The sequence below is a fragment of the Pseudoalteromonas sp. SIMBA_162 genome, from assembly GCF_046535955.1.
Taxonomy (GTDB): domain Bacteria; phylum Pseudomonadota; class Gammaproteobacteria; order Enterobacterales; family Alteromonadaceae; genus Pseudoalteromonas; species Pseudoalteromonas marina.
In genome coordinates this window covers 57,672-115,342 of sequence record NZ_JAWJBQ010000012.1, presented here as the reverse complement: position 1 = coordinate 115,342, position 57,671 = coordinate 57,672, and the positions used below count along the sequence as shown (strand labels likewise).

Genomic DNA, 57,671 nt, shown 5'->3' with positions numbered 1-57,671 from the left:
TTGAAAGCTCAACAATTTTATCAAGTCCCGCTTTAGGAATAGCACTGCCATCGCCAAAAGTAATGGCAACCGATGGGTTTTCTCGTACGCCCTTCCAACCCATGTAAGCGGCAATAAGCTGGTTGTAAAAAACTTGTACGCCGTTTTCAAGGGTAACTACCGCAGGTAAAACCGGGGTAATTGCTTTTAAAGAGCCATCGTCTAGCCACTCCCACTCATAACCTAGCTCGGTAAGTTTACTGTGCGCTTCTTCTTTATTTTGTACGCTGAGCGTGCTTTTCCAACTGCGGCCTTGGCCCGATGTTGCATCGTCGGCTGCAGGCATGTAAGTGGTGTACTTTAAGCCTTTTTGTTCAAAGTCATCGGCTAATTGGCTATCAAATTGCTTTAAAGCGCTAAATAATTTATCTGAGCGGCAAAGCGGTGTTGCGCCGCCTTCCTCTGCTGCCGATTTACAAAAAAAGAATAATTTACTTGGCGAAATAGGCGTTTGAGCCATTTCGTGGTGTAAGTAAATTTCTACATCTTTTGGCGCTTCGTTAGCGGTAAATACACGCTCGGTAAAGTTAATACGTACCGCGTTAGATAGCGACTCTTGGTAAGTAAAATTATCGTAATCAAACCCTGCTGAAAACGTATCAAAGGTTTCAGCACTATTAATCGGAAAACCACGAAACAGTACAGCACCAGCGCTGCGCAGTTTGGTTTCTAGTTCGGATTTATTTGCTCGAATGAAAGCCACCGCCTCTTCAACGGTGCTGGCGTTATTATTATTAACCACAATGCACGGAAAAACCGAGTCATCGAAGGTTAATTGAGTAGGCACTGCGGCGTAGTTAAGTTCGGTAGCTGACATTGTATTTTCCTAATCGTAAATAGGGTGAAAACGGTTAAACGCTGCTTCACAAAAGTGACCAGGGTCGTTAAAGCGGCGGTTAATATTAAGAGCAGAAATATCGGCCATTTCTTGCTCATTGAGTTCAAAATCAAACAGCGATAGATTTTCTGTCATGCGTTCAAGTTTTGATGTTTTAGGGATGATGGCTGTTCCGCGTTGCACGCCCCAGCGCAGCACAACTTGTGCTGGTGTTTTACCATGGTTTTGCGCCGCAGCTTTCACTACGCTTTGCTCAAGCACAGACTCTGTTTGATCGGCCATTTCAAGCTCTAGGTACGAAAGCGCGCCCAGTGGAGAAAATGCAGTAACCGGAATGTCGTATTGTTTTGCCAACCTTATAAGGCGCTCTTGCGTTAAATAAGGGTGCGATTCAATTTGCAGCATAGCGGGTTTAACGGTGGCGTAGGTCATTAAATCGTGGAGTAATGCGCTTGAGTAATTACATACACCAATGCGTTTTGCTTTGTTGTTATGTACTTGCTCTTCCATTGCTTGCCACGTTAAATGTAGTGGTACTTTTGCCAACTCCATGTGTGGGTTTTGGGCATCTGGGTCTACAAACCACTCTGGCGGGTAGCGTGTTTCGATTGGTACAAAGGTTTGCGCAATCGGAAAGTGAATTAAGTATAGGTCGAGGTAGTCGAGCTTTAAATCGCTGAGTGTTTTATCAATGGCAAGCTCTACATGCTCGGGCGCATGAAAGGTATTCCAAAGTTTTGACGTTATCCATAGCTCTTCTCGGGTGCACAGGCCGTCGTTAATTGCTTGGGCTATGCCATCGCCAACCTGTTCTTCATTACCGTAGTCTGCGGCACAATCAAGATGGCGGTAACCCGCTTTAATGGCTTGATACACCGTTTGCGCGCAATCTTCTTGTGCTACTTTCCATAAACCGAACCCGACTGGCGGGATGTTATTTAATGAACTCATTGGGAATTCCTGTTAAAATTGCATAATGACTTTGGTCTTGTATAAGACATAAGTTATTATACGAATCTAACAGTGTCAACACTGTGCGCACCGCTAGGTGTTAAAACAGCGAATTAAAAAAGCTGCAGATAGCAAAAAGGCAGCGATTGCTGCCTTTAAAAATTTTTTATTTGTGAGTTGTTTTACATCTGTTAATCAAGCTCAATTTGGTAATGGTAATGATCGCTTCGGCACTTGCTTTGGCGGTATTCAATACGTTTACCTTCAATTGATTCGGTAATGCGTGACACTAATAACAGTGGATCGCCAGTTTTAATTGCGAGCATTTTTGCATCAGTTTCGTCGGCTAATACCGCTTTTATGCTGTCTTGGGTTTTGTGCACGGTTTGATTAAATTTGGTTTGGTAGTAGTGGTACAATGTATGCGGAATATCACTACTTTGATGTATATCAGGAAAGTAGCTTTGTGGAAGGTATATAGTTTCGCTCATACAAAATTCGTTATCAAGAATACGCCTACGCACAAGCTTAGTTACTTTGTCTTTTTTATTAAGTTGTAAGGCATCGATAACATCGTGTGGTGCGGAGCATAGCTCAACCGATAACAGCTCTGCCTTGGGTAAGTCTGCACCTTTACCATCAGCCTGAAGCGGGAAAAACCTAAACAGTGCGTCTTGCGCGGTATGCTCAGATACAAACGTACCTACACCTTGGCGGCGAGTGACTATTTTATCGTCGGTTAGTAAGTTAAGAGCTTTACGAACAGTGCCTTGGCTTACATTAAATTCTTCAGCAAGGCGAAACTCGCTAGGTAATGCTTCGCCAGGTACCCAGCGTCTTTCAACAATGAGCTGTTTAATATAATCAGCCACTTGTAAGTAAAGTGGTTGAAAAGCCAAGCTTGGGCCACTTAATTTGTGATCAAACATAGAGTTACTCATTGTTATTTACCGTTAAATTCAATCCACCTGTAGTTATAACATAGGTGGTACTTTTTGCGCATCTTTGCGTGTTATAAGTTAATTGTGAGCTATTGTATTACAGCTTGTTTTTACATTATGCCTAAAAACAAATCGTTACACTACAATAGCGCACCCCAAGGAAATTTAAAGTGTTCAGTATTTCATTCGAACTTATATTAGTTATGGCGCTTTGCTTAAGTGCAGCCACACTATTGCAAACACTCAGTGGGTTTGGTTTTGGGCTTTTAGTGGTAGCCAGTTTTACGCTATTAGATGTATTGCCATTAACGGCAACCACGTTTTTAGTAAGTTTGTTAGGGCTTGTTAACTCAACCACTGTGGTGGTTAAAAACCGCAATGCAGTAAAAATCCCCGAACTAAAACTCATGCTGTATACGGGCATTCCGCTAATGTTGCTAGGGTTTGTTTTACTTGAATATATGTCGGCGCATTTAACTCAGTTTTTAAATTTTATATTGGGCATTAGCATTTTATTGTGCTGCGCTTTAATGCTAGTAAAACGAAAGCGAACCGACAGGCAAAGTCGTCCTCGGTCCTTTTTAATTGCAGGCGGGGTAAGTGGTTTACTGGGCGGGTTGTTTTCAACGTCGGGACCGCCGCTGGTGTTTCAGTGCTATAAACAAGCTTGGTCTATTGAAGCAATTCGTAGTACGTTACTTGCAGTGTTTACCATTGGTGGCATAGTGCGGGTGGGTATTGCTTTATTTGGCACCTTGCCTGATCTCGATATTATGTTTTTAATTGCGGCTGCAATTCCTTTAGTATTACTTGTGACTCATTTTTCAAGACGCTTAACCCCATACGTAGATGCAAAATGGATACGCATTATTGCCATCACGCTACTGGGTGTAAGTGGTGTATCGCTGGTGGTTACCTCGGCGCCTACCCTAGTTTAAAGTGAGTGGTGTTAATTAATTAAAGTTAAGTTTATTTACATTGACATAGGGATCACAATTATTTAACTTGTGTCTTATACAAGACTATAGTTGGTAAGGAACTCCCATGAATGCATTTGAATTACGTGAGCCAGACTGGAACGCAATAGAACCAGCGCGCTTAATTGCAGAGCCTAAATTGCAAGGCCATGTGATAGTTTTACCGACTCAATTTGGTGAGGTCAGCGTTACCATAAGCGAGTTTGGTTTACGTTTAAATGCAGGCATAACGCAAGACCACGCGTTTAATATACTCAGCGCCACTCCTACTAATTTACCGTTATTACTTAATACATTGGGCCAAGGCTTTGAAGCAACAGCCGGTGAGTACCGTTTAGAATTTTACAGCGACCCATTTCATTTTAAGCTTTATAAAAACGACAAATTAGTACAGCAATCAGCAACCGATGGCCACTTTGTACGCCAGCATCGTTTACCGCCACTGGCTAAAACTGATCACGGCTGGATTTTAAGTCTGGAGCTTAATTACGACGAAGCCGTATATGGCCTTGGTGAAAAATGGGGCAAGCTTGATAAACGCGGCCAACTTATTCGTTCATACAATCACGATGCACTGGGCGTAAATGCTGAAAAATCATATAAAAATACCCCATACGCTTGGAGCCCAGAGGGCTGGAACTTATTTGTACACACGCCAGCGCCTGTTACCCATGGCGTAGGTTACGCACTTTGGTCGCAACGTGCTTATGTGTGTTTAGTTGAAGATGACGCACTTGATGTATTTTTATACCAAGAGCAAACGCCTGCACAAAGTATTAATCGCTACTGCGAGCTAACTGGTTTTGCACCGGTACCACCGCAGTGGAGCTTTGGCGTTATTTTATCAAAAGCGTACTACAAAAATGCTGATGAGCTATTAAGTGTTGCCCGCGAAGTACGTGCTAAAAATATGCCGTGTGATGTAATTACCCTTGATGGCCGAGCATGGCAAGACACCGACACCCGCTTTGCTTTTGAATGGGACCCAACACGTTACGCCGACCCAAAACCTGTGCTTGATGAACTAAAAGCCATGGATTTTAAAATTTGTGTGTGGGAATACCCGATGATCTCGGTAAACAACCCATTATTTGCTAAAGCGGCCGAGAACAGCTGGCTAATAAAAGATAAACGCACAGGTAAAGCGTATCAATACGAGTGGGATTTAAGCCCCTTTGGCGAAGTACTAACGCCGTTACCAGAGTCGGGTATTTTAGATTTTACTCACCCCGATGCTTACGAATACTGGCTCGAATCGCATAAGCCATTGTTTGAGCTTGGCGTAGATATGATAAAAGCAGACTTTGGCGAACAGCTAGAAGACGAAAACATGGTATCGCACAGTGGCGACAGCGGCATTAGACTGCATAATGTTTATAGCATGCTGTACAACCGGTGCGTTTATGAAGCTGCCGAAAAATACTGTAAAACAGGCCCCTTTTTGTTTAGCCGCTCAGCGTGGACGGGTAGCCAACGTTTTCCAGCACAATGGGGCGGCGATCCACAAGCCGATTGGCAAGGCTTAGCAGCAAGTATTCGCGGCAGCTTAGCGTGGGGCATGTCGGGCGGGCCATTTTTTGCAACCGATATTGGTGGTTTTTATAAAGATACTCGCGATGCAGAGCTTTATGTACGCTGGGCGCAAGCGTCGGTATTTAGTGCGCACATGCGTTTACATGGCATTGGCCCACGCGAACCGTGGTCTTACACCGAGCAAGCAAGTGACGCGGTATTTGCAGCGCTTAAATTGCGTTATCAGTTAATTCCATATTTACAAACATGTGCAGAGCAAGCACAGCAAACAGGGCTGCCTATTCAGCGCGCTATGTCACTGGCATTTCCTGATGATGTATTAGCACATAGTTTTGATCAGCAATTTATGTGCGGTGAAAAACTCCTTGTTGTGCCATGCGTTGTACCAAACGGTAAAGTGAAGTTTTATTTACCGCAAGGGGAATGGTTGAGCTTTCCTGATGGGCAGGCATACCAAGGCGGCAAGTATTACGAAGACACGCTTGAGCTTACACAAATGGCCGTGTTCGTTCGTAAAGGCGATACGCTATTGCTAGGCCCAGATGTTCAACACACAGAGCAAGACATGAGCCAGTTAACTGCGTGGCCAAATTAAAAACTCGTTTTAAAACACACACAACACACATAATAATAAAGATATTAGCTTACTTTTTAACGAGTTAAGTAAGCTTAAAGGAACACAGTATGGAAGGTATGAACATTACCATGACACTGCTATCATGCTTGGCGTTTATGGCGCTGGTGGGATATATCTCGTACCAAAAAACCAAAGGGGAAGTTAACACCCAAGACGGTTACTTTTTAGCGGGCCGTGGTTTAACAGGTACATTTATAGCAGGGTCGATGATCCTCACTAATTTATCGGCCGAGCAACTTATTGGCCTTAATGGCTCAGCGTATGGTTACAACCTTAGTTCAATGGCATGGGAAGTAACCGCAGGTATTTCTACCATTATTATGGCGCTGATCTTTTTACCGCGCTATTTAGCTGGGGCATTTTCTACCTTACCCGAGTTTTTACGAGATCGTTTTGACGATACCGTACGCCGCATGACCGTGATCTTATTCATGGTCGGATACTGCTTTATTACTATTCCTTCGGTTTTGTACTCAGGATCAATCGCCGTGCTTAGGCTATTTGATGTACCCGCCTTATTAGACATGAGTTATCAAGCAAGCCTTATTGTTACCATTATTATTGTCGGCTCCGTGGGCGCTATATACGCGGTATTCGGCGGTTTAAAGGCGGTTGCTGTATCCGATACTATTAACGGTGTTGGGTTACTTATCATTGGTATTTTAGTGCCAACGCTTGGGCTTATTGCGCTTGGCGATGGCAGCTTTGCTGATGGTTTAAGTACTTTAGTAAATACCGATACCGAAAAGCTTAATGCTATTGGTAGCGAGGATGATCCCGTGCCATTTGGCACTATTTTTACCGGTATGATCCTCGCTAATTTATTTTACTGGGGCACCAATCAGTACGTGATCCAGCGTACATTAGGTGCTAAAAACTTAGTTGAAGGGCAAAAAGGGGTGTTGTTTTCAGGGTACTTTAAAGTGCTAGTACCGTTTATGATGATGATCCCTGGGGTTATTGCGTACCATCTTTATAAGCACGAAAGCCTACAAACTATTGATTTAGCCTACCCACACTTAGTGAAAGATGTACTTCCTCAGTACTTATCAGGGTTCTTTTTAGCAGTATTGTTAGGTGCGGTATTTAGCTCGTTTAATTCACTACTAAATAGCGCCGCAACGCTGTTTTGTTTAGATGTTTATAAACCCATGAAAAAAGACAAAGTAAGCGACGAAAAGCTCATTAAAGTGGCCAAAATAACCAGTATTGTTATTGCTGTTTTGTCGTTTATAACCGCGCCATTACTCATGTTTGCACCCGAAGGCTTATGGCACATTATTCGTGTATTTACCGGTTTTTATAACATTCCGGTCATCACAATTGTGTTAGTGGGTTTATTTACTCGTAAAGTGCCTGCATTGGGCGCTAAAGTGGCGATTATTTTTCATGTTATTGCCTACACGCTACTTAAATTTGTGTGGGATGTTGATATTAACTTTATCCATATTTACGCCATTTTATTCTTTATTGAATTGGCAATAATGCTAGGAATTGGTTACTTCAAGCCACTTGCAAAACCGTGGCAATTTACCCGCAAAGCCGAAGTAAACTTAAGTCCTTGGAAATACGCACTGCCGTGCGCCATTGTATTGGTTAGCTTAATAGTGAGCTTATATATTGTGTTTTCTCCTTTAGGCCTAGTTGGCGGTACCAGTGTTTATTTTGTGCCTAGCCTAATTACTGTTTGGACATTAGCTGCATTGTTTAGCTGGTGGAGCGTGCGTCGTTGGCATGTGCGATACGAAAACAGCCTCGCCCATATAGGTGTCACAAAGGCCGCATAAACACAGGTTATAACCACTATACGTGATTTTAAATCACATTTTATTCACATAATGTTTGCATTACGAAGTTTGATTGTTTAAATTTGTAGCTCTTATATAAGATATAAGAGCTGGTAAGGAAAATACTTAACACACACTGTCACCGTAATTTAGCAAGCCACACAATTGCTAGCGCGGTACCACACAGCACACACGCACAATATGGAGAATGACATGAGAGCTAAAAAGTCTATCTTAAGCTTGGCTGTCTCGTTAGCAATGACAACTGGTTTAGCTGTTAGCGCGCAAGTTAATGCTGCGCAAGAACAAGCAAATCAAACGCAAGCGGAACAAGAACAGCAAAATAATAAAAACGATTCATTTGAAAAAATAGTGGTGACATCGCAAAAGCGCACGCAAAGCTTAAACGAAGTGCCGGTTGCCGTATCGGTGCTAAATAGCGATCAAATTAATTCAGCGTTTGCTAATAATATGGAAGGTTTACAATCGCTTGTGCCGTCTGTGAGCTTTAGAAAAGGCACCACAACCCGTAACTCGGCGCTCACCGTGCGTGGTATTGGTACAATTTCATTTAGTATTGCTGCCGAGCCAAGTGTGGCAACGGTTGTTGATGGCGTAGTACTTGGTCGCTCTGGTCAAGCTTTTGCTGATTTATATGATGTAGACCGTATTGAAGTACTGCGCGGCCCACAAGGCACACTATTTGGTAAAAATGCCTCGGCTGGTGTGGTAAATATCACAACAAAAGATCCGTCTTACGACACTACCGGCAGTATAGAAACCTCGTTTTATCAAGACAACGAATACCGCTTTAAAGGCGTTGTAAGTGGCGGCCTAAGCGACGACTTAGCAGCAAGCTTAACCGTATTTAAAGGTAAGTTTGATGGTTACATAGATAACGTATATAACAACGAAAAAGTAAACGGCTACGACCGTGAAGGTGCGCGTGCTGTATTTAAATACGAACCAACCGACGACCTAAACGTTAAATTTATTGCAGAATACTACAACGCCGATGACGACTGTTGTGCCGATTTAGAAGCCCTACCAAGTGGCCGTAATCCTGATTCAAAAGCGGCGCCAAACAGTAACGGTATTGTTGATGGCGTTGCTGACATAGACCTAGATCAGCGTAAAGTTGACCACGACTATGAGTCGCGCACAATAGATAAACACAGCGCGTTTTCAGTACAAGTTGATAAAACCATTGGCGACCACACGTATACGTCAATTACTGCACAGCGCTCGTGGGATAACACCGAGTTTCGTGAAGGTGATTTTACCTCTATTGCCGGCGACAGCAATCAACCCGTATTTGGTGTGCCATTTCAGTTACATGATATTGGCGAGCAGCAATGGGATCAGTTTTCACAAGAGTTTCGTGTAACGTCTAACCTAAGTGGGGCATTTAACTACGTGGCTGGTTTATTTTACTGGAACATGGACTCACAACGTAACTTTACTCGCGATGCCAGTTGCCAAAATAACGCAGGCCAGTTAGATAGCGCCATGGCGTTTTACGCGCAAAATAACTTGTCGGGTGCAGAGCTAGACGCAGCGCTTGCCGACTTAGATGGCTACGCACAGGGCTTAGGCGTTAGCTGTAATGCGAACGACATTGTGTCGGCTACTGCATACATGAGTACAGAGTTTAATAACTGGGCAGCCTTTGCCGATGGTACTTATGAGTTATCTGACGATTTAACCATGCTATTTGGCCTGCGTTATACCGATGACGAAGTATCGTACACGCACCGCCGTGTCAGCAATGATGTATATGGCCGTCGTGGTGTAGGTGTACGCCCTGCAACATTAAATACTGACGAGCAGGGTAAAGCTGAAGAAACTAACGTATCGGGCCGTTTAGGTATGCAATACGATTTAGGCGATGGCCAAATGGTATACGGTACTTACTCGCAAGGTTACAAAGGGCCTGGCTTTAATATTTACTACAACTTTAACCCTGACAACGACGGCCGTGAAATAGCGCCGGAAGAGTCTGACGCGTTTGAACTTGGCTATAAGTATGCAAGCAGCGACTTTGTGTTTAACTTTGCAGTATTTAAAACCGAAATTGAAGGCTTCCAAGCAAACAACTTTGATTGTTCAGACGGCACCTGCATTACTCGCTTAACAAACGCAGGCGACGTAAGCACACAAGGTGCAGAAGTTGACTTTATGTGGGCCGCAACCGATGCGCTTACGCTAACCGGTGGTATTGCTTATATTAAAGCCGAAATTGATGAATTTAATTGTCCGCCAGAAGTGGCCGCAGGCTCGTGTACTGACCGCTCAGGGCTAGATGTTCCATTTTCGCCAGACTTAAAGTACTCATTAAGCGCTGACTACTTTATTGAAACCGAACACGGCTTTAATGTGCACGTAAATGGCTCGTACATATACACTGACGAGCAATACTCTGACCTACCTAATAATGTAGGCGAGTTTAACCCAGCAGCCTTATTACCAGATTACGGTATTTTAAATGCAAGCGTAGGTTTATCGTTTAAAGACGATGCCTTTAGAGTATCGCTTATTGCTAAAAACCTAACAGACGAAAGCTATGCAACAACCTACAGTGGCGATAATTTCCGTTACCAAATACCGCGTGATGCAGAGCGCTACTTTGGGGTGTCGTTTAAGGCGCGTTTTTAATAGTTAAAAAATTTTCCCTTGTATAACAACAAGCGTAGCGTTAAACCGCTGCGCTTTTTTGTGTCTTATTTTTGTAAATCTTTGGTCACTTTTTCTTCATTAAAACGTCCTTTATTAGTCATATGTATTTCCTATAGTGCAGCGGTTACTTATTTGAGGTTTTAGCTTCAAGCAAAAATAACCACTACATAATGGGAATAATAAAGGATGAAAATTAAAAAAGTCGCTGCGGCGGTTGGGCTAACATTTATGTTAAGCGCTGCAAGTCATGCCAATGTATTACCACAAAGCCAAACAGACAATAACTGGTATACAAACGCACAAACTACGTTAGCTACTAAAAATACTCAGGCACAAAGTGCACAAGTTACAAAAGCAAAAAACGTAATTTTATTTGTGGGTGACGGCATGGGTATTTCTACCCTAACGGCAGCACGTATTTTAAAAGGCCAACGAGCAGGCAACCCAGGTGAAGAAGGCTATTTAAGCTTTGAAGAGTTCCCGTATTCTGCGCAAGTTAAAACGTATAACGTAGATGCGCAAACGCCGGATTCTGCAGGCACAATGACCGCAATGATCTCAGGTGTTAAAACTGATGTAGGCGTAATTGGTGTAGACGAAGACATTGAGCGCGGTGTGTGTTCAACTGTATCGGGTAACGAGCTTTTAACCGCAACAGAACTAGCTGAAATTAAAGGCCTTGCAACAGGGGTTATCTCTACAGCGCGTATTACCCATGCAACGCCAGCGGCCACGTATGCTAAATCGGCAGACCGTAACTGGGAAGATATTTCAGATATGCCAGAAGGGTCTGAAGCCTGTGAAGATATTGCATCTCAACTAATTAACTTTGAAAAAAACCTAGAAGCGCGCTTTTTAGGTACCGACGTGGACGGCCTTGATTTTGTAATGGGCGGCGGTCGTCGTCACTTTTTACCAAAAGATGCTGCGGCTAATTCAAGCGATGCAACAAGCGCCGTTGAAGGCGATCGTACCGATGAGCGTAACCTTGTCACTGAGTGGCAAACACAATATCCAAATGCAACATACGTCATGGACCAAGCAGGGTTTGATGCTATTGCCGATGACGCTACGAAAGTATTTGGCTTATTTAACGAATCGCACATGCAATACGAAGCTGACCGAGCAAACGACGTAGCAGGCGAGCCATCACTGACCGAAATGACCACAAAAGCAATCGACGTGCTGGGTAAAAACGACAATGGCTTTTTCTTAACGGTTGAGTCGGGCCGTATTGACCATGCGCACCACGCAGGCAATGCTTACAACGCACTTAACGATACCATTGAATTTGCCAATGCAGTTCAAGCAGCAATCGATAATACCAACCCAGAAGAAACCCTTATTTTAGTCACTGCCGATCACAGCCACGTATTTACTATTGCTGGTTACCCTAAGCGCGGTAACCCAATTTTAGGCCAAGTAGTGGCCGTAGGCCAAACAGCGCCAAGCCTTGCTGCCGATGACATGCCATACACTACAGTAGGTTATGCAAATGGTTTAGGTTTTAGAGACCTAGGTGATGAAACAAACGCTGATGCAACCTACTTAAGCGGCCCAGTAGCTGGGCGCGTTGAGTTAAATGGTGTTGATACAACAACCCCAGGTTTTCACCAAGAAACAACGGTGCCACTCGGTTCTGAAACACATGCCGGTGAAGATATTTCACTGCATGCTAAAGGCCCAGGTGCACAACTTGCTCAAGGTGTTATTGAGCAAAACGTTGTATTTCATCTAATTAACCAAGCTCTTGAATTAACTCAGCAATAATGGCGGCGAACATGAAAAAATTAACAGTACTTTCTTTAGCAGTAATGGTCGCGCTAGCGGGTTGTTCAAGTGATGACGATAAAAGTGATAACAACATTATCGCAGTAGACAACGCCATAGCCGTGGGCTCAGCGCAATGTATTAATGGCGGTGTAGAAACCCAAGTGGGCGTAGATACAAATGAAAATGGCGTACTCGATAGCGACGAAGTTAACTCATCTAACCTGGTGTGTAATGCGCCGGCAACGTCGCTAACTACTGAGCAATTAGCTAACCTTACAGGTAATGCCTGGTATAGCGACGCACAAACAAAGTTATCAGCAACGCAGCAAGCTAATACCGAAGCGGTTACAGAGTCGGGCAAGGCGAAAAATGTTATTTTATTTGTAGGCGACGGTATGGGTATTTCTACCGTTACGGCTGCACGTATTTTAGCGGGTCAGCTTGAAGGCGGCATGGGTGAAGACTACCAACTTAGTTTTGAAACCATGCCTTACTCAGGCTTTGTTAAAACGTACAACGTAGATGCACAAACACCTGATTCAGCAGGCACAATGACGGCAATGGTGTCAGGTGTTAAAACTGATGTTGGCGTAATCGGTGTAGACGAAGACATTGAGCGCGGTGTTTGTTCAACCGTTGCAGGTAATGAGCTGGTCACCTCGCTTGAGCTTGCTGAAATAGCAGGTAAAGCAACAGGCCTTATTTCTACGGCGCGTATTACTCACGCAACACCCGCGGCAACGTATGCGAAGTCGGCTGATCGTAACTGGGAAGATAACTCTGATATGCCAGCAGGTTCAGACGCATGTGAAGACATTGCATCGCAACTTGTTAACTTTGAAGCTAACCTAGAAGCACGCTTTGCAGGCATTGATGTAGATGGTATTGACGTAGTAATGGGTGGCGGTCGTCGTCACTTTTTACCAAAAGATGCCACGGCTAATTCAGGCGATGCAATCAGCGCAGTTGAAGGGGATCGTACCGATGGCCGTAACTTAGTAACCGAGTGGCAAGCTACTTACCCTAATGGCAACTACGTAATGGACCAAACAGGGTTTGATGCAATTAGCGACGATGCTACAAAGGTGTTTGGTTTATTTAACGAATCTCACATGCAATACGAAGCTGACCGTGCAAACGATGTAGCGGGCGAGCCTTCGCTTTCACAAATGACCGAAAAAGCAATCAACGTGCTTAACAACAACGAAAACGGCTTTTTCTTATCGGTAGAGGCCGGGCGAATAGATCATGCACACCACGCAGGCAATGCATACAACGCGCTTAACGACACCATTGAATTTGCTAAAGCCGTTAAAGCCGCTATGGACAGCACTAACCCAGAAGAAACGCTGATTGTGGTGACTGCCGATCACAGCCATGTATTTACTATTGCAGGCTACCCAAAACGTGGTAACCCAATATTAGGCAAAGTGGTTGCAGTTGGCCAAACCGAGCCAAGCCTTGCAGCCGACGACATGCCATATACTACAGTAGGCTACACCAATGGTTTAGGCTACAGAGACTTAGGCGATGAAACCAATGCCGACGCTTCTTACTTAGCTGCACCGGTTACAGGGCGTGTTGATTTAACAAATGTTGATACAACCACACCGGGCTTTCACCAAGAGTCGTTAGTACCACTTAGTTCAGAAACCCACGCGGGTGAAGATGTAGGTGTTTACGCAATGGGCCCAGGTGCACATTTAGTAACAGGCACAAACGAGCAAAGCTTTTTATTCCATGTAATGGACTTTGCCGCAGACCTAGTTAAAACAGCCGATGAAACAGTGGCTCAGTAAATAGAGCCTATTAAAAGCCCGCATTATTTTGCGGGCTTTTTTATGTCATAAAAATGCCATTGTTAGTGGTTATGTTATGGCAATAACAGTGACGTTAAATATAGAGAGCACCATGAAAACAGCATTATCATTACTCGCAACCATGTTGGTTGCCACACTAACAAGCGCCAGCGCAGTTGCCACTCAGTGCAACCTAAATAGCCAGTACTTAAAAGCCGACTACACAATTACCAACACCCACAAAAATAAGCAAAGTAGTCAGGTACTTACACTTTGGCGTAATAACCAGCAAGTCGCACATCAAAACGATGTTACTACTGAGCTGTGGCAACATTTAGCTAATAAACAAATTCGTCCAATACGTTATTTTAATGCCCAACAACGCGGTATTGAGTATCAGCCATCGGAAGTGCGCGGCGTACAAAATTGGAGTGCTAAAAATCAGCTGGTGGATAATCACTTAATTAAAAAAATGACCCTTACAAAAACGCAAGGCACAGGCTGTGATGAGGTAAAAAACTACACCTACCAAGAGGGAGAAAATACCTACACACTTGCTTTTTATAGCCAAACCCAGCTTGTTAAATCTTTTAGTGTAAACAACACAAAAAACCAAACAATCACGTTACTAAGCTTAAATAACGTAAGCTATAACAAGCAGCAAGTTACTTCGCAATTTGCGCAGTGGGACCGCTTTCAAACTACTGACTACGCCGACATTGGCGATAACGAAAACGACCCGTTTTTAGCAAAAATGATCAACCTAGGTTTTATAGAACACGGCGCAACAGGGTTTTATAACGAGCAAGGTGAAGCGATTCAAGGCGGACACCACCACTAGGTTTTAGCTGGACTTTAGCGACAAAGGCTCCGTCATATGGCGTAAAACGAGCTTGCTGTATTTAGATTAAATTTAATTTACTTTAAATCAGCAAGCTATAGTGGGCGACTAACCGCCCTGTAAAATAAAGTGCATTTAAAATACTACTGCCCAAATAAGGCCTCGAATAATCGGCTCTTCTTATAAATAAGCAGTCACTTACAGCCAAATATTTTTAGTTGGCAATAACTTACGCTATTTGATACTAATAGAAGTCCACTCAATAGGGACGTTTGCAAAAATGCCTCTTAACAAAGCTGTTATATTGGACTTAAATGCGAGCACTTTTAGTTATATGTTTTTTCTGGACTAACTCATTATTCGCCTGCGGTGATGATGAACTAGGTCAACTCGCATCTTTTGCAATAAATGAAGACTATAGCGTAGGTAACGTTACAGGCTATATTGTATATGTGCCTGAAATGTTTAATAATTATTATTTAACGTCATTCACTCTAGTGATAAAAGATACTTTTTTAGCAGACTTAAACTTTACTGAAGCTAATAGTTATAAAGGTTATTACAAAGTTTTTTTTCAAGTTAATCCTGAAAAATTAGATTTACTAAATATAGTACTCGGTTACTCAACAACACAGGACAAAAAAGGAATTGTGATGTGTGGTGAAAGAATACAGTTAAATTTAAAAGAGTTGCTCAGAGCAAATCGGCCAGAAGCGATCATAGCAATACCACCGCCGTTAAAATAAAAATTATGTTCTTTTTTACAACGTCGCTCAGAAAGTTTGAAGTAGCTTGGTTGAGTTTTTTACGGCGCTTTAATTGTTCGCAATGTTTAAACAAAGTTAGGAGTTACTTTTAATGAGAAAGTACGTATTTAGTCTTTTATTTGTTTTATTACTAGCCGGGTGTGATTTTGAAGTACCTGGAGCCGATGAAAGGTTTGGTACGCAAAACTTTGTATCTGCTATTTCTCTCATTGAACTACATAAAACTCGCAATGGCGTATATCCAAACACTTTAGCCGAACTGGATTTTTTAGGTGATTGGGATGGTATTTGGTTGTCCGCTGTTAAATATGAAAAAAATGATGACGGCTACAATTTATACCTTGAGAGAGGATGGGCTGGTAAGCCCTCATTAGAGTTTCCTGAGAGATTCAAGCAAGGTTTAGGTATTAAAGAAACCAATATTAAATGGGTAAAAAACTAATTACCAAGGCTGTAACAGTTATTTATAAGGAGTTTGCATCGAACATGCGTATTATGAATTTTATTGAAAAAGCTAATAAGGTATTACTATTTATTGCTGCAATAGTTGTAATTTTTGCTATTGGTAAGAGCCTTATTAGTGATCTTTTTAAAAGTGGCTATTCTGCGCCTAAGGTTCAGGTGATTGAACATAGCGCGGCCCTTGATGAAGAACCAAAGTTACAAAAAAATTATATTGGTCAAATCAAAGATGTTCACATTTTAGAAATCACATCTGACAAAATAGTAAATCAAAAACCTTACAGCGCTAATGCTGAGATTATTGTTTCTTCAGCACTGAGTTTGAGTCGTAATGCAGTAAATTTAATGTTTACTAAAACTGGCCAGAAAAACAAAGTGTTATTCAAAAATAACGTATTAATTGTAGGCTTTTCTCCGGTTCAATTAAAAGAAACCAGTTACCAAAGCGTTCTAAGTAAAAACATCTACTCCGTTGTACGAAACGACACGAATAAAAATGGCTTTTTAAATAGTGATGACCAAAAAGAGTTGTTAGTTTCTGAATACGACGGCTCTGGCTTGAAATCCATTATGGATAATATTGAGGGCTATCAGTTAATTAGTAATAATACGGCCTTAATTTATACCAAGCCGGAGAGTGAAACACTTTATTATATTTTTGATGTACTATCAGGTGAGTTAGTTAAGCTTGATACACGCTTGTAGTTAGTAATTAACTTAAACACAAAACCTAATTGTGCGCTGAAAGGCGTTTTATATGGACATGACAATGCTCAAATCTATTACTGTTACTAAAAAGAATTATACCGACTACGCTGATTTTATAATAAAAAAGTTGTGTGCGCCTAAAGATAATAAAGGTCTAGGGTTTATAAAAAATGTGATTGTATGGTTTGTGCTAACCGTTGTTTTTATGACTTTTTTTCAGGTTGAGTCTATTCGCCTCTCTGACTTTCATTGGCCAAGTGGGTTAATTGTAGCAGTGCCATTTTTAATATTGATTATTGTATTTTTATACAATAATCATAAGATAAAAAAGCAATCAATCCCCAATGAAAATGGCGTAATGATTGGCAATAAAACAATTGAGTTTCAAGCTGATGGTATTTGCGAAACTAATCATCTAGGACGTTACTTTTATAAATGGCAAGCCGTTGAAGCAATAGAAGAAAATAAAGGCGACTTATATATATTTGTAGACAAGCTATTGGCTTTAATAATTCCGGCTAGTGCTTTTACAAGCGAAGCCGAAAAAGAAGAACTAAAAGCTTTAATTAAAGCCTATATCTAGTAATGTATTACTTTATGAATATTTACAAAGCTTTAGCGCTTATTTTAATGCTTATACCTATTTCATCAATGGGAAGTGAAAAACAAGCTAACACTACCGATGAACAACAAGATAAGTATCTTGAGCATAGAGCTGCTTGGGAGAAAATGCTAAAAGAGCGCTATGACAAAGAGTTAAAGCACAACCCACCAATACCGCCTTGGATTAAATTTCCAGATTATCACCCAAGCGAAATTTTTTGGAGAATGGGGGAAGGCGAAAGCTACATAAGTGACTACGTCTTTACTTATTTTAAGTACGCTTCTAAAGCTGAAATAAATGCTTATAAGATTAAATATCCAGAACCCGCAGATTGGGGAGGAATATATAAGCGTTTTGAACACTAGCTAAAGTTCGGCTATGTTTTTAGGTAACTTATGTGAGTGTGGTATTTATTAAAAGTGCTATTAACTCATGCTAATAGCACATATCAATTTTTAGACACTACTCCAAATGAGCATCATCAGGCTTTTTAGGTTTATCAGCGAGTTCTGTTAGGCCATCTTCGCAATCGCCGCTGTCGCAGGTATTTAAATCGCTTTGTGCTTGCCTGTCTTGTTGTAATACCTGTTTTAAATCTTCCATACGTTGGCGCACAGCTACGCCGTAACTTGCATCGTCGCCCCATAGTTCGGCAAGTTGTACAACCGCAGCGCGATCGTGTTCTCTAAACAGCTTACCGGCGCGCTCGGCATCTTGTTTGTTGTTTCCAAGTAGCTCTAGTGCTTCTACGGCTAAATTAATAGCTGAGTCGACGGTTTCGCGGTTAAAGGCATCTACTTTTAAATTAAGCAATTTGTAAGCATGGCGACGGTCTATTGCGCGGGCAACAATTTTTAATTGTGGGTAGTTTTTGTGGGCAAGCTCAATTATTTCAATAGTTTTGTCAGGGTCATCAATGGCAACAACCAGCATTTGTGCGGTATGAGCGCCTGCGGCTTCAAGGAGTTCTTGGCGTGCGGCGTCACCATAAAATACGGTATTACCAAAGCGGCGTAGTAATTCTATTTGGCTGGGGCTGTGATCGAGTACTGTTATTTCGTAGCCTTGGGCGTGTAATAAACGGCCCATAATTTGTCCAAACCGTCCGTAGCCCGCAATAATAACGTGTTTAGCTGTGCTAATTTGTTCAGGCTTGTCGAACTCTGGCGCACTGGTATGGCTGCGCTTTTCGAGTTGTTCGTACATCATTAACAACAGCGGCGCTACTAACATGGATACGGCGACGACCAGGGTTACTAAGCTTGTTTGTTCTGGTGTTAAAATGGCCAGTGTTGTGGTTACGCTTAATAATACAAAGGCAAATTCGCCGCCTTGTGCAAGGGCTAATGCAAATAGTAAGCGCTGTTTTTTTATGATGTTAAAGGTAATGGCAAGGGCATATAAAATACAGGCTTTTACCACAATAAGTAATGCAACAAGTGCGATAACAGTTGAAAACTCACTAGCCAATAACTCAAAGTTAATAGAAGCACCTACGGTTATAAAAAATAACCCGAGAAGTAGGCCTTTAAAGGGCTCTATATCGGCTTCGAGCTCATGCCTAAATTCACTTTCGGCAAGGACTACCCCTGCTAAAAACGTTCCTAATGCTGGTGAAAGCCCAATACTTTGCATAACAAGAGCAATAGCCACCACTAAAAATAGCGCAAAAATAGTGAATATTTCACGCATGTGAGTTTTAGCTATGTATCTAAATAATGGGGCTGATACGTATTTACCACCGGCAATAATGGCTGCGATCACGCCTACTGATACAGCAACTTGTTGCCATACTGGCCAGTTGGCAATAATAGAATGGCTGATTTCTTTAGAGCTACTTGGTGGAGCAAAGGCAAGTAATGGCAGCAGTGCCAAAATAGGAATAATGGCAATGTCTTGAAATAATAAAACTGAGAATGCATTTTGGCCGGCTTCGCGCTTTAGCCAACCTTTTTCTTCAAGGCTTTGCAGTACAATAGCGGTTGACGATAACGCGAGCATTAAACCAATAGCGAGTGCGGTTTGCCAAGGCATAGTAAAAAACCAAAAACAAAACGCAAAAATAACGGCGGCGGTTAGCACTACCTGCAGGCCACCGAGCCCTAAAATAGAGTGGCGAAGCTTCCATAAGCGGGAAGGTTGCAGTTCAAGGCCAACTAAAAATAGCATCATCACTACGCCAAATTCGGCGAAATGCATTACATCTGTTTGATCGCCCACTACCCCTAATGCATAGGGGCCAATGAGTATGCCGGCAATTAAGTAACCCAGTACCGAGCCAAGGCCCACTCGCTTGGCGATAGGCACCGCCACAATAGCCGCAGCTAAGTATATTAACGCTATTTCTAACACATGCTTACCTTATTAAAGTTTAGATAATTAGCATGGCTTAGGTACTTTTAAAATACAATGAGTTACTTAGTAAAATTGCTTTAACTGAATGATAAAATTTATTGCAATGGGCATAAATAAAGCACTTAAATGACCGAGTTGCTGTTATTGTAACGTTTAAACAAAACTAAAAATTTTGCCCCTAGGACGAGCTACATTTTATGATTTCGCTAAATAATGTGTTTTTTACACGCCAAGATGGTGGCACAAAACGACAAATAATTAATGATTTATCGTTAACTATTTTACCCGCTGCACACATTGCTTTACTGGGCGATAGTGGCTCGGGCAAAACAACATTATTAAATTTATTAGCCGGTTTACTGTCTCCTGATGCAGGAACTATTACGGTTAATGAGCAAAAAATTAGTGAATTGAGTGCCAGTGAGCTTGCGCTTTATAGGCGTAAAATAGGGATTATTTTTCAGCATTACCAATTACTCAGCCCGTTAAATGTAAAAGACAACATGTGCTTTCAAGCAAGGCTTAATGGGTTATCGCCTAGCGACGATGAAGTAAATACAATGGCTAAAAAGCTAGGCTTAGAAAATAAGCTAACAGCGATGCCTGAACAGCTATCAGGTGGTGAGCAGCAACGAGTTGGAATAGGCCGTGCGCTATTAAATAAGCCCAAGCTACTATTGGCTGATGAACCGACCGGCAACCTTGATGCCGCTCGCTCACTCGATATCGTTACGCTATTAAAAAGCTTGTGTGAAGAAGAGCAAATAATACTAATTATGGTCACTCATAGTCAGCAATTGGCTAATCAATTTACTACGCAACTATTTTTAAAAGATGGCCAAGTTAATGGCTGAGCTTAAACTTATATTAATAACGTATATGCAGTTTTATCGCCGTCATGTAGGGCTGTTATTACTGTTTTTTATTGGTTTTAGTTTAGGTGCGGCGTTACTTACTGCAATACAAGGTTTAAACCTGGAGGCCGGTAAGCGCTATCAACAAACCACAGCGTTGATTGCAAACCCTGTGACGCATTTTATACGCCCTGTATTAGGTGAAAACAGGTTGCCCAACAGTATGTGGTCGCGCATTAGGGCCGCTGGTTTTACGCAGGTTCAACCCGTTTTAGAAGGTGTAATTGAAACCGATAAGCAGCAAAAGCTCGCACTTAGAGGTGTCAATTTATTGCAATGGCTTACACAAAATACCGACAGCTCAGCATCAACAGCAAACAATAGTTACTCCGGTTTTGAACAGCTACTAAATACTGTTTATATCGATCCTAAATTAATGCAGCGGCTAAATTTAAAAAACAGCCGTATTAATATAAAAATGGGCGATGCCACCCGCACTTTAACGGTAAGTGAACTGCAAGGTCTAGGCATGACCATGCTGGTGGACATTAGCCTTGCTGATAAATTACTGCGCGCAAATGGGGTGATCAGTTACTTTGAAGTAAGTGGTTTAAATAGTAAACAAGCAGCTAAGTTAAACGCATTGCTAGGCGAGCAAGCACGCCTTGAAGCTGCGCAAGAGCAAGCTTTTGACGCGCTATCGGAGGCGTTTTTCTTTAATTTACAAGCGCTGGCATTGTTGGGTTATGTGGTAGGTGCGTTTTTAAGCTTTAACGCAATTAAGCTGGCATACAATGCGCGCGCTCACTTACAGCAGCAAATGTGGGTGTTGGGGTGTCAGCGGTCGGCGTTAATTAAGGCGCTGGCTATTGAATTAACGTTGCTTAGTTTTTTTGCGGCTGTGTTAGGTGCGATATTAGGCGCGGCACTAGCAAACGCCTTGGTTATGGATGTATCGGCCACTCTTCGAGGGCTTTACCAACTAGATAGAAGCTTTGTAGTAAACCTTGATAGCAGCATGGTTGCCAGTGGCTTTACACTTAATATTTTTGTTTTGTTAGGATTTTTAGCCAGCCAGTCGGCTCGATTAAATACTGTTTTAGCGCGTATTAAATGGCCAATGTTAATGCTCGCCATTACAGCAACCAGTTATTTAGCGCTAACGGCAAATACCAAAATGGGCGCCTTGTTGCTGTGTGTTTGTGTGCTACTGCTCTTTTTTGTGGTTACGCCACCGATAGTTAAAGCTGTATTTAAGCTGCCATGGCCCACACAAAACCCGATTATTCAGTGGTTAAAAGCCGATAGCATAGTGCAATTACCTGCATTATTGAGCTCAGTACTCGCCATTTTAATGGCGATGGGTGCCGCTGTAGGTATGCAAATTATGGTTGGCAGTTTTAGCGACACCTTAGATACACACCTTGAAAAACGCCTAAGCGCCGATTTGTACGTAAGGCCCGATCAAAACATTCAAGCATTAGGAACCAAACTGACTGAACTCCCAGAAGTTGAAAAGGTGGGCGTATATTGGTCAGCTAACAGTGAGCTTAAAACACCTAAAACCATGGTTGCTGTTGATGTTATGGCATTTGGTGCAACGGCCAGTTACAACCAACATCTTACTTTGTTAAACAATAAAGCACCTACATCTACAGTATTTGAAAAAAACAAAAATGGGATTGTGGGTTGTTTAGTGAATGAACCCGCCTTGCTGCAGTACTCGCTTGCAGTTGGTGACATAATAACCCTAAGGCAGCATATTAATAAACTAACGTGCCAAGTACGCGCTGCCTATTATGATTACGGCGAGCAAGGTTTAAATGTGGTAGTCACTACAACAGCACTATTAAATAGCAGCTTAAGTTACACCGAGTATGGTTTATCGCTATGGCTAAAGCCCAATAGCGACGTAGACGCCATAGCCGAATATATTCAAAAACAGTACCAATTAGATAGCCAACAAGTCATTGCCAATCAGCAGTTTAAGCGCTTTGCTAAGCAGTTATTTGGTAAAACTTTTTATGTTACTCAGGCGCTTAATATATTTATTATGCTGATTGCATTATTTGGCATGTGGGTAAGCTTTTTAACCCTGGGGCGGGGGCAATTGCAGCCTATGGCAGTATTACAAACGTTGGGTGTGACTCAACTGCAATTATTGGGTGCAAAAATATTGCAAGCCGCACTTATTATTTTAACCACTTTGTTATTGGCTATACCTTTGGGACTTTGCCTTGGGTGGGTATTATTAACTTACGTAATGCCAATTGCCTTTGGTTGGACCATGGCCATGACCGTTAATTGGCTGCAATTAGGTGGTTTTACTGTGCTTATATTTATTTTAGCCTTATTTGTGAGTGCGTTACCGCTAATAAAATTAACACGAAGCGCAGTTGCCGATAATGTCGCCAAGTTATAGGACTTACATGAATAGACTAAAAGCAGCCGTTATCTTTGTTTTTATTGGCGCATTAAGCGCGTGCCAGCCAGAAGTAGAGCAATTAAGTAAAACCAAACAAATGCATAGCGGATTTGCACAGCAATTTGGTGAACCTGTAAATAAACAACAAGGGCTTAGCTTTCCACGCGATCATGGAGCACATCATCAGCAAGGTATTGAATGGTGGTACGTTACTGCTAATTTAAAGGCAGATAATGGCGACACCTTTGGTGTGCAATGGACTTTATTTAGGCTCTCTGTTGATGATAAAAACACTGCAACTGAAACGTCGCCATGGTGGAACGGGCAGCTGTATTTTGCTCACTTTGCAATACAATCAGATACCCAGCACTATGCGTTTGAAAAGTACGGTCGATCGGGGCAAGTTAATATTACTGCGCAGCCATTTGAGGCTCGCTTAGATGATTGGCAGTTAGCAAGTAAAGAGGCAGCATTTTTACCGCTTAACTTGAAGGCGCAGCAGGAAAATTACAGCGCTAATTTGGTGCTGGCTAATAGCCCACTTGTAAAACATGGCGAGCAAGGTTACAGCCAAAAAACGCATCAGGGGCATGCCTCTTATTATTACAGTTATCCGTTTTTACAAGCCAAAGGCAACATTACATTTGCGGGTGAAACGTATCAAGTAACCGGAGATGCTTGGTTAGACAGAGAGTGGTCTTCGGCGTTAATCGATCCGAGCCAAAATGGGTGGGACTGGTTTAGCATTCAGGCTGATGATAAAAAGCAGGGTGGTTTGATGGCATTTTGTATTCGTAATGGCCAGCAAAGTTATGATTACTGCAGTGCATCGCACATTACTTCCGATGGACAAGTGCGCGCAATAGCAAATAATGACGTGACCTTACAGGTATTAAAAACATCTGAGCTTACAACCCAAACGGCGCAAACAACGCCAAGTAATAAATCCTACCCTATTAAATGGCAGCTTAATGTTGAGGGATTTGAGCCTATAACCATTGAAGCGCGTAACCCCGATTCACGTAATCAATTGAGTATTCCCTACTGGGAGGGGCGAATTAAAACCCAAGGTGGTTTTAAAGGTAAAGGTTATGCAGAGTTAGTTGGCTATTAGTGGGTTATAAAGTTTTTAAAAAGAAATGCACTTAAGCCAAGGCTAAGTGCATTTTATTATTTAAAGCTTGATACACCTGATCTTATTGGTTGTATTTTACAGGGCCGTTCACATTATCAATGCTTACATCGCCAGAACCTGCTTCAGTAATAGTCAATGATTTTGCATGATTAACACGAATACTGCCCGAACCATCTTCAATGGTAACGTTTGCATCAACATGCTCAATGGTTAAGTCGCCCGAGTTATCTTCAACGTCTACAGCGCCATTAATATGTTGTATTGCTATGCTTCCTGACCCGTCTTCAACGGTTAATGTACCGCGCACATTATTTACACTCATATCGCCTGAGCCATCATCAATATTTGCATTGCCATTCACGTTATTAATAGTAATGCTACCTGAGCCATCGTTAAGCTCTAGGTTGCCGGTAATGCTTTGAAGCGAAATATCACCCGAGCCATCGTCTATGTTTAAATTTTTAGCGCCATTGATTGATAAGCTGCCTGAGCCATCTTTTACATCAATATTATTTGTCATGGCGTTAATAGTTATATCGCCCGAGCCATCATCAATATCTAGCTTAAGGTTGTTAGGGACGGTGACCACTAAATCAATGCTTGGCGATTGACCGCTGTAAAAGCTAATTCCATTATTACTTGTATTTTGGGCAACAAGCTTTGCTTTAGTTCCACTTTGATCGAGTGTGAGTTCGTATTCGTCGTCAATATCGGCTGTGTAAATAGTGGCGTCAACATTAATACTGGTTGCTGTTGACGAGCCCATTATTTTAAGTGAACCTGCACCGCTTAATACGTCTAGGTATTCAAGGTTATTGCTAGGTAATGTAAGTTGTTGTGTTTGTTTTACCGATGCAACGCTTGGCGAAATATGAAACACGCAGCCACTTAATAATAAAATACCGCTAATTAGCGAAAGTGGTTTAGCAATGGTAGATACAGTTGATGAGCTCATGGTTAGTCCTTTTAATGTGACGTTATTTGTTAATATAACAAGACTAGAGCAATAATGGGGCCTAAATTTAAGTGTTTGTTTTATAATGAATTTGGTTTTTTGCTAAAAATTAAAAGACTAATTAGTGGTTAAAATTACTAACTATTAATAAAAAGGATGCATAGCGCATCCTTTTTGTTTTAACGACTGGTTTTAATTATACAAATTAAAAGCTGTAAGTAATGTTACCGTATAAAAAGCGGCCATCTAAACTGTACGGTGTATAGGGTGTGTACGGGAATATTTGGCTAAAGGTAGAGTAACCAATGTTATCGACCGTAGCTTGCGGGTATTGGTCAAATAAGTTATTGGCACCCAGTGCAAATTTCCATTCGTCATTAGGACGATATGCCACTTCTAAATCGGTTATCCATTTAGCGTCTAGGTATTCATCGCGATCGCTTGTTGTGGAAATATCAGCAACTTCACCGTAACGTGTTGCACGTAACGTTGTTTGCCATTCGTTAAAGTTCCACACGGCCGACAGATTCAGTTTGTTGTCTGGTGTGCCTTCTTCAAAACGACCTACTTCACGGCGTGCAAATACAACGTAGTCGTCACCTAAAGAGTTTAGTTGTTCAGGATTATCGTCAACGTGTGTCACTTCGGTGTCGTTAAAGTTAGCCGCTGCGTTTAAGCGCACATCGCCAAAGTTATCTAACTGAAGTAGGTAAGTTGCAACAATGTCTACGCCTTGCGTGCGCGAGTCGATTGCGTTAGTAAAGTAGCGTACGCTTTCGGTATTTAACTCACCAGCATCCGCTAAAATTTGCTGTACTGCGGCACCGCTTAAGTTTTCCGAGAGTACAATACGGTCATCAATATCAATACGGTAGGCATCAACCGTTAAGCTAAAGTTACCTTGGGTGTAAACAAAGCCAGCAGTTAAGTTAACTGAGTCTTCAGCGTCTAACTGTTTTGCGCCAAGGGCTTGCGCTGCGGGTGCATCTGTTGGGAATAGGCCTACTTCAAACGCTTGGTTGTTTTCAAGTACGGTTGAAATTTGGCGATACGAGCTTTGTGCAAGCGATGGTGCACGGAAACCTGTGCTAATTGCCCCACGTAGCGATAAGTTTTCGTTTACGCTGTAACGTGTTGCAAGTTTTGAGGTAAAGGTGTTGCCAAAGTCGCTGTAATCTTCGTAGCGGCTTGCTAAAACCATGTTCCAGTTTTCGGTTAGGTAGGTGTCAAACTCAACAAATAGTGCAACGTTATGGCGGCTTTCATCGGTTACGCTTTCTGGACCAAAACCCGAAAGTACCTGCGCGCCACCGGCAGCAATTGGGTTGCCATTGCTATCAAGTGCAGTAATGTAAGAGGCTTCTTCACCTTGTTCTATTTTGTAGCTTTCGTGGCGGTATTCAGCACCTAGAGTAAAAAATACGTCGTCAGGTAATCCTAAATCAAGGGTTGTGCTGGCATCACCATTGACTATAAATTGGTCATAAACTAGTGCGCCGTTATCAAATTCGGTGGGACTGGTGGCACCCAAAGACGTATTTAAGCTATTTACAACGCCCAATGCAAAGTCGTTGCGGCCATAGTTGGTACTTACATCCCATGTCCAGTCGCCCGTTTCACCTTCTAGACCTAGGGCAAATGAGTAGTCTTCAACATCGGTTTCAATTTGCGGTAAAAAGCCATCTGGGTAGAGTGCTAATACGTTACGGCTGTCTTGCGCACGGCGGTAAAAGCCACCTGAGTTACCTTCTCGTTTTGAGTAGCTACCAAATGAATACAGGTTTAGGCTGTTATCTAGCTCGTAACCCATATTGTAAAATAAAGCGTAATCTTCAAGGTCAGCTTTACCAAAACGATGGTTGTAACGGTCAATAGTAAATTCGCGCGGGTCTAGGCTGCCATCGTCAAGGCGGCTATATTGCTCGCGAGGGTCAAAACCAGAGCGTTGTGTTGGGCTGTTATCGCGGTATTCAATCGATACGTTTACAAAGCCGCTGTCTGATAATGCAAATCCAGAGTTAGCGCTAATAGTGCGTGTTGCGCCATCGCTAATTTCGCGGTCATCACCTAGATTAAATGCAAGGTCGCCGTTTGCATCTGCATAGGTGCTTTCTAAGTTCGGTGCGCCCGCCATTTGTGTATCGTATTCACCATAGGTTACGCTTACACTGCCGCCTTCAGAGGCATCTTTTAAAACAATATTAATCACTCCAGCAATGGCATCAGAGCCGTATTGCGCTGCAGCGCCATCGCGAAGTACTTCTACGCGCTTAATGGCTGATGTAGGGATCATGTTTAAATCGACCGCAGTAGATCCTCTACCTACAACACCCGCTAAGTTTAAAAGCGCGCCAGAGTGACGGCGTTTACCATTGATAAGCACTAAAGTGTGATCGGGCGCTAAACCTCGTAACACAGCAGGTTTTGCATGATCGGTCCCATCACCTAAAGTGGCACTTGGAAAGTTAAAGCTAGGCACTTGGTTGGCAAGAACTTGGCTGATTTCAAGTTGGCCTGTGCTTGCCATATCGCTGCTAGTAATAATATCTACCGGCACTGAGCTTTCAGCAATACTTCGCAAACTACGGCGAGTACCTGTTACTGAGATTACTTCGATATTCTCTTGTGCCTGAGTATCTTGCTCTGCTGCATTAGCTGTAACAAAAGAGCCGCCAAGTGCAGAGGTTACGGCCAGGCTAAGTGCTAATTTATTGGCTGATAAACGCTTAAAAGTCATTTATGTTCCTTAAGAACGTCGTTGTTTTGGTGAGTTTGAAAAAGGAGCGAATCATATAGAAGCGCTCAACTACGTGCAAAGATAAAAACCATCTATGTTATTCACGTTTTTAATAAGTAAGGCCACTGTTTACGTACGTTACAGACGGTTAGATCGTTACTGTTGTAATCTTGTGGCGAATGGTTGCGAAATCAAGAAAAAGTAAAAGAGAGATTGAAAAAAAGTGATAAGCATAAAAAAGCCAAGTTAAAAACTTGGCTTAGAAAATACGTTTAAATAAATGCCTAAAAAATTACTCAGGCGCAACTTCAAGTGTTGTAAATAATGCATAACGACCTGAGTCTACGCCTTCTTCCTTTACATCAACTTCAGTGGCGGTTTCAATTAAATAGATACCCGGTGCGTTCCATGTTGTTGTAAAGAAGCCGTTTTTATCGGTGGTTACTTTTACTTCGCCACGTTCGTTACGGTAGCGAGTGTCGCCTCTTAAAATATTTACTTCGATACCTTCGGCTGCAGGCTTCCCGTCTTGTAGTAATTGAAAACGCGCTTGCTCGCCTACAAATAAATCGTTTGGATGGGTTGGGCCGCTTAGTTCAAGGCCTAAACCTAATAATGCAGGCTTAGATGTACCGTTACGGCTTACAAACGTGTCTACCGTTGAAATCACTTTAGTGGTGCGTACGCCTTGAGCGTTGCTAGGTAATTTAGCGTCTGTTTTTTTGCCAAATACACGTTTGCGTTTACCTTCTTCATCTTTATAAAAGGTCATGTACATTGGCTTTTGTGTCATTGCAATGTGGTAGGTGCCCTGTTCAGTTAAACTAACTGCGGCTGAGCTTTTGCGTTTTAAGTAATAAGCACGAATAGTGTCGCTAACCGGCTCGCCGTTTGGCATAAGCGCCATGAGTAATGTGTCGTCCCATTGAGCGTCTTTTTCTTTTGGCTTAAAGGCTTTATCGGGGGCAAACATTTCGTTAGAAATACTCGCATCAATCATTACATAATGCGCTTTATCGCCAGAAAGTGAGGTGTGTGATGGTAATAACCAACGGCCATGTGCGCTGGCTGATGTAGATACCAGCGCTGATAAGCTAAGTGCGCCAATTAATGCTGTTTTTAATAAATTAATTTTCATTTTTCTGTCCTTTAAATTCGAATTATAAATAGCTACTACTTAGCGTTTACGGTAACAAAACTGGTTGAAAACTCTTTTTTACCATCGATGGTAATTTTACCTGGCTTTGTTAAATCGAGTTCGAGGCGTTTGTAATCACGGCCTCCTTCTTCACGAACAACTTCAATATTTAAAAGGTATTTACCAGGTGCTACGGCGTTGCCGTCTAAATCTTTACCTTGCCAATCAATTGTATAAGTACCAGCGCGCTTAGTGGCGCCACTTATACCGTCAAAGTTAATATTGGTTTTACCTGCTTTACGCCACCATTGGCGTAAGTCTTTAAACCACTCGGCTTTTTGAACCCAAAGTGCAAGCGTTGTTACGTGTTTGCGCTCTGGTGTTTCTAGCCACACAGCAACGTACGGTCGATGATAAGGTTGTACGTCAAGGTCGGGTAGGGTGAGTTCAATCTCTAGCTGTGGCGTTTGTGCCTGAACCGTTGTTTGAAATAGTGCGGCAACCATTAATAATGCTGCGCTAAATACAGTACTAACTTTTAACATTAAGACACTCCTTTAATTTGTGGTACCCAGCATAAGTAAATAACCAATGGCGTTGCGATGCCTAAAACGGTTATCCATATACCTGCTAAGCGTTTTTTTCTGTTTTGAAATAAAATAATCATGCCGGTGATGGCAAAAATAATCATCAACACCGCTGAGATATCAATTACCCAGCTCCACACTGCACCGCTATGTCGGCCTTTATGCAAATCGCCAATAAGGCTTAAAAAGCCGCCTGTTTGGTAATCGAGGTTTAGCTCGCCAGTTGTAAAGTCAAGCTCAGCGTAAGCAAAACCGGCCGGAAGGGGATAGTCGAGCATGACAAGTGCGTCTTCTTTTTCCCATTCAATACTTTTTACCTTGGTGAGTGAGTATTGTGTAGCTAGATAAGCTTCTATTTCTGGGTAAAGCGAAGGCAGTGTATTTAGCTGTGCGTTGGCTTTAGTTACAAGCTCAGCTGGAATAGTTGCGGTGACTTGCCCGTTACTTTTATCGTTTTTAAGCCAGTCAACATGGTTAAGTACAATGCCGCTTACGCAAAATAGAATGAGTAAAAAAAACAAAGCGGTAGAAATATAAATATGTAGGGCACGGCTTGTACTGTACAAAGCTCGCTTATTAATAAACGACATAAATAATTTAATGTAATAAAATTTATTACATGATAATGATTTGCATTACTTATTACAAATTTACTTACGTAACTTTACATTAATATTTTAAATACCCTGAATTCAGGCTAAAAAATTTTTATGCTAGTTAGTGCGTTTAAACGAGGTTTAGTGCTGAGGGGGTTGTGAGGGTCTTAAAATAAGGTAAATCATAACCGCAATTTCTATTGCTGCTACAAGGTATACAACCCAATTAGGTGCTGTTGAGTTAAGTAAAAGTATAAAGCCAACAAGCATACCAATAGCGGCAAAGTACTTAGCTTTAGTTGGTACCACTTTGTGAGCTTGCCATTGTTGCAAGGTAACACCATAGCGAGGATGATTAAGTAACCAATTTGCAAGTGCAGGAGATGAACGAGTAAAACAAGTGAGCGCCAAAATAAAAAATATAGTCGTGGGCATGACCGGAAGCACAATGCCTAAAATGCCTAGCGCCACTAAGGTTAAGCCTAGCATTTTTAACCCTACATTTTTATAACAGATAAGTGACGATTTTATATTCATTGACGGCGCTATAGTGAGTGGCGACTAATTTAAAGTGTAGGCCTATTTTACATTTATTATAAAGCTAAAACGCTATTCCAATAAAAAAAGACATACCCAGTATGCCCTTTTTTGTAGACTAAACAGTAGTTATTAAAAATAATAACCAATGTTTATATTAAAGCGTTTTTCTGTTTCGCTGCTGTCACCGGCAATCGATCCACCAACGAAAGGTTGGTTTTTAGCGTGTACAAAATCAAAGTAGGTAAACAAGCCGCCAGCGGCTACAGAAACACCCGTCACGTTCATCCACGTATCTGCGCTGCTGTCAGATTTATCGTAGATAATCCCGTAATCGTTATAAAATTGTAGGCCTGTCACTGGGCCCCACTCAACTGGCATACTGTAAGCGATGTTTGCATTGGTCATGGTTGCTTCTGCGGCAATACTGTCGTAAAACGAGTAAGCACCTACGGCCATACGATCAATATTATCTATGTCGTAGTTGTATTCACCATGTTGAAGCTGAAAGTTCCATGCATCAATATTGCTATTTAGGTGCATAGCCCATGCATAATAGTCGCCTGCGCGGTCATTACCGTCATGTAACCCGCCAGATAACGCAGAAAAACCTAACTCGGTTGTGCCGCCGTCATGTTCAAAATGGTAACCGTAACGGCCCGAAAACGTATTGTATTCGCCTATTTGGGTTGCAGGTTCTGCGTAAATGCCGTCTTCTGGGGCTCTTACGCCAACTACATCGTATGAATAGCGATCGCTGCGGTTGTCAACGTAGCCATCTACGCCACCAAGCTCATCGTTTTTGAAAAAGCCGAGATCTAATTGCCAGTTATCTGCAATTTTACGTTTAAACATGATGCCTAAATCGTGATCATCTTCTAAACCGATGTAATAGGTGGTGTTAAAAAACCAGTTGTGCGAATTATAAGGCCAGTTACCAAAGGGGACTTTGGTGATACCTGCTTGTACTTGCCAATCGTCTGCAAAATCGTACGCTGCATAAGCATATTTTACTGCGGTCATGTAATCAAAAAAGCGAATTTCTGCGTTAAGAATAACGTCGCCTACATCACCAGAAAAATTAAGTCTAAAAACGTCAAAATCGAAGTCGCCGCCGCGGTCTTCGTTATCGTCATCATACGATGCATAACTAAAGTTTGTACGAATAGCACCGCCTACCTTTATGCCGCTGCTTTTTTCTTTCGGCGCTTCTGCCACCACAACGTTTTGGTCAGCTTTTTTCTCGATAAGTGCAACTTGCTCTTGGTGTTTTTCGTTAATTTTTTGCTGTTTAGATTTTTCTTCAACTAGTTTTTGTTCAAGCAGCTTCATTTGCTGCTGTAGTTGTTTTAATTGACTTTGAAGCGTGTCGATATCGGTGGCGTAAGAAGTACTCGAAACACTACCTAAAATAAATGCGAGCGATAATTTTGAGAGTTTGGTCATATTAGCTGCTTCTTTTCGTTTGGTTAAAAATAAAAACCCAAGATATTAATAACACCTTGGGTTAAGAGCTTAGTACAAAACCATTATATTTTTTATTGTTCGTTTTTTATTCTTTAGGCGCTTGTGTAAGTGCGCCCACTTCAAGTAAGGGAGATGCATCTAATTTATCTGCATCCATCATGGCTGCAATACGCTGCATAGATGAAAGTAATAAAGACTGCTCCCATTCAGCCAGACCAGAAAACTTTTCTATGAAGTGTTCTTGTAATGGTTGAGGGGCTTTAAGTAGTAATTCTTTCCCTTTTTCGGTGAGGTGTAAGCTCACTCGACGTTTATCCATTTGGCTTCGAACGCGTGTGACCAGATCTCTGCTTTCAATTCTGTCGAGAATATTAGTTACGGTCGCTGGGCTTAAATTTACATTTTGCGCAATGCGGCTAGCAGTGATGCCATCAGTTTGAGACACCTCGTGCATTATAAGCAGTTGTGGGCCAGTTAAGCCGGCTGTTTTATTAAGTTGCTTTGAGTGTAAATCAATCGCTCGGATCACTTTACGTAAAGATACCAATAACTCGTCATATTTTTGCATGTGTTTATCTCGTCGAAAAGCGATGCTTTGCCATAATCGCGAAATGTTACACATCAAATAAATTGAATTCAAATTAAAAATTTAATTTTTTTACTGCTGTTACTCGTTTTTATTAATTAGAGTAGAAACTAATTTGCCTTAAAGCAATACCCCTTTAATTAAGGGTTTTTTAATAGGTGGGAGTGCTTAGTTAAGCATTTTAGCTACGTTTGAACTATTAAATACACGGCTCAAATAGCTTTTTTACGATTCATTTTGTGCGTTTAGTGTGTAATTAATTAAAGTGTAAACTAAGTAAGTGCATGATATACAACTATCAATATGCTCACAATGATTGTCTGAATAAGCAAAAACTTATTTGCTTGGTTTATACTTTACGTTATATGTAAGAGTATTGAACGTTGTGATTATTAATATTAAAGGGAAAGGCATGAAATTATCGCCATCAGTGAGCATTGAACACACCGAAACCGGTCTTGAATTTATTAATATTGAAAGTGATTTGTGCGATGCAAAAATATTTTTGCAAGGTGGTCAAATTACGCAATTTACACCTAAGGGTAAGCAACCTCTTATTTGGGTGTCGGGTAATGAAACGTTCTCAGAAGGCATGAGTATTCGCGGTGGTATTCCTATTTGTTGGCCTTGGTTTGGGACACACGCTAACGCTGGTTGGCCAGCACATGGTTTTGCCCGAACCAGCTTGTGGCAAGCTGATGAGGTTAATGAAACTGAGGAATGTATTACGGTGAGTTTAAAGCTACCTATGAAGTTGGTGAACACTGAATATTGGCCGCATCAGTCGGCATTGAAGGTGGAATTTGTTTTAAGTGATTCGCTTGAGGTGAGACTAACCACAACAAACTTAGGCAATACGGCGTTTAGCTATACACAAGCATTGCATACATATTTTCCAACGTCAGATATTACTAATACACACGTTGACGGCTTGCAAGGCGCGCAATATGTTGAATTTGCTAAAGGGCCTTTTACACAGCAAACGGTTGTTGGGTTTGAGCGTGAAACCGACATGGTTTACACCCAAGCCGCACCTATTCAATACATAAATACCCCCGAGGGCGTTATTAAAGTTGGGCGAGCAAATTCTAGTTCGTGTGTGCTTTGGAATCCATGGATTGAAAAATCTAAGCGCTTGTCTAATTTTGCTGACGATGAATACAAAACCATGTTATGCCTTGAAGCCGCCAATGTATTAGATGATGCTGTTACTCTTGCACCACAGCAAAGCCACACGTTGGTAACATCTATAGAATGGGCATAATAAGATATGCCTAATTAGGCTTTGTGTACGAATAAAATAATAAAAACAGTATAGGAAATAGTGTGTTTAACAATCAGCAAATAACGGATTTACCACAGCATAAAAACATTGAATTTAAAGCGCTTGCCGATAAAGCGCTGCTGCATGCACAACTTAACTGGTTAGTGTTTTATATTCCCTTTAGCGCAATATTAGCCGCAATTTGTTACTTCAACGAAAATTTTGCGAATAACGCGCAAACGTATTTATTAATTGGTATGCCTATTTTAATTCTCGCTTCTATGCTTTACAGCGTTGCGAGCATTAAATTGCAAGGTGTGGCTATGCGTCAGCACGACATTGCGTTTAAAAAAGGAATTATTTGGCAGCGGGTTACTATTTTACCGCTAGCGCGCGTGCAGCACATTGAAATACACCGCGGCCCTATTGAGCGAAAGCTGGGTTTAGCCAGTTTAAAATTGTATAGCGCCGGTGGTATGAGTGCCGATTTGCAGGTAAGCGGGCTTACACACACGGATTGTAAAAATATGCGCCAGTTTGTTCAAGATTACCGCCAAGAACAAACGTCTACTCAGGCTGTACCAGCCGATGAGTGATTTTACACCTCATACCACACAAACGGATGTTGGCCAGGTGCAATTGTGGCAAAAAGTATCGCCTTGGGCACTTTTGTATTTTGTTGTCCATTTTGGTGTGCGTTTTGTGCGCGACGGTATATTTAACCTATTACCGCTTGGTTTTGTATTTGTTACACAAGTAGAAAACAAACTCTTCTGGGGGCAAATTGCAGCAGCAGTAGCTGTAAGTGCTTTGCTTTTATACTCGGTTTTATATTACAGAAACTTTAGATTTTGTATTTCAAGCGATAACGAAATACTACTCAATAAAGGCGTTTTTAAAAAAGAACGTTTAACGCTTAAATTTGAGAGAGTACAAAATGTAAATATTGCTGAGCCTTTTTACTTTAAACCAGTAACGCTGGTTAATTGTATTTTTGATGCGGCAGGTAGCGCGGCTCAAGAAGCTGTATTGCCGGGCGTAACCCAAGGTTACGCAGAGCAAATGCGAAAGCAAATATTTGCTTACAAGGCCCAACAGCAACTTGAGCCAGACAGTGAAGTAGAAACAGACGAGACTACTGAGCAAAGTAGTTTGTTTATTTCAAACAAAGAAATAGCCAAGTTTGGTTTAATGTCAAACATGGCTATTTTAGCGCTAGCAGCCATTGCACCACTCATAAATGTGGTAGCCGATGTGCTTGAAAAGCAATTAATCACAAAAGTAGAAGGCTTTTACGAGCAAGAGCTTGGCCTTGTAGCCAGTGCAGCGTTATTTGCTATATTCACAATTTTTGTACTTGTGGTACTTATTGCTGTTTTGCTTTCGGTGGGAATGTCGCTTATTCGTTTTTATAACTATCAGCTTTATTTTAAAGGTAAAAAGTTTAAACGCATTACCGGTTTATTAGAGCGCCACCAGTTATCTATGAGCTTAGACAAAGTGCAGTCGATAGTCATTAAGCAAAATATTATTGCCCGGTTACTTAAGCGCTTTACCGTTGAATTTTTGCAAGCGAGTAGCGGTGGTGCAATGGCGGGTATGGCCGCTAAAAAAAATAAACAAACTTTAGTCTTACCTGTATTAAATAACGAGCAAGTAAACAGCGTATGCCAGTGGATTTACCCGTGGTTTAACAACAGCGCACTGGCATTTAAGCAGGCAGAGCGAGCACTTTGGTATAAAAACTTAGTTTTGTATGCATTGTTACCTAGTCTACTTGTTGCTGTGTTTTGTTATTTTAATGAGCTTAATTACCTTATCAGCTTGGGTGTGCTTGCTGTATTTGCAGGCTTAGTTACCTTGTCGTATCAACGTTATGGTTACTATTTACATGAAGATGATGGCCGATTTTATATGGTTGTGCGTAAAGGCATGATTGGCGTACATTACCGTGTGTTTGAACTTTATAAAGTACAAAGTGCTAGTAGCGAAAGTACCTATTTAATGCGAAGATCAGGATTGAAAAGCCTGTATATACAACTTGCTCATGGCTTTGCGTTTATGCCATACATAAAAGAGCAAGACGCTGATTTTGTGATTGATTTTACGCTTAAACAGGCTGAGTCAGACACTCGTAGTTGGATGTAATTTCTGCAAACAATAAAGTATGTGCGAAAACACATTTGCACATGCTTTATTACATTTTTTTACTGCAAACTCAGTGAGTTTAATAATACTCTAAGCATTGTTGAAAATGCTACTTAAGGGATTATTGTGAAAAAGTCACTCATTGCCTCAGCTTTGTTGCTCGCTGCCCCCGCGTTCGCTGCGGATTGGCAAACCATTCATACCGAGCATTTTAATGTGCACTACAGCATTGAGCATATTGATTTTGCTAAATCGACCGCGGTTGAACTTGAAATTGTTCGCACGAAAGTGCTTGAACAACAAAATCGTGCACTCGATGAAATAGTCGATGTTGTCGTGTTTGACCCCTTAAATGCGGCGAACGGGTTTGCCTTGCCTACATCAAGCAACCCAGTAATGGCACTTTTTACTACCCCACCGCAGTCTGATACGGTGATTTCAAACAGTTCTGGTTGGCAGCAGTTACTGGTGTTGCACGAATACATTCATTTAGTGCATTTGGCCCAGCCTACACGCAACCACTGGCAGCAAAAAGTGCGCGGTTTGTGGGATATTTACGATTTAACCTACAGTGATACGCCGCGCTGGGTTGCTGAAGGGTATGCAACGTTAATTGAATCTAAAATGACCGGACGAGGGCGCTTATTTGATAATTACTCTGAGTCGATATTACGTGAATTTGCTCAACAAGGTGCGCTACCAACCTATGGGCAATTGAATAGTGATAATGGCTTTATGGGTGGCTCTATGGCCTATTTGATGGGCAGTCGGTTTTTATATTGGCTAGAGCAAACATTTTCTGAGCAAATACTTGATAGTGTATGGACCCGAATGCAGGCAGTTAAGTCGCGTGATTTTGATGAAGCATTTGAAGGTGTGTTTGGCCAAAGCGCAGCGAAGCTATATCGCCGTTTTATTGCTGAATATACGTATAAGGCCATGCAGCAAGAGCAAGGAGAGCAACCACTTGATAGTGAGCTATGGCTAGAGCTTGATTTATACGCAAGCAATCCAGCACTTTCACATGATGGCAGCAAGCTTGCAATAGTAGAGCGTGATGCCAAGCGTAATACTAAGCTCGTTATTTATAGCACCGAAGATAACACCAAAGCGATGGAGAGCTTTGAAAAGGCACAAAATGAGTTAATTAAGCAAGACCCACTCGATATACCAGATTCGCCACCGAGCGTGTTTAAGCGTAAACAAAAACAAATACTTAATCAAATAAACCGGGCAGGTATAGCCAACCCGCAATGGGTAAATAGCACGACACTGTATTTTAATGCTTATAGTACTGAAGAGTCGGGCATTTATAATCGGGTGTCTGATATATTTAGCTATAACATTGAAACCGGCAACGTAGAAAAGCTAACCGAGTTTGCAGGGCTAAGACGCTTTAATGCAACAAGTGACGGTAAAGCAGTGTATGCAGAGCAAATACGTGATGGTTATTCTGAATTAGTAAAAGTAGATATTAATACCGGCACCATAACGCCGTTGTTCAAAAAAAGCTTAAATACTGCATACGATTACCCCACGCTTAGCCCCGATAATAAAAAATTAGTTTATTTATCAGCTTCTTTAAACGAAAACTGGCAAATGTATATACAAGATGTTGATGGTGGTATTAGCCAGCCTGTACCTATGCCAAACGGGTATCAATATTTAACCCAACCTAGTTTTAGTGACAATGGCGAATCAATCTATTTTGTTGCGGGATTAAATAAAACGACTGATATTTATAATTACCATATAGCCAGTAATACCCTAAAGCGTTTAACACATGGGCAAGAAGCGGTTGCTCACCCCATTGAAATGCAAGATGAAACGCTGCTTTATTTATCGATTAATGCCGACGGCCCTGATGTAAAAAGCCTAGCGAATACCAGTATTAAAACTACGGTGACAGATTTAGCTGCTAATAGCAAAGCCCCGCTATTAATGGTTAATGAGCACACATTGCCAGAGGCTAAAGTATACGCGCAAGAGGCTGGCGAACAGCGCGATTATGCAATATTCGATCAGCACGCAACGTTTGCGTTGGGCTCTCAGTATTTTTCAGCATCGACCAGCTTATTAAGTATGGGTATTAAAAGCAGTGATTTATTAAAGCAGCTAGACCTGCAAGCTGGTTATAGCATTGACTTAAACGATAACGCATTACATGGTGGCTTTGCAAACGCTAAATACAATGCGCTTGATGTTAAGTTTAAACTCGCTTTGTATGACTACAACTTAGATACCTCACGCCAATATCAAGCTTTAAGCCCAAGCAATTTAAATAACGAAATAGATGCTCTTGGTGGGTTTGTAGCAATGAGCTATCCACTTAAGTTTGGCCAATTAAGCTTAACCCCTGAGCTTGCTTATAACTATACTGATTACAAACAAAGCCATACTCGTTGGACGCGTGTTGGTTTTGCTCAACGTTGGCAATATGACCGCCAAACGTTTGCTATAGGACAACGTGTTAATGCTCGTTGGTACGAAGGTAAAGGTGAAAACAATTGGCAAGGTTATGATCTCGATGCGAGCATATTTGGTAAGGTGTATAACGCTCCTTTGTACATTAATTTCACACAAAAGCAGCGAGACGATGCACGCCTTGCGCTAGGCGGGTTTAGTTCAAACCTTATTAATCAACACTACAGTAGTGAATTTGTGCTGGCAGCTGATCTGCCTTTTTATAGTGCAACTGCCGAGCGTTACCAAGGATATGGCGGCGGAGTTACTTATAAAGAAGGTATGCCATGGCTTTATTACACTCAGCATCAATTAGATGACAGCGTTTATGCACAAAGTTACGGTTTAAAATACCAAGGTGACTTTAGCTTTGGCATGGGGCCTGCGGGTGTTAACGATTTAACATTTAATGTGGGGGTGTCACGTGTTGAGGGCAGCAGCTTTGATGATGAAATGCGTGCATGGCTGAGCTTTTATTATTCGCTTTAAATAAATTTAATGAGCTTAGTTGAACTGTGGGTAGTAAATCGATTAACCACAGTTCAATTTAGCCTGCTATTTATATTGTAGCGACAACAATTTGGCTTGATATACGTCTAACTTTTTATCGTCTCGTTCGTATTCAATTGCTTTTTTGAGAAGTCGCTTTGAACGCTCAGTTTTACCTTGCTGGTAGCGAACTTTAGCAAGCTCGAGGTACAACTCGGAGATATAGGGGGCTTTAAATAAAGCGAGCTCTAAGTGGTCTTTTGCTCGATTAATATAACCGGTTTGTAATTCGTTTTTTGCTAGAGCAAGCAGTTCATAAGGATCTCTTTCTTTGTAATTTAATTGGCTGGTTAGTTGCTCTACAAGTACAGTTTTACCAAGTTGTTTAGCTAATAGTTGATAGTTATTAACTAAATTGACGCTCGATAAATTATTGTTTATTGCTGTTTCGTAAATTACTTCTGCGTTTTTTAAATCTCCCGCACGGCGATGTAACATACCCGCCATGTTAAAAAGCTCAGGATCATTAGGGGTAAATTTATTGGCTTGTAAAATAAAAGAATAAGCAGCGTTAAGATTTTCTTCAGCAAATGCTTTAGCTGCTAAGTTGCCATAAAACTTCGCAACTAAGTCGTTGTAGCTGGCGCTGCCAGAATAAAAACTACCGCGTGTAGGAAAATAATCAATCAGGGTACCTGGGCGAAAAACTTGAATAACGTTCTCTTTTTTCTCAACTTTTGGTGCATATACCATGGTTCTGAAATGATTAGCTACATAGACCATTCCACTTTCTTTTGCGTACACAGGTTCACTAGTAACTTCTTGAAAGCTGGTTTCTAGCCCCAGCGCATTTGCATAACTTTGTGTAAGAACCGCTAAACTAATACAGTTGCCGTGTGCGCGAGTAAGAGTTTGCGAAGAAGTTAATGTGTCACCATGGTAACTAAAATCGCTAAGTTGGTTTTCTAAATAGTTGTAAATAATACGATCGGTTCTAACACCATTTAGTTGCTGCTGGTCGGCATAAGCTAAAAAGCGTTTTTTTTCGGCGTTTGGCAATTCAAAAATATTCAACTCGCTGGGAGTGTCTATTTGTTTAAAGCGGGTGTGATTAATAAGCGCAGTAAGCTGGGGTTGCTCAACTGTAGGCGTTGTTGGAGTGCTTTTACATGCACTTAAAAATACCAAAAATAATGTAACTAATACTATAGATTTCATAAGCCACCTCAATGTGATTTTTAACATTACATTGAGGTGACTTTTTAATCAAGCGGTTATTGTTCGTTGTTTATTATGACGATTTTTTTGCGATTGTTTTTTACGTTTGCGGCGTGTTAACCATAAGTAAAAGCCAGTAGCACTTAGCCATAGTGGACTTAGCCCTATAAAACTCCACAGTATTTTACTTATTAGGCCAGCAAAATAACCAAAATGAAGCTTACGAAAGCTGTCTAGCACTTTCCAGCCAAGACCTACTTGGCGTATATCCCAATTGGCAATGTGCTCACCAGTGATTTTGTTATACGAAACGGTATTAGCGTATTCACTTGCCAGTGGGTTATTAGAATTTACTTCACCAAATACAGTAATGTTGTCGTCAGGTTCTAATGGCATAACCAAGTAAGTGCTGTTGAACGTGGCTATTTGTTGCTTGCTGTCATCTAAAATATCTTGGAAGGAAACATTTTTGCTATACAGGTTTTTGGTTAGGGCATGATGTTCTTCTTCAGCGTGTTCGAGTACTTCGTGATACCAAACGGCACCATTAAAATAACCACCGGTTATAGCTAAAACAATTAAAATAGGCGAGCCAATAACACCAGTCATTTTATGAATATCACTTAATACGATTTGTAATGTTGCGCGCCAACGCACGGTAAATAGGCGTTGCCAAAACTTTCGGTAAATAATGAGGCCGGTTATTCCAAGCACCAATAAAAATAAAGCAAAAAAGAACCCCAAAACGGTGCCTGTTTGGCCTGGTAAGCTTTTTAAATCATTGAGTAAAAAGGTGTAATGGAGTTCTAAAAACCAATCTGTAAAATAATGGCTCGTTCCCACGGGAGTTGACAAAATATCACCAGCATATTGATTTAAATGAAATTTATACCAAACTTGCGACTCGCGCTCGATTAAGTAAACCCGATCAGCAGTATCGTCGTTAAAAATTTCCCAGCTACCAATGACATACTCAGGATAAGCGTTCTGAGTGATGGAAATTAACTCATCCATATTCAAACGTTCAGGTTGAGTGCTAATCACAAAATGACTTTCGGGCATAAGTAAGCCATCTATCTCGCTTTTAAATACAAGCACACTGCCAGTAATACTTATTACAATTAATGGAATAATTGCAATGAGAGCAATCCAGCTATGAATTTTGAAAAGTGTTTTTCTCATGGGTTATCGTTATCTAATTCACTTATATGCAAATGATATCGATTGTTATTTGTATTTAATAGTGATTGAGCAAGTATTCGGGAAATTAATAAACTGTGCACATTACATAACATATTTTGTAAATATAAGTTTCCAGTTCCTTGAAAGGGTTTTTTCTGTTTAGTTGAGTTAAATTAACTTCACTCTACAATGCCGCGCTCACAGTAAAAGCCTTTTAAAACATATGTTTAATAAATGTTTTTATTAAGTAATTAAAGTAACCGTTATGTAACAGCGAGGTTGTTTTGGCGCACTATTTGCCTATTTTGTCTTCATTTATTTTACTTTTTAGTTTTTTACCATTGCTAAATAAAATTAGAAAAAACAGAAGTGTTTCTGGTTTATCTTTGCTAATGATGACATTTGGAGTCGCACAGAGTCTCTATTTCATAACGTATAACATTTATTTTGAGCGATACTTTATTGCTTTACCTTTTTTTGTAACAGGCGTATTAAGCGGCTTGATCTTGTACTTTTTTGCCCGTTACAACGCCGCAAAGCAAGAACGGCTTCAGTTAGTGCTTATGCTTGGCTTTTCGCTTATGCCGTTTTCGCTGTTATTAAGTCCAAACTTTGATACCGCATGGGTGCTCAACGCACTTACCTATGTAGGATTGGTGATGAGCTCAGTGCGCGTAATGCCACAAACCTACAAAACGCTGCGCACAGGAGATGTAAGTAACTTAAGTGCGCGTTACTTTAGTTTGCAGTTCATAGCGGGCATTTGTGGCTTAGTTGTTGAGTTAACTAATACCACACCAAGTACTTCACACTTGCTTATGTTTATCATGTTGTTGCTGACTAATGCCGTGCAATTTGGTTGCATGCAATATTATAAAATGCGACCAGTAATGGCTTAATTATAAAAAAGTGTAGTGTTTAATTAAGTTAATTGTGGCATTTTTAAGTTATTAAAAATAACCCAGTGCAAACTAATGCAATTAACTATTCACCAAATTGATGCGTTTACACACGCTTTATTTAAAGGCAATTATGCAGCTGTTATCCCACTTGAGTCGTGGTTGGATGATGACCTAATGCTAAACATAGGCGCTGAAAACAACGTATCTGAAACTGCGTTTACCTGTAGGCAAACCGATGGCTGTTTTGCTATTCGTTGGTTTTCACCTTTAATGGAAATAGACTTTTGTGGCCATGCCACTTTGGCTGCTGCGTATGTATTATGTGAAGAACATAATGTATCGCAGATTCGCTTTATCGCTGATGCAGTGGGTGAGCTTATTGTTATTAAAAACAATGATGGCAGCTTTGCTATGACATTCCCTAAACAAGCACCTGTAGAGGTTAAAAACCCGCCACAGGCACTGTTAAATGGCTTGTCTATACAACCTATTAAGGTACTTAAAAATCGTCAAGCTTACTTTGCTGTTTATGAATCGGCTAAGCAAGTAAAGAGCTTAAATACCGACTCGGAACTCTTAAAAACGCTAGCGCCACACGATGTAGTTGCCACTGCGTCTAGTGATGAATACGATTTTGTTTCTCGTTATTTTTGGCCTGCCAGCGGTGGCGATGAAGATTATGTCACGGGCTCTATTCATACAGGGCTTGCTCCATACTGGGCACAGTTGTTAGGTAAAACACAGTTAACTGCCTATCAGGCATCTAGCCGAGGTGGGCATATACAGTGCGAGGTAGGGGAGTCAACGGTAACTTTAACAGGCCATGCTGTTAGGTATTTAAAAGGCACAATTTACCTTTAATGGTGATAGGAATTAAGTTTATAAAAAAGGCCACAATCAATGTGGCCTTTTTTTGTTACAACTATTTACGCTTCGAGTGCTTTTGCAATTAAGCGATCAATATACTTTTTATGGGCTTTGGCTGCAGTATCTGCACCCCATGACAGGCTTGTATCCGCTATTTCGGTTAACTGATAAAGCGCGGCTGTTTTAGCGAGGTTATCGAACTTGCTTGGTTTGCCTAAACCCGCAATAGCGATCAGTTGGTTTACATATTCAATTTGTAAATTGTGACTGATTGAGCTGGCCTCTGCGTCTTTTACAAAAATACTCGCCGTTAAATCCCCCATAAATTGATTTAAGCTATATTCGTTTCCGTATAAAGCGGTATCTGAAATACGCAGTAAAACCGCTGGGTGCAACAGCTGTGCAAGCACAGACTTTTGCATGCCTAAAATCATTTTGTGAGGTTTAGGGTCTTCATTTTTACCATAGTGATTAAACCCGCGGCGCTGTTGCTGCATGAAGTTATAAAGCGGTTGCATGCTTTGTAACACATCAGGTGCAAACACGTACTCGGCTAGAATTTCCATAGCTTGAGTTTGTTTTTCAAGTGGCACTGGGGTGAAAGGTTTGTCGGCGTTTGCATCACCTACAACTGCACGCTCTACATAAACCCCACCAATTTGACGAGATACAATACCTGCCTGCGATCTGTACTGACCAAATAAGCTATTAGCTGAGGTAACAAGTTGCTGGTAAGAGTCGCCTTCAACAGTGGCTTTATCTTTAAGCTCAGTAAACAGTTTATTAATAAGTGCCATGCGGTCTGCACCATACGCTGCTGGGTTTGATGATAAATCGCCAATCATTACGCGGGGATCGATATGACGGCCCGGCGCGCGCATATCGTCTGCATCGTTACCAAACGCTAAAGCATGCTCACTAGAACGCGCAAGAATTTTACTAAGGCGAGCTTGCTCGGCAGATGCATCAGCCAGCGCTACGCTGTATCCGTAGTTAATAGCCCAGTCGTCGTATGGGCCTGGTTTAGTTTGAAAAATATCCCCTTGCTGCATGCCAATTGGTGCAATGTTAGCCGGTGCATAGTCCATTACTGAGCCTGTTACGATCCCTTGGGTTTTACTCTTATCGTGCACTTCTTTCTCATTCCACAAAATAGATGATTTCATGTTGTGGTTAAGGCCCAGTGTATGACCTACTTCATGCAGAATAAGCTGTGTTAACCCTTGGCGTATCATTTCGTTTTCTTTAATGCTATCGCCAGCAGCTAAGCCTTTTGCAAGCATAAGGTTTTGTTGAATTTCATGACCTAATGAGCAGTTTAATTCACCAGTATGTGTACTATTGCTGTGGCTCATAGCGCCTTGTGTATAAAGGGTGTCGTAAATCCAGCGATTTTTCATAAATACAAACTCAAGCATAATGTCTGAGCCCAGTATTTCACCTGTTAGCGGGTTGGCAAGTGCAGGCCCGTAGCCACCAAATGGTGGTTTTGGCGATGAGGTCCAACGCAGTACATTGTAATTAATGTCGCCTGCATCCCAGTCGGCATCATCAGGTTGTATTTTTACTTCTAAGGCATTTTTAAAGCCTGCTTTTTCAAAAGAGCTGTTCCATGCAAGTACAGCGTCTTTAATTGTGTCGCGCCACTCTATTGGTGTGGTGTTTTCTATCCACCATGTAATTGGTTTTACAGGCTCTGAAAGTGCAGCGCTTGGGTTTTTCTTTTGTAAATCCCAGCGCTTAATTACATCTTCGTAAGGCGTCCAATCAGTTGACGTCATTTGATCAAACTGGTTTGTGAAATAACCAATGCGCGCATCGTCTAAACGAGGCTGGTAGTTGTTTTGTGGGAGTGCTACAAATGAATGCTGAACCTTCACAGAAACACTACGCGGGTCACTTACTGCGCCAGAGCCACGAACGGTTGGACTTGCATTGGTAAATACGTAATCTACGACAACGTCTAAATTATTAGGGTAAGGACGCTGTTTAATAATGCGCGATTTTTTGCTGTCTAGCTTGCCTACTTTAAAACGTTTTTTCGCATTTTTATCTGCGGGATTTATAGTAGGAGATACTTTATGAAGTGCTTCACTTAAAAATAACTTATTGACGTTAAATGCAATTTTACCGTCTTCTTCTTTTTCTATTTTAATACTCGCAAGCACAGCTTCACTAATGTTTGCATTGCTGGCTTTTGAAATGGCACTGTTTTCGTCAAATTTATAACGAGGTGTTTTACTTATAATATCGATACGGTCGAAGTACTTTCTAAACTCAATGAGTTTGGTTTCACGGTAAGATCCACGAAAGTGTCCTGCATCAGTCACCCCATCAACTGTATGAGCAAAATAAACGAAAGGAGTATCAAGCTGCGATTCGTTAATGACCATTAAGTGCTTACCCGTTTTTTCGTCCTGATACAGGTTAAATATACCGGCAAATTCGGTTTGTCCTTTGATCATTTCACTTAATGTTTTTGGTTTTTTTTCGTCTTTTTTGTCATCGGCAAAAGCATGGCCGCTTAGCGCAATACTGAGCGCAAGAGTTAGGGTGGTTAGTTTCATAATGTCATCTTTTCGTTTGTTAATTTATTTTTACTGTACGTAATTTCAATTTGTTTCGTACAACAAATCGATGAAATAATACCTTTTTTATTTAATATATTGATTTTAAATAGTAAAAGTTTGTAACAAAATATAATTTTATGGCTATATAATCTAACTTATAATTAAACAATTCATTATGAGAAGTATAATTAATGCACATTTGTAACAGTTGCTTACAAATGTCACGTAATTGTTTAATTAAGCTCTGTTATTATGGCGTTAATAGAAATTTGGGGTAATTAGGATATGCAAACAAATTCACTTAGATGGGTTTTTCCATTTGTTGCGCTTGCGATAGGGGTTGTTGGTTTTAAAGCAATAAACGCGCTTGCCAGTGAGCAAGAAAAAAAGGCGTTAGTTGATACGCGACCAACCGTTCAAGTTGAGCCGGTTTCGGCTAACGACCATCAGGTTATAATTAACAGCTATGGTGAAGTAAAGCCGCTGGAAAATACACAACTGTCTGCACAGGTATCGGGAGAGGTACTGAGTTGGCATCCGAGCTTTGTTGCCGGTGGGGTTGTAGCACGTGGTGAAACCTTATTTTCGATTGAAAAAGATAACTATGAAGCTGCAGTGCTCGTGGCTGAAGCTGAACTTGCTCGTGCCCAAGCGGGTTTAATTGAAGAACAAGCGCAAGCAAAAGTAGCTGAAGACGAAGCAAAACGCTTTCCAAGTAAAGCGCGTACTGATTTATTTTTACGCAAGCCTCAAGTACTTAGTGCGCAAGCAAATGTTAAATCAGCGCAAGCAGCATTAAAACGTGCGCAGCGAGATTTAGAAAACTGTGATGTTAAAGCACCTTACGATGCACTTATTGTGAGCCGTAATGTAGGTGTGGGTCAATACGTGACAATGGGCTCGCAAGTCGCTGAGCTAAACAATATAGAAACTGCTGAAGTAATTATTCCTATTGCAGGCTTTGATAGTGTGTTTTTGCCTGAGCGTATTAAAGGGATTACCGCAACAGTTATTCAAAAAGGCCTTAATAGCTTTACTCGTGAAGGCGTTATTGACCGCGATTTAGGTATTGTAGATAACGCAACACGTATGAGCAGTTTAGTGGTGCGAATTGAAGACCCGTATGGCCTTAAAAATAAACAACCAGCAATTAAATTTGGCAGTTACGTACAGGTTAATTTTGCGGGTACAACATTAAATAATATCTACCGTTTACCTCAAGCGCTTGTTAACAACCAAACCGTTTGGGTGGTTGGTGAAAACCAAACCCTTGAACCAAGAAAAGTAACGGTAATACGAGAAGAAGGCGAGTACTTCTATATTAGTAGTGGCCTAAAAGCTGACGATAAACTAGTGGTTACGTTACCAGAATACCCTCAAAAGGGAATGGAAGTTAAAATAGCAGGTGCGCAACCGGTACCTGAAAGCTCTGATGTGAGCACCTCAAATACGCAACAGCTTTAAGGTGTAATAACAATGAGTGAATCAACACAAACAAAACAAACAGGGTTAATAGCTTATTTTGCTAATAACTCGGTTGCTGCAAACTTAATGATGTTGTTTATTATCGTTATGGGCTTTTTAAGCTACAAAACGATTCAGCGACAAATGTTTCCTAATATAGAAATTAACTATATTAACGTAAACGCTAATTACCCAGGTGCCTCTCCTCAGGAAATTGAAGAAAGTATTCTTATAAAAATTGAAGAATCACTTAAAGATATTACCGAAATAAAAAAAGGTGTGTATCGCGCATTTAGAAACGGCGGCTCTGCAAGTCTTGAAATTCATACAGACGCAGAGCTCACCGATGTGCTTGATAAAGTAAAACTGCGTGTTGACGGTATTGCTACTTTTCCAGCTGGGATGGAACCGGTCACCATAAGCCAGATTGAATTTAGACAAGATGTAATAGGCATGACACTGGTTGCTGACTTGCCTTTATTTGAGCTTAAGCCGATAGCAAACAATATCGAAGATGAATTGCTGCAATTATCTAATGTATCGCTTGTGGTCAATGATGTACCGCTTGATGAAATAGCGATTGAAATCGACCCTGATACATTACGCCAGTACAACTTAACAATTTCAGATGTTATGAATGCTGTGCGTCGTTACTCTGCTAACTTTTCGGCAGGTCAGTTAAAAACTGATGCGGGCGTTATATCAGTTCGTGTTGAAAACCAATTTTATTCAGGCGAAGAATTTAGACAAATTCCGGTAAAAATTGGCGAGTATGGTGCCAAAGTTTTACTGCAAGATATTGCCACAATTAAAGATCAATTTACTGAAGGTGAACGTTATTTTAAGTTTAATGGTGAAAATGCCGTTTATTTATCAGTAAAAGCAACGCAATCACAAAATATTATTCCGGTAGCTGAATCGGTTAAAGCGTATATTGATAAAAAGAATAAAGAGCTCCCACCGGGTGTGCGTATAGAGCCTTTAATGGATATGACGTACTACCTAAATGCTCGCTTAGATATGATGAAATTAAACCTTCTTCAAGGTGCGATTTTAGTCGCAATTATGTTGTCGTTATTCTTACGCTTTAAGTTGGCATTGTGGGTAATGATAGGTTTACCAGTGTGCTTTTTAGGCGCGATGATGGTGATGCCACTATTTGGTATTAGCATAAATATCGTTTCGTTATTTGCGTTTATCATGGTGCTAGGGATTGTGGTGGATGACGCCATTGTCATAGGCGAAGCCGCATACAGTGAAGTTGAAAAAAGTGGCGACGGTGTTGATAACGTAGTACGAGGTGCAAAGCGTGTAGCGACCCCAGCGACATTTGGTGTACTTACTACCATTGCTGTATTTGCGCCGTTTACGCTTTCGAGCGGCCCTGAAAGTGCCTTTTTTTACGGTATTGCTGTTGTTGTTATGTTGTGTTTGGTATTTAGCTTAATTGAATCGAAGCTCATATTACCTGCGCATATTGCACATACACATTTTACTCCTATTAAAAAAGGTGGCTGGCGAGATAGATTTAATACCCGCTTTTTTGGTTTTGTAAACGGCCCATATAAACGTTTTGTTTCTAAGTGTGTTGAATGGCGTTGGACTGTTTTATTTAGTTTTATTGCTTTATTAGTCGTGACTTTTGCATTAATTGCTTCAAATCAGGTGCGCACTATTCCTTCACCTAAAGTACCGCATGATTTCCCACAAATTAATATTGAAATGAATGACAACGTATCCGACATTCAAACTATTAATGCTATTCGTGAAATAGAAGCGATGGTGCTTGAGGTAGATAAAGAAACAGAGCGTCAAACAGGTCAAAAAATTATCCGCGATTTACTCGTGTTTAACCAAGGCCGCACAGAGGCGCAATTATTAGCCCCATTAGTTGATGAAGACTTACGTCCTTACGATGCATTTGAATTATCGCGCCGTTGGCGTGAAGCCATGCCTAATATTGCAGGTGTTAAATCGTTAACTATTCAAGACGACGTAGGCGGCGGTGGCGGCAACGGTGGTGGCGAGTTTGGTTACCTTCTATTTGGGTCTGATATCGATACATTAAACGAAGCTGGGCGCCGTTTTATTCAATTGCTCCAACAGCAAGAAGGCTTGTTTGATATAAGTTCAACCATAGATCCAGCCAGTAAAGAAGTGCAAATGAGTTTAAAACCCGTTGCATTTGATTTGGGGTTAGATCTTGCCAGCATTGCCAATCAAGTTGGCGCTAGCTTTTATGGTGGCGAAGCACAGCGCGTAATTAGAAATGGTGAAGAAGTCCGTGTAATGGTTCGTTACCCTAAACTCACACGCGAAGCATTTTCATCACTTAAACATACAGTGGTGACTACACCAACAGGGCGCGAAGTGTTATTGGGTGATGTGGTTGAGCTAACCGAAACTCCAGGTATTAGCTACATTCGCCGTGAAGGTGGCTATCGAACTGTTTATGTGTACGGCAGTATTGATGAAGAGCAAATTGAGCCGGGCGAAGTGGTTAAACAGGTAAAAGAAAACCTATTACCACAGCTTAAAGAAGAATACCCAAGCGTTAAATCAGAACTTGGTGGTGCTATTGAGGAGCAACAGGCGCAAGCCAATGAGCAAAAGTTGTTTTTTATTGGAGGCATGATTCTAGTTTACATACTGCTTGCTGTACCACTAAAAAGCTATTCACAACCGCTTATTGTAATGTCGGTTATTCCGTTTAGCTTAACGGGGGCTATTTGGGGGCACTACTGGTTTGATTTGGATATGAGCTTAATGTCTGGCTTTGGTCTTATTGCTGCAGCGGGCGTTGTAATTAATGACTCCTTGGTTATGACCGACTATGTAAACCAGGTACGTAAGCAAGGTGTTAGTGTTAAAAATGCCGTAATTGAAGCCGGCTGTGCGCGTTTTAGAGCAATATTACTCACCTCAATCACTACGTTTGCTGGTGTGTTGCCTATTATGTTTGAAACCAGCCTACAGGCTAAGTTTGTAATACCTATGGCAGTTGCGCTGGGATTTGCAGTTATGTTTGCAACCTTAATTACGCTTATTCTTGTACCTTGTTTGTACATTATATTAGGTGATATTGGGGCATTATTTAAAAACACTTACCGACGTATTTTTAAACGAAGAAGTGTAGAAGTGTCTGTTGATAGCTAATTTTTGCTAAACAATAAAAAAGGACTGAGTGTTAACACTCAGTCCTTTTTTTATTTTTATTATGTTTTTAATTAGTCTTTAAATTGCTTGTGGCAATCTTTACAACCTTTCGCCCAAGCACCAAAGGCTTTACCAATAACCGCTTTGTCGCCAGATTGGGCAGCTAGAGCAAGTTTGTCTGCGTTTGCAGCAAACGCATTGGCTTTTTCAACAAATACCGTATTTTCAGACCAAACAGTAGCCAGTGCCGATGTATCGCCTTTGTCTGTTCCTGCGTAAAACGCTTCCCAAGGCATTTTTGAAAGCGCTGCTGCGTTATTTGCACGCATTTTGAATTGTCCTGCATCAAATGGAACCTTGCCCTTAAGCATTGCGCCCATATCGCCAATTTGAACTGATAGCATAGAAAAAGCACTTTGACGGTATTTAATCGCGTCGCTTGGCTCTTTAAACGCAGAGTTTGCAGATACACTCAGCGCGCATGTTGTTAATAACACACCCGCTAGAATCTTTTTAAATTTCATATTATTGCCCCTGTTAACTTAATATCTATCCAGTTTACATACTAGCGCTTATAAGTAGTAAAGTTAATATTAAGTCGTTAATTTTTAAGTAAGCTAAACAAATGCTCATTACCAGCTTGTTACAAGTGCCATATTTATTGTTAACGAGTGTAAATGATGCGTTGTTATTTGCTGAACGGTTGTGTACTTTGATTACATCATAAAAACAACTAACGAAGAGAATTTATGAAAAACAATATTTTCAAAATGTCAGCATTATCTGCTGCAATAGTGGTATCACTAGCTGGATGTGGCAGTGATAGCGATAATAAAAACTCAGTACCACAAGTATTGGATGTAGCACCTAAAGCGAGCGATGTTGCTGTTAGTGATCAAAAACAATGGATCCCTGTAACAGCCGAGTTTAATGCAAGTGACCTTGATGGTGATACATTATCATTCAGCTTCACTGAAAACGGTGAAGCAGTAGTAGCTGAAGACGGTGTGTTCATGTTTAGTCATGGTGCATTAACAGTTGATGGTACGTCATTTACTTATGTGCCAGCCACAACTGAAGACGCAGTAATCGATTACACAGTGACTGCAAATGGTAAAACAGCGTCTGCACAAATTATGGTTTCAGGCACTATTGGTGACCCACTAGCAAACCAACAATGGCACTTGAACAATACAGGCCAAAAAGCTTACGCATTAAGCGATGAGATGAAGCAAGGCCTTATTGATTTATATGTTAATCTACTTGGTTTTACTGAAGAAGATGCACAAGCACGTTTTGATGAAGACTTTGCTGTAGCTGAAGCTGAAGAGCTAGTTGTTGGCGAAGATATGAATGTAGCAGCTGCTTATGCGCAAGGTGTTACAGGTGCGGGCGTAACTGCTGTTGTTGTTGACTCGGGTATGGAAATTCGCCACGAAGATTTAATCGATAACGTATTACCTAACCGTTCTTTAAACCTAGACGCAGAAACGTTAGACCGTACTGACCCTACAAGCACATCTAACAGCGGTGACCATGGGACTAGTGTTGCAGGCTTAATTGCTGCAAAAGGTTGGAATGGTAAAGGCGGCCGTGGTGTTGCACCAGATACTGGCCTAATTGGTATGAACTACCTTGGTGGTGAAAAAGTAGCGCAAACTGATTTACTTGCACACGGTTTCCCTGGCAGTGGTATTAGCACGTCTGAGAGCATTTCGGCGTTTAACCGTAGCTACGGTATTACATTCCCGACATTTATTGCTTATTCAGAGCTTGATGAAACAATAGAGTCTTACCCAAATCTTTACCTTCGTGATGGTAAAGGTGCACTAAACATGAAATCGAGTGGTAACTCTTTTGTTGACGGTGGTAACGAAGGTTCATTGTGTGAAGATAACGGCGCTAATGCATTAGGGTTAACTTGTTATAACGGTGCGTTTGAGCCAAGCCAAGGCCACCCTTATTACTTAAGTATTGCAGCTGTAAATGCAAACGGTAAGCATACTAGCTACTCAACCGCAGGTGCTAACTTAATGGTTTCAGCGCCAGCAGGTGAATACGGTCGTTGGGCACCAGCGATGGTTACAACAGACCAGATGACTTGTATTAATGGTTATTCAGGCTTTAATGGTAGGTCTATCACTAATTTTTCAGAGTTATATGGTGAAGAGTTTGCTGCAAGCCAATATCCATTTAACTACCCAGGCCATGAAGACAATGCAAGTTGTAACTACACATCGACATTTAATGGTACATCGTCTGCTGCGCCAAATGCATCAGGTGTAGTATCGTTAATTCTTTCTGCTAACCCTGAACTAACTTGGCGTGATGTGCGTCACGTTTTAGCATCAACCAGTACATTAATTGATGCAGATAACGAAGCTGTTAATTTAACTGTAGGTGAAGGTGAGTTTGTTGCTCATGACGGTTGGGTAGAAAATGCTGCTGGTTACAACTTCAATAACTTGTACGGTTTTGGTCGTGCTGATGCAGGTGCTGCAGTTGCAATGGCAAAAGCATACGATGCTAACTTAGGTGAGCAAGTAATCACCGAGTGGAATGGTGTGGGTTCAGTAGTTGCTGAAGATGCACTTACACTTGAAATCCCAGATAACAATGCAACGGGTTTAACACAAGAAATTGAAGTAACTGAAGAGCTTAATATTGAAGCAATGCAGTTTAAGTTTGATGTAAGCAACCCTGAAATGGGCTTTGGTTTTAGCGATGGTACACAAACATCTGCTGGTAATGATTTAGCAATTGAAGTTACATCACCAGCGGGTACGCGTAGTGTGTTATTGTCATCTAAACAAGCACTGTTTTACCCGGCATATAGCTTTACTAATGGCTGGAGCGTAGGCTATGTATTGAAAGACGCAGTTATGCTTTCAAATGCTTTCTACGGCGAGTCTACTAAAGGTACTTGGAAAATCCGCTTACTAGATACAAGTGCAGATAGCTTTGCATTGAGTGACGGTGGCAATAACGGTTTACGTGCAATTGGTATAAGCAATAATAGCTCAGCGAGTGTTCTTGAAGGTGTATCTCTTCGTGCATTCGGTCACGCAGGTCAAGAGTAAGGATTATAAAAATGAAAGTTAATAAATTAATCGTATTAAGTGCTGCCGCGTGTATCTCATTAAGCGCAACAGCAAACACTAGCTTTGATAAAGAGCTTGAATTACCTAAAAAGCAGGTTGCCAGCTTAAAATTTGATAAAGCTGACTTTGGTTCTTATAAAGTAGAGAAAAGCTTACGTTTAGTGCCATCAAGTGTTGCTGCAGAAGAACATGTAGTAATGAAGAAAGGTGAAATGTCAGTTGTTAATGTTGCTACTGAGTCAGAATTAGTTACTAAAGGCTCTTTAGTTCGCAATATTCTGACTAATAACTTAAGCACACTATCAGGAAACATTACTGTTCTATTAAAAGACGGTAAAACTGCAAGTGATATTGCATCAGCAACGGGCTTAAAAGTAGTATCTGTTTTCCCAGGCACTAAGATTGCGGTTATGGCTGTAAATGATGGACAAGATATTTTAGTGGCTTCAGAGCAACTTAAAGCATCTGGTTTTTCAAAAGAAGCTAGAATTGAAGTGTTAGAAACTATCTACACTGCGCAATAATTTATTTTAAATAAATTATTTAAAGCCCCGCGTAATTAAAGGTACGCGGGGCTTTTTATTAATCGTTCATATCAATATCGGCAAATATCATCCCGCGGCGCATACTCCGAGTCGCTAAGAATACCTCACCAAGTAATGACATAAATGCACATATTAATAATGCCATAGCAGCTACAAAACAGCTGGCGATGGTAACCCCTAAATTTATGGATTGAATGTGCGACAAAAATAACAGCATAACCACTGCGCATACAAGCAAAGCGCTCAAAACACTTAAACTAAAGGCTATGTGTATACAACGGGAGCGTTTTAATAACGCACGAAGCTCAGTTGCAAGCGACTTATTAAAATCTTCATCTGTACTTACTTTTAATTTTCGTTCTAATTGACGAGCGCGGTCTGTAATACGAGCCAAGCGGTTTGATAAAACGCCGAGTGTTGCAGCAATGCCCGTTATTAAAAATACAGGTGCTACGGCTGTTTGTATGACTTTAGCCATCGTTAATATATTGATTACGTCGTTATTCATTAAAAACCTTAATTAATAAAGCCCAAGGAAACTGTGTAATAACAGAGTAACTTATGAACACTATCTTAGTAAAAATTTATACTAACGTTTTTACATAGCTTCACAAACTAAATCACAAAAGGTATTAATTTTAGGTATATTTAGGTAACAAAAATAATAAGGACTTTGCCTCATGACACGTACTCCCTTTGCACTTGCTGCACTCTCGCTTGCTATTTTAAGCGGGTGTAATAAAGCCCCCGAAGAAACTCAAAAAAATACGGTTCAAGTTGAGTCAGCTCAAGCTGTAACAGCAGTAGCACCAATTGCTAAAAAAGTACCCCATGAAATGACCATTCATGGCGATACACGTATCGATAATTACTACTGGCTCAGAGATGACGAGCGAAAAGCACCTGAGATCATTAACTATTTAGAAGCCGAAAATGCGTATTCTGACGCTATGCTTGCGCATACTAAAAAATTACAAAGTAGTTTATTTGAAGAGCTTAAAGGGCGAATCCAAAAAGATGATGACTCTGTTCCGGTAAAAGACGGCCAGTACTATTACTCGTCGCAAACTCGCGGCGATAATGAGTACACTACTTACTTGCGCAGTAGTGATTTTACAGGCACCGATCAGGAAGTTATTTTAGACGTAAATGAATTGGCTAAAGGTCATGACTATTTTGCGGTGAGTGGCCTAAATGTCAGCCCAAATGACAACTTAATGGCGTATGGTGAAGATACGGTGAGTCGCCGTGTTTACGACATAAAAATTAAGGATTTAAGCACTGGTAAATTATTAGACGACACGCTTGAAGGCACCAGTGGTTATGTTGTGTGGGCGAACGACAATAAAACAGTCTATTACATCAAAAAAGACGCGCAAACCTTACTCGGGTATCAGGTTTATCGTCATACGCTTGGTACACCACAAAGCGATGACGAGCTTGTTTACGAAGAAACAGACACAAGCTATTACACAGGTATGAGCAAGAGCAAAGACGGCTCAGAAATTTATATTTGGCATAGCAGTACTGATGCATCGGGTTTGTCAGTACTTAATGCAAATGATGTAAACGCTAAGCCTAAGCGCTTAATTGAACGTGAAGCCAACCTTGAATACAGCATTTCCAAATTAGGCAATACTTATTACATTGTTACTAATTTAAATGCCGTTAACTTTCAGCTTATGAAAGTAGATATTGATAAAGCCGGTGATAAAGCAAATTGGCAAAGCGTGATCCCTGCGCGCGAGGGTATTAAACTCGAAGGTGTTGAGTTGTTTGATGACTACTTAGTATACCAACAACGCGAAATGGGCCAATCAACACTGATTGCGCGTAATTTAACATCGGGCAAAGAGTTACCACTTAGCTTTAACGACAGTGCATATACAATTAATGCGTACGGTAATAATGAATTAGACAGCGATACGCTGCGTGTTTACTACACCAGTATGACGACGCCGGGTTCATCTTATGATGTTAATTTGGCCACTGGCGAAAAAACATTATTAAAACAACAAACAGTATTAGGTGACTTTAACGCAGACAACTATGCCTCAGAACGTATTTTTGTAACAGCACGCGATGGCGTAGAAGTACCGGTGAGTTTGGTGTATCGAAAAGAGTTATTTAAAAAAGATGGCACTAACCCATTATTGCAATACGGTTATGGTTCGTATGGCGCAACAATGGATCCGAGCTTTTCTTCTGCACGATTAACGTTGCTTGACCGCGGTTTTGTATTTGCAATTGCCCATGTACGTGGTTCGCAAATGTTAGGTCGCCCGTGGTACGAAGCGGGTAAGCTACTTACCAAAAAGAACACGTTTAACGACTTTGTAGATGTAACTAAGTCATTAGTTGAGCAAAAGTATGGTGCAAAAGACAACATATTTGCACAAGGCGGCAGTGCGGGTGGACTATTAATGGGTGCAGTGGCAAACCAAGCGCCTGAGCTTTATAAAGGCATGGTTGCACAGGTTGCGTTTGTTGATGTGGTTACTACTATGCTAGATGAAACGATTCCGCTTACAACTAACGAGTATGGCGAGTGGGGTAACCCTAACGAGAAAGAATATTACGATTATATGTTGTCTTATTCACCGTACGATCAGGTCAGTAAGCAAGACTACCCTAATATGTTAGTTACTACAGGCTTACACGATTCACAAGTTCAATATTTTGAGCCAGCAAAATGGGTTGCTAAGCTGCGTGACTACAAAACAGATGATAATAAACTATTATTTAAAATAGATATGGAAGCCGGACATGGCGGGGCATCAGGGCGATTTAAGCGCCTAGAAGATGCCGCGTTAAATTATGCATTTATGCTTGATTTAGCGGGTATAAAAAAATAACAAACCCTAGGGGCTGTTTATTTAATTTGCAAAGGTCAGCGGTCCCACAATTCAACTAAGTAATGAGCTAAGGCGTAACGTTAAGTTACGCTTTTTTTTGTGGCAAATTAAAGCTAAACATAGTGCCTTTGCCTAGTTCACTTTGTACATTTATTTCACTGTCCATGAGTTTTAATAGCCCGCGGCAAATAGCAAGGCCCAAACCACCTTGTTGTCGGCCGGCTTTGTTAGAATTACTAGCTTGGTAATGAGGATCAAAAATGGCATTTAACTCTTCGTGTTTAATACCCACGCCGGTATCAGAAACCTGCACAAATAATTGATTGTCATCACCGCGTTTTACACGCACAGCAATACTGCCGTCACGCGGGGTATGCCTAATGGCGTTATCGATTAAGTTACTTAAAACACGCTCAAGTTTGGCTATGTCGGCAATGACAGGAAAGTCACAAATTTCTGGCTCAACCGATAAATTAATGCCTTTTTTCTCTACGGCCAAACTAAACTTAGCAATACAATCGTAAATAAGTTCACCTAGGTTAAATGTTTCTTTGTTGATGCTTATTTCGCCATTTTCGAGGTGTGCGAGTTCAAAAATTTGCTCTATTAGTTGCTTAAGTTGACCACAGTTATTTAGTGATACTTGCAAGTACTCTTGCTGCTCTTGCGCACTTAGTTTGTCACCTGACTGATTTAACACCTCTAAAAAACCTTGTAACGAAGCCAGTGGCGTACGTAAGTC

44 protein-coding genes (2 of these 44 cut by a window edge) are annotated in these 57,671 nt (G+C 41.1%); 26 read left to right on the top strand and 18 right to left on the bottom strand.

The features are described 5' to 3' along the window. The 3 genes from R0J88_RS10765 to R0J88_RS10755 all read right to left on the bottom strand — a co-directional run. A protein-coding gene (locus tag R0J88_RS10765; RefSeq protein ID WP_410899893.1) for a TauD/TfdA family dioxygenase crosses the window boundary here: on the bottom strand, positions 1 to 856 show its 5' portion. The gene continues 140 nt to the left of window position 1, outside the view; the window shows 856 of its 996 coding nt (coding positions 1–856); the start codon lies at positions 854 to 856; its stop codon lies off the left edge, out of view. A gap of 9 nt (positions 857 to 865) precedes the next feature. Then, positions 866 to 1,828, bottom strand: coding sequence for an aldo/keto reductase (locus R0J88_RS10760; RefSeq protein WP_039038159.1), 963 nt, complete (start codon positions 1,826 to 1,828; stop codon positions 866 to 868). A 191-nt stretch (positions 1,829 to 2,019) separates the two neighbouring features. Further along, positions 2,020 to 2,769 (bottom strand): GntR family transcriptional regulator, encoded by a 750-nt coding sequence (locus tag R0J88_RS10755; RefSeq protein WP_410899892.1) that lies wholly within the window; start codon positions 2,767 to 2,769, stop codon positions 2,020 to 2,022. 170 nt (positions 2,770 to 2,939) lie between these two features. Here R0J88_RS10755 and R0J88_RS10750 point away from each other — a divergent pair, with 170 nt between their 5' ends. The 12 genes from R0J88_RS10750 to R0J88_RS10695 all read left to right on the top strand — a co-directional run bounded on the left by R0J88_RS10750 (position 2,940) and on the right by R0J88_RS10695 (position 17,698). Further along, on the top strand, positions 2,940 to 3,707 hold the full coding sequence (locus R0J88_RS10750; protein ID WP_248519968.1) for a sulfite exporter TauE/SafE family protein: 768 nt from the start codon (positions 2,940 to 2,942) through the stop codon (positions 3,705 to 3,707). A 106-nt stretch (positions 3,708 to 3,813) separates the two neighbouring features. Next, complete coding sequence (locus R0J88_RS10745; RefSeq protein WP_410899891.1) at positions 3,814 to 5,874, top strand: alpha-xylosidase; 2,061 nt, start codon at positions 3,814 to 3,816, stop codon at positions 5,872 to 5,874. An 89-nt stretch (positions 5,875 to 5,963) separates the two neighbouring features. Continuing rightward, a complete protein-coding gene (locus R0J88_RS10740; RefSeq protein WP_410899890.1) occupies positions 5,964 to 7,703 on the top strand; it encodes a solute:sodium symporter family transporter in 1,740 nt (579 codons plus the stop codon). 213 nt (positions 7,704 to 7,916) lie between these two features. After that, complete coding sequence (locus R0J88_RS10735; protein WP_276753485.1) at positions 7,917 to 10,358, top strand: TonB-dependent receptor; 2,442 nt, start codon at positions 7,917 to 7,919, stop codon at positions 10,356 to 10,358. A 207-nt stretch (positions 10,359 to 10,565) separates the two neighbouring features. Continuing rightward, positions 10,566 to 12,149, top strand: a complete 1,584-nt coding sequence (locus R0J88_RS10730; protein WP_410899889.1) for an alkaline phosphatase — start codon at positions 10,566 to 10,568, stop codon at positions 12,147 to 12,149. Between the two features lie 11 nt (positions 12,150 to 12,160). Beyond that, positions 12,161 to 13,951 (top strand): alkaline phosphatase, encoded by a 1,791-nt coding sequence (locus R0J88_RS10725; RefSeq protein ID WP_410899888.1) that lies wholly within the window; start codon positions 12,161 to 12,163, stop codon positions 13,949 to 13,951. Between the two features lie 112 nt (positions 13,952 to 14,063). Next, positions 14,064 to 14,792 carry a hypothetical protein gene (locus R0J88_RS10720; protein WP_410899887.1) on the top strand — a complete coding sequence of 243 codons (729 nt, stop codon included), beginning with the start codon at positions 14,064 to 14,066 and terminating at the stop codon, positions 14,790 to 14,792. A gap of 314 nt (positions 14,793 to 15,106) precedes the next feature. Then, a complete protein-coding gene (locus R0J88_RS10715; protein WP_410899886.1) occupies positions 15,107 to 15,538 on the top strand; it encodes a hypothetical protein in 432 nt (143 codons plus the stop codon). Positions 15,539 to 15,650: 112 nt separating this feature from the next. Further along, on the top strand, positions 15,651 to 16,001 hold the full coding sequence (locus tag R0J88_RS10710; RefSeq protein ID WP_243532122.1) for a hypothetical protein: 351 nt from the start codon (positions 15,651 to 15,653) through the stop codon (positions 15,999 to 16,001). After that, positions 15,986 to 16,726, top strand: a complete 741-nt coding sequence (locus tag R0J88_RS10705) for a hypothetical protein (protein WP_410899885.1) — start codon at positions 15,986 to 15,988, stop codon at positions 16,724 to 16,726. Before R0J88_RS10710 ends, R0J88_RS10705 begins: the two co-directional genes overlap by 16 nt. 52 nt (positions 16,727 to 16,778) lie before the next feature. Then, complete coding sequence (locus tag R0J88_RS10700) at positions 16,779 to 17,312, top strand: YcxB family protein (protein WP_410899884.1); 534 nt, start codon at positions 16,779 to 16,781, stop codon at positions 17,310 to 17,312. A 14-nt stretch (positions 17,313 to 17,326) separates the two neighbouring features. Continuing rightward, on the top strand, positions 17,327 to 17,698 hold the full coding sequence (locus R0J88_RS10695) for a hypothetical protein (RefSeq protein WP_008131888.1): 372 nt from the start codon (positions 17,327 to 17,329) through the stop codon (positions 17,696 to 17,698). 97 nt (positions 17,699 to 17,795) lie between these two features. Here R0J88_RS10695 and R0J88_RS10690 read toward each other — a convergent pair whose 3' ends face one another. Beyond that, positions 17,796 to 19,685: a monovalent cation:proton antiporter-2 (CPA2) family protein gene (locus tag R0J88_RS10690; protein WP_410899883.1), complete on the bottom strand. Its 1,890-nt coding sequence runs from the start codon at positions 19,683 to 19,685 to the stop codon at positions 17,796 to 17,798. Positions 19,686 to 19,885: 200 nt separating this feature from the next. Between R0J88_RS10690 and R0J88_RS10685 the strand changes: the two genes are divergently transcribed. From R0J88_RS10685 to R0J88_RS10675, 3 genes are read left to right on the top strand one after another with little or no spacing between them, the layout of a single operon-like run. Continuing rightward, positions 19,886 to 20,542, top strand: coding sequence for an ABC transporter ATP-binding protein (locus R0J88_RS10685; RefSeq protein ID WP_410899882.1), 657 nt, complete (start codon positions 19,886 to 19,888; stop codon positions 20,540 to 20,542). Next, a complete protein-coding gene (locus tag R0J88_RS10680; protein ID WP_410899881.1) occupies positions 20,535 to 22,964 on the top strand; it encodes an FtsX-like permease family protein in 2,430 nt (809 codons plus the stop codon). Before R0J88_RS10685 ends, R0J88_RS10680 begins: the two co-directional genes overlap by 8 nt. Positions 22,965 to 22,971: 7 nt before the next feature. Next, the gene (locus R0J88_RS10675; RefSeq protein WP_410899880.1) at positions 22,972 to 24,081 is read left to right on the top strand and encodes a lipocalin-like domain-containing protein; all 1,110 of its coding nucleotides are present in this window, start codon (positions 22,972 to 22,974) and stop codon (positions 24,079 to 24,081) included. 82 nt (positions 24,082 to 24,163) lie between these two features. On the opposite strand, the gene R0J88_RS10670 is transcribed toward R0J88_RS10675, so the two are convergent. The 8 genes from R0J88_RS10670 to R0J88_RS10635 form a co-directional block, all read right to left on the bottom strand. After that, positions 24,164 to 25,057, bottom strand: coding sequence for a hypothetical protein (locus R0J88_RS10670; RefSeq protein ID WP_410899879.1), 894 nt, complete (start codon positions 25,055 to 25,057; stop codon positions 24,164 to 24,166). A 205-nt stretch (positions 25,058 to 25,262) separates the two neighbouring features. Next, complete coding sequence (locus R0J88_RS10665; RefSeq protein WP_010557894.1) at positions 25,263 to 27,794, bottom strand: TonB-dependent receptor plug domain-containing protein; 2,532 nt, start codon at positions 27,792 to 27,794, stop codon at positions 25,263 to 25,265. Positions 27,795 to 28,086: 292 nt separating this feature from the next. Next, positions 28,087 to 28,932 (bottom strand): DUF4198 domain-containing protein, encoded by an 846-nt coding sequence (locus R0J88_RS10660; RefSeq protein WP_410899878.1) that lies wholly within the window; start codon positions 28,930 to 28,932, stop codon positions 28,087 to 28,089. 35 nt (positions 28,933 to 28,967) lie between these two features. Further along, on the bottom strand, positions 28,968 to 29,477 hold the full coding sequence (locus R0J88_RS10655; protein ID WP_006792520.1) for a DUF2271 domain-containing protein: 510 nt from the start codon (positions 29,475 to 29,477) through the stop codon (positions 28,968 to 28,970). After that, positions 29,477 to 30,109: a PepSY-associated TM helix domain-containing protein gene (locus tag R0J88_RS10650; RefSeq protein ID WP_410899877.1), complete on the bottom strand. Its 633-nt coding sequence runs from the start codon at positions 30,107 to 30,109 to the stop codon at positions 29,477 to 29,479. Before R0J88_RS10650 ends, R0J88_RS10655 begins: the two co-directional genes overlap by 1 nt. Before the next feature lie 147 nt (positions 30,110 to 30,256). Then, on the bottom strand, positions 30,257 to 30,652 hold the full coding sequence (locus tag R0J88_RS10645; RefSeq protein ID WP_410899876.1) for a YbaN family protein: 396 nt from the start codon (positions 30,650 to 30,652) through the stop codon (positions 30,257 to 30,259). Between the two features lie 132 nt (positions 30,653 to 30,784). Further along, the gene (locus R0J88_RS10640; RefSeq protein ID WP_410899875.1) at positions 30,785 to 32,098 is read right to left on the bottom strand and encodes a porin; all 1,314 of its coding nucleotides are present in this window, start codon (positions 32,096 to 32,098) and stop codon (positions 30,785 to 30,787) included. Between the two features lie 106 nt (positions 32,099 to 32,204). Then, positions 32,205 to 32,687, bottom strand: a complete 483-nt coding sequence (locus R0J88_RS10635; RefSeq protein WP_008131907.1) for a MarR family winged helix-turn-helix transcriptional regulator — start codon at positions 32,685 to 32,687, stop codon at positions 32,205 to 32,207. A gap of 430 nt (positions 32,688 to 33,117) precedes the next feature. Here R0J88_RS10635 and R0J88_RS10630 point away from each other — a divergent pair, with 430 nt between their 5' ends. The 4 genes from R0J88_RS10630 to R0J88_RS10615 all read left to right on the top strand — a co-directional run bounded on the left by R0J88_RS10630 (position 33,118) and on the right by R0J88_RS10615 (position 39,069). Further along, positions 33,118 to 33,969 (top strand): D-hexose-6-phosphate mutarotase, encoded by an 852-nt coding sequence (locus R0J88_RS10630; protein ID WP_410899874.1) that lies wholly within the window; start codon positions 33,118 to 33,120, stop codon positions 33,967 to 33,969. A gap of 62 nt (positions 33,970 to 34,031) precedes the next feature. Beyond that, positions 34,032 to 34,565: a PH domain-containing protein gene (locus R0J88_RS10625; protein WP_008131910.1), complete on the top strand. Its 534-nt coding sequence runs from the start codon at positions 34,032 to 34,034 to the stop codon at positions 34,563 to 34,565. Then, a complete protein-coding gene (locus tag R0J88_RS10620) occupies positions 34,558 to 36,117 on the top strand; it encodes a PH domain-containing protein (protein ID WP_410899873.1) in 1,560 nt (519 codons plus the stop codon). Before R0J88_RS10625 ends, R0J88_RS10620 begins: the two co-directional genes overlap by 8 nt. 126 nt (positions 36,118 to 36,243) lie before the next feature. Beyond that, entirely contained in the window at positions 36,244 to 39,069 is a 2,826-nt protein-coding gene (locus R0J88_RS10615) for a TolB family protein (protein WP_410899872.1), read from the top strand. A 66-nt stretch (positions 39,070 to 39,135) separates the two neighbouring features. On the opposite strand, the gene R0J88_RS10610 is transcribed toward R0J88_RS10615, so the two are convergent. Together R0J88_RS10610 and R0J88_RS10605 are read right to left on the bottom strand one after the other, a co-directional pair. Next, complete coding sequence (locus tag R0J88_RS10610) at positions 39,136 to 40,287, bottom strand: tetratricopeptide repeat protein (protein WP_276753444.1); 1,152 nt, start codon at positions 40,285 to 40,287, stop codon at positions 39,136 to 39,138. 48 nt (positions 40,288 to 40,335) lie between these two features. Continuing rightward, entirely contained in the window at positions 40,336 to 41,469 is a 1,134-nt protein-coding gene (locus tag R0J88_RS10605) for a PepSY-associated TM helix domain-containing protein (protein WP_410899871.1), read from the bottom strand. Between the two features lie 284 nt (positions 41,470 to 41,753). On the opposite strand from R0J88_RS10605, the gene R0J88_RS10600 reads away from it, so the two are divergent. Both R0J88_RS10600 and R0J88_RS10595 read left to right on the top strand, forming a co-directional pair. Further along, the gene (locus R0J88_RS10600) at positions 41,754 to 42,368 is read left to right on the top strand and encodes a SemiSWEET family transporter (protein WP_008126909.1); all 615 of its coding nucleotides are present in this window, start codon (positions 41,754 to 41,756) and stop codon (positions 42,366 to 42,368) included. Between the two features lie 75 nt (positions 42,369 to 42,443). Continuing rightward, the gene (locus tag R0J88_RS10595) at positions 42,444 to 43,232 is read left to right on the top strand and encodes a PhzF family phenazine biosynthesis protein (RefSeq protein WP_410899870.1); all 789 of its coding nucleotides are present in this window, start codon (positions 42,444 to 42,446) and stop codon (positions 43,230 to 43,232) included. 65 nt (positions 43,233 to 43,297) lie between these two features. Here R0J88_RS10595 and R0J88_RS10590 read toward each other — a convergent pair whose 3' ends face one another. Next, a complete protein-coding gene (locus R0J88_RS10590; RefSeq protein WP_410899869.1) occupies positions 43,298 to 45,805 on the bottom strand; it encodes a zinc-dependent metalloprotease in 2,508 nt (835 codons plus the stop codon). Positions 45,806 to 46,093: 288 nt separating this feature from the next. Here R0J88_RS10590 and R0J88_RS10585 point away from each other — a divergent pair, with 288 nt between their 5' ends. Both R0J88_RS10585 and R0J88_RS10580 read left to right on the top strand, forming a co-directional pair. Beyond that, positions 46,094 to 47,272 (top strand): efflux RND transporter periplasmic adaptor subunit, encoded by a 1,179-nt coding sequence (locus tag R0J88_RS10585; protein WP_410899868.1) that lies wholly within the window; start codon positions 46,094 to 46,096, stop codon positions 47,270 to 47,272. Positions 47,273 to 47,284: 12 nt separating this feature from the next. Next, the gene (locus R0J88_RS10580; protein ID WP_410899867.1) at positions 47,285 to 50,428 is read left to right on the top strand and encodes an efflux RND transporter permease subunit; all 3,144 of its coding nucleotides are present in this window, start codon (positions 47,285 to 47,287) and stop codon (positions 50,426 to 50,428) included. A 71-nt stretch (positions 50,429 to 50,499) separates the two neighbouring features. Here the strand turns inward: R0J88_RS10580 and R0J88_RS10575 are convergent, their stop codons facing one another. Then, the gene (locus R0J88_RS10575; protein WP_410899866.1) at positions 50,500 to 50,952 is read right to left on the bottom strand and encodes a c-type cytochrome; all 453 of its coding nucleotides are present in this window, start codon (positions 50,950 to 50,952) and stop codon (positions 50,500 to 50,502) included. Positions 50,953 to 51,177: 225 nt separating this feature from the next. On the opposite strand from R0J88_RS10575, the gene R0J88_RS10570 reads away from it, so the two are divergent. Then, on the top strand, positions 51,178 to 53,508 hold the full coding sequence (locus tag R0J88_RS10570; RefSeq protein WP_410899865.1) for a S8 family serine peptidase: 2,331 nt from the start codon (positions 51,178 to 51,180) through the stop codon (positions 53,506 to 53,508). Between the two features lie 11 nt (positions 53,509 to 53,519). Continuing rightward, positions 53,520 to 54,053, top strand: a complete 534-nt coding sequence (locus R0J88_RS10565) for a S8 family serine peptidase (protein ID WP_203985450.1) — start codon at positions 53,520 to 53,522, stop codon at positions 54,051 to 54,053. A gap of 58 nt (positions 54,054 to 54,111) precedes the next feature. Here the strand turns inward: R0J88_RS10565 and R0J88_RS10560 are convergent, their stop codons facing one another. Continuing rightward, the gene (locus R0J88_RS10560; RefSeq protein ID WP_006792500.1) at positions 54,112 to 54,582 is read right to left on the bottom strand and encodes a DUF2721 domain-containing protein; all 471 of its coding nucleotides are present in this window, start codon (positions 54,580 to 54,582) and stop codon (positions 54,112 to 54,114) included. Between the two features lie 172 nt (positions 54,583 to 54,754). Between R0J88_RS10560 and R0J88_RS10555 the strand changes: the two genes are divergently transcribed. Beyond that, positions 54,755 to 56,929: a S9 family peptidase gene (locus R0J88_RS10555; protein WP_410899864.1), complete on the top strand. Its 2,175-nt coding sequence runs from the start codon at positions 54,755 to 54,757 to the stop codon at positions 56,927 to 56,929. 85 nt (positions 56,930 to 57,014) lie between these two features. Here the strand turns inward: R0J88_RS10555 and R0J88_RS10550 are convergent, their stop codons facing one another. Further along, positions 57,015 to 57,671: the 3' portion of a sensor histidine kinase gene (locus R0J88_RS10550; protein ID WP_243532075.1), read on the bottom strand. The gene runs 825 nt beyond the window's last position; 657 of the gene's 1,482 nt are visible here — the last part of the coding sequence; the start codon falls outside the window, past its right edge; it ends in the stop codon at positions 57,015 to 57,017.

Excerpts from the sequence above, each read along its gene's own strand:
- R0J88_RS10640 (WP_410899875.1), bottom strand. The coding sequence starts at position 32,098 with ATGACCAAACTCTCAAAATTATCGCTCGCATTTATTTTAGGTAGTGTT.
- R0J88_RS10735 (WP_276753485.1), top strand. The coding sequence starts at position 7,917 with ATGAGAGCTAAAAAGTCTATCTTAAGCTTGGCTGTCTCGTTAGCAATG.
- R0J88_RS10705 (WP_410899885.1), top strand. The coding sequence starts at position 15,986 with ATGGGTAAAAAACTAATTACCAAGGCTGTAACAGTTATTTATAAGGAG.
- R0J88_RS10715 (WP_410899886.1), top strand. The coding sequence starts at position 15,107 with ATGCGAGCACTTTTAGTTATATGTTTTTTCTGGACTAACTCATTATTC.
- R0J88_RS10755 (WP_410899892.1), bottom strand. The coding sequence starts at position 2,769 with ATGAGTAACTCTATGTTTGATCACAAATTAAGTGGCCCAAGCTTGGCT.
- R0J88_RS10675 (WP_410899880.1), top strand. The coding sequence starts at position 22,972 with ATGAATAGACTAAAAGCAGCCGTTATCTTTGTTTTTATTGGCGCATTA.
- R0J88_RS10660 (WP_410899878.1), bottom strand. The coding sequence starts at position 28,932 with ATGAAAATTAATTTATTAAAAACAGCATTAATTGGCGCACTTAGCTTA.
- R0J88_RS10590 (WP_410899869.1), bottom strand. The coding sequence starts at position 45,805 with ATGAAACTAACCACCCTAACTCTTGCGCTCAGTATTGCGCTAAGCGGC.
- R0J88_RS10680 (WP_410899881.1), top strand. The coding sequence starts at position 20,535 with ATGGCTGAGCTTAAACTTATATTAATAACGTATATGCAGTTTTATCGC.
- R0J88_RS10565 (WP_203985450.1), top strand. The coding sequence starts at position 53,520 with ATGAAAGTTAATAAATTAATCGTATTAAGTGCTGCCGCGTGTATCTCA.
- R0J88_RS10700 (WP_410899884.1), top strand. The coding sequence starts at position 16,779 with ATGGACATGACAATGCTCAAATCTATTACTGTTACTAAAAAGAATTAT.
- R0J88_RS10745 (WP_410899891.1), top strand. The coding sequence starts at position 3,814 with ATGAATGCATTTGAATTACGTGAGCCAGACTGGAACGCAATAGAACCA.
- R0J88_RS10670 (WP_410899879.1), bottom strand. The coding sequence starts at position 25,057 with ATGAGCTCATCAACTGTATCTACCATTGCTAAACCACTTTCGCTAATT.
- R0J88_RS10655 (WP_006792520.1), bottom strand. The coding sequence starts at position 29,477 with ATGTTAAAAGTTAGTACTGTATTTAGCGCAGCATTATTAATGGTTGCC.
- R0J88_RS10650 (WP_410899877.1), bottom strand. The coding sequence starts at position 30,109 with ATGTCGTTTATTAATAAGCGAGCTTTGTACAGTACAAGCCGTGCCCTA.
- R0J88_RS10665 (WP_010557894.1), bottom strand. The coding sequence starts at position 27,794 with ATGACTTTTAAGCGTTTATCAGCCAATAAATTAGCACTTAGCCTGGCC.
- R0J88_RS10635 (WP_008131907.1), bottom strand. The coding sequence starts at position 32,687 with ATGCAAAAATATGACGAGTTATTGGTATCTTTACGTAAAGTGATCCGA.
- R0J88_RS10725 (WP_410899888.1), top strand. The coding sequence starts at position 12,161 with ATGAAAAAATTAACAGTACTTTCTTTAGCAGTAATGGTCGCGCTAGCG.
- R0J88_RS10570 (WP_410899865.1), top strand. The coding sequence starts at position 51,178 with ATGAAAAACAATATTTTCAAAATGTCAGCATTATCTGCTGCAATAGTG.
- R0J88_RS10630 (WP_410899874.1), top strand. The coding sequence starts at position 33,118 with ATGAAATTATCGCCATCAGTGAGCATTGAACACACCGAAACCGGTCTT.
- R0J88_RS10585 (WP_410899868.1), top strand. The coding sequence starts at position 46,094 with ATGCAAACAAATTCACTTAGATGGGTTTTTCCATTTGTTGCGCTTGCG.
- R0J88_RS10555 (WP_410899864.1), top strand. The coding sequence starts at position 54,755 with ATGACACGTACTCCCTTTGCACTTGCTGCACTCTCGCTTGCTATTTTA.
- R0J88_RS10610 (WP_276753444.1), bottom strand. The coding sequence starts at position 40,287 with ATGAAATCTATAGTATTAGTTACATTATTTTTGGTATTTTTAAGTGCA.
- R0J88_RS10685 (WP_410899882.1), top strand. The coding sequence starts at position 19,886 with ATGATTTCGCTAAATAATGTGTTTTTTACACGCCAAGATGGTGGCACA.
- R0J88_RS10720 (WP_410899887.1), top strand. The coding sequence starts at position 14,064 with ATGAAAACAGCATTATCATTACTCGCAACCATGTTGGTTGCCACACTA.
- R0J88_RS10575 (WP_410899866.1), bottom strand. The coding sequence starts at position 50,952 with ATGAAATTTAAAAAGATTCTAGCGGGTGTGTTATTAACAACATGCGCG.
- R0J88_RS10695 (WP_008131888.1), top strand. The coding sequence starts at position 17,327 with ATGAATATTTACAAAGCTTTAGCGCTTATTTTAATGCTTATACCTATT.
- R0J88_RS10620 (WP_410899873.1), top strand. The coding sequence starts at position 34,558 with ATGAGTGATTTTACACCTCATACCACACAAACGGATGTTGGCCAGGTG.
- R0J88_RS10760 (WP_039038159.1), bottom strand. The coding sequence starts at position 1,828 with ATGAGTTCATTAAATAACATCCCGCCAGTCGGGTTCGGTTTATGGAAA.
- R0J88_RS10645 (WP_410899876.1), bottom strand. The coding sequence starts at position 30,652 with ATGAATATAAAATCGTCACTTATCTGTTATAAAAATGTAGGGTTAAAA.
- R0J88_RS10710 (WP_243532122.1), top strand. The coding sequence starts at position 15,651 with ATGAGAAAGTACGTATTTAGTCTTTTATTTGTTTTATTACTAGCCGGG.
- R0J88_RS10580 (WP_410899867.1), top strand. The coding sequence starts at position 47,285 with ATGAGTGAATCAACACAAACAAAACAAACAGGGTTAATAGCTTATTTT.
- R0J88_RS10560 (WP_006792500.1), bottom strand. The coding sequence starts at position 54,582 with ATGAATAACGACGTAATCAATATATTAACGATGGCTAAAGTCATACAA.
- R0J88_RS10605 (WP_410899871.1), bottom strand. The coding sequence starts at position 41,469 with ATGAGAAAAACACTTTTCAAAATTCATAGCTGGATTGCTCTCATTGCA.
- R0J88_RS10730 (WP_410899889.1), top strand. The coding sequence starts at position 10,566 with ATGAAAATTAAAAAAGTCGCTGCGGCGGTTGGGCTAACATTTATGTTA.
- R0J88_RS10595 (WP_410899870.1), top strand. The coding sequence starts at position 42,444 with ATGCAATTAACTATTCACCAAATTGATGCGTTTACACACGCTTTATTT.
- R0J88_RS10740 (WP_410899890.1), top strand. The coding sequence starts at position 5,964 with ATGGAAGGTATGAACATTACCATGACACTGCTATCATGCTTGGCGTTT.